The organism is Cupriavidus sp. 291-E7 (genome assembly GCF_057798835.1).
Genome location: NZ_JBYOJV010000005.1, coordinates 111796 through 168152 on the forward strand (window position 1 = coordinate 111796; position 56357 = coordinate 168152).

Sequence of the window (56357 nt, forward strand, 5' to 3'; positions counted from 1 at the left end):
GATCTATCGTGATGTGCGCGTGTGCCAGATCTACGAAGGCACCAGCGATATCCAGAAGATCCTGATCGCCCGCGCGCTTGGATGAAGTTTCCGCAGTCCCTGTCAAACCGTCGCACCTGAACCGGAGCCCCCCGCGATGACCGCCCCCATCGATTTCTATTTCGATTTTTCCTCGCCCTACGGTTACTTTGCCAGCACCCGCATCGACGAACTCGCGCAGAAGTACGGCCGCGGCGTGATGTGGCACCCGGTGCTGCTGGGCGTGGTATTCAAGACCACGGGGTCGTCTCCGCTGCCGTCGATTCCGCTCAAGGGCGAGTATTGCTGGCGCGATTTCGAACGGACCGCGCAGTTCCACGGCATCGACTACAAGCGCCCCGCGCACTTTCCGCTGCCGACGCAGCACGCCGCGCGTGCCATGCTCTGGCTGCAGAACCAGCATGGCGCCGACCTGGCCGCCGCGTTCGCCAAGGCCGTGTACCGCGCGCTGTTCGTCGATGACATCAACATCGCCGAACCGGCCGAACTGGCAAAGCTGGCCGAAACGCTCGGCATCGACCCGATCGCGATGAACGAAGGCGCCACGAGCTACCAGATCAAGGATCAGCTCAAGGCGGAGATCGAGGTGGCGATGGCCAAGGGCGTGTTCGGCTCCCCGTTCGTGATCATCGATGGCGAACCGTTCTGGGGCTTTGATCGCTTCGAGCAGATCGAGGCCCATCTGAAGAGCCGGCGGCAGACCGAACTGCGCGCCGTCGGCGGCAATGACATTTCAAAGGAAAAGAAACCCGCATGACCGCAGCAAACCAGGCCGCACGCTTCGATTGCGTAATCTTTGACTGTGACGGCGTTCTCGTCGACAGCGAGCCGATCGTCCATCGCGTGCTGAACCGCGTGCTCAATGAGCTTGGCATCGAGATCACGCTCGAGGAATCGATGAAATGGTTCCTCGGCCGTGCGGTGCGCGACGAGCTTGGCAATATCGAGGCGCGTCTCGGCAAGCCGCTGCCGCGCAACTTCCTGTCCGAATGGTTCGTGCGCCGCGATGCCGCGCTGATCGAGGAACTGGAAGCCGTGCCGCATATCCGCCCAACGATCGAAGCGATCAAGGCGCGTGGCCTGCCCGTGTGCGTGGCGTCGGGTGCGGACCGTATCAAGGTCAAGCTCCAGCTCAAGCATACGGACCTGCTGAGCCTGTTCACCGACGACGCGCGCGAGCATATCTTCACGGCGACCGAAGTGGAGCACAGCAAGCCCGCCCCCGACGTCTACCTGCTGGCCGCGCGCACGATGGGCGTGGACCCATCGCGCTGCGCCGTGGTGGAAGACAGCCCGACCGGCGCCAGCGCCGGCGTGGCCGCAGGCATGACTGTCTTTGGCTATGCCGCCCGCACCAATGCCGATGAACTGCGCGCCACCGGCGTGAAGACGATCTTTACCGATATGCGCGACCTGCCGGAGCTGATCGCATGACGAGCAAGCGCCAGTCCGGTGCCGGCGCCGAGCCTTGCCCCTGCGGCAACGGCACGTACGCCACGTGCTGCGGCCGCTTTCATCGTGGCGAGGCCATGCCGCAAACGGCCGAGGCGTTGATGCGCTCGCGCTACAGCGCATACGTGCTGGGCAATGAAAGCTGGCTGCGCCAGACCTGGCATGCGTCGACATGTCCGCAGGACCTGTCCGCCGATGCCGGCACGCGCTGGTTGGGGCTGACCGTGAAGTCGCACACCCAGCAGGACGACACGCACGCCACCGTGGCCTTTGTGGCGCGATACAAGGTGGGCGGGCGCGCGCACCGGCTGGAAGAGTTGAGCCGCTTCGTCTTCGAGCCGCGTGAGCCAGGCACGCCGGCACGCTGGCTGTACGTCGATGGCGATCTGAAGGGACAGGAAGGAAACGACTGACGACCGCGCACGCGCGCCGTCACCGGCTGACCAGGCACGATATCAAGAGAACACAGGAAGAGACATGCCCACGCTGGAAACCAAACTGAACGCACGCTCGGAATCGTTCAAGGCCAACGCCGAGACGATGCAGACGCTGGTGGCCGACCTCCGGCAGAGGATCGCCAAGCTGGCCGAAGGCGGCGGCGAGGATGCGCGCAACAAGCATCTGGGTCGCGGCAAGCTGCTGCCGCGTGACCGCGTGCAACAGTTGCTCGACCCCGGCACGCCGTTCCTGGAACTGTCGCAGCTCGCGGCGTACGACATGTACGACGATGCCGCGCCCGGTGCCGGCATCATCACCGGCATCGGCCGGGTTGCGGGGCAGGAGTGCGTGATCGTCTGCAACGACGCCACGGTCAAGGGCGGCACCTACTACCCGATGACGGTCAAGAAGCACGTACGCGCGCAGGAGATCGCCGAGCAGAACAATCTGCCGTGCATCTACCTTGTGGATTCGGGCGGTGCCAACCTGCCGAATCAGGACGATGTGTTTCCCGACCGCGATCACTTCGGCCGCATCTTCTACAACCAGGCGAACCTGTCGGCCAAGGGCATCCCGCAGATCGCCGTGGTGATGGGGTCATGCACCGCCGGTGGCGCCTATGTGCCGGCGATGAGCGATGAGTCGATCATCGTCAAGAATCAGGGCACGATTTTCCTGGGTGGCCCCCCGCTGGTGAAGGCGGCCACCGGCGAGGAAGTCAGCGCGGAAGACCTGGGCGGCGCCGACGTGCATACGCGGCTGTCCGGCGTGGCCGACTACTTCGCGCAGAACGATCATCACGCGCTCTCGCTGGCGCGCAATATCGTGCAGCACCTGAATCGCCGCAAGCCGGACCAGATCCGCCTGCACGAACCGCAGGAGCCGCTGTATCCGGTGGAAGAACTGTACGGCGTGATCCCGACCGATACGCGCAAGCCCTATGACGTGCGCGAGGTCATTGCCCGCATCGTCGATGGTTCCGAATTCGACGAGTTCAAGGCGCGTTACGGCACCACGCTGGTATGCGGCTTCGCGCGGATCTGGGGCTACCCGGTGGGCATCATCGCCAACAACGGCATCCTGTTCTCGGAGTCGGCGCTGAAGGGCGCGCACTTTATCGAGCTGTGCTGCCAGCGCAAGATCCCGCTGATTTTCCTGCAGAACATCACTGGCTTCATGGTGGGCCGCAAGTACGAGAACGAAGGCATCGCGCGCAACGGCGCCAAGATGGTGACGGCCGTGGCGACGGCACAGGTGCCCAAGTTCACGGTCATCATCGGCGGCTCGTTCGGCGCCGGCAACTACGGCATGTGCGGCCGCGCCTATTCGCCGCGCTTTCTGTGGATGTGGCCGAACGCGCGTATCTCGGTGATGGGTGGCGAGCAGGCCGCGAGCGTGCTGGCCACGGTGCGCCGCGACGGCATCGAGGCGAAGGGCGGCCAGTGGGGCGCCGACGAGGAAGAAGCGTTCAAGGCGCCGATCCGCGACCAGTATGAGCGTCAGGGGCATCCGTACTACGCCAGCGCGCGGCTCTGGGACGATGGTGTCATCGACCCCGCGCAAACACGCACCGTGCTGGGCCTTGGTTTGTCCGCCAGCCTCAATGCGCCGATTGGCGACATGAAGTTCGGCGTATTCCGCATGTAGTAGTGCGGCGCCATTTTTAACGTTTGGTTTGATTTTTGATTGGAAGGTTGGTTGTTGTCATGTCCCGTGTTGTTCCCACCATCTGCGGCGTAGCAGCCGCAATCGCCTGCATCGCCTGGTGCGGCTCGGCCATCGCCCAGGTGGCGCTGCCGGCGCAATCGGTCGAGCAGGTTGTGATGGTGCCGAAGGTTGGCGCGGAAGCCACGGTGGATCTGGAGACTACGATCTTCCGCCCCGCTGGCGAAGGGCCGTTTCCGCTCGTGGTCATCAACCACGGCAAGTCGCCCGGCAAGCCCGCATTCCAGGGCCGCGCGCGCTTTGCGGCGCAGACCGCGGAATTCGTGCGGCGCGGGTATGTGGTGGCCCTGCCGATGCGGCAGGGATTTTCGAAGTCGGGCGGCCAGTACGTGGGTGGCAGCTGCGACGTGCGTGGCAACGGCATGATGCAGGCCGAAGATGTGATGGCCGCGCTGGACTACCTGGTGCAGCAGCCCTACGTCGATCCCTCGCGCATCGTCGTTATCGGCCAGTCGCATGGCGGCCTCTCGACGATGGCGCTGTCGGCCGTCGGCTATCCCGGTGTGGTGGGCGTGGTCAACTTTGCGGGCGGTCTGCGCAATGACAACTGCGTGGGCTGGGAGAACAACCTGATCGATGCGTTTGGGGACTATGGCCGTGGCGCGCGCTATCCGTCGCTGTGGATATACGGTGACAACGACAGCTACTGGCCCTGGCCGCTGCCCGAACGCATGTTCAACAACTACAAGGCCAATGTGAGCGGCGCGGCCACGGACGCGCGCTTTGTCGACGTTGGCGAGTTCGACAGCGATTCGCACCGGCTGTTCAGCAACCGCGCCGGCGTGGCGCTGTGGCTGCCGGAGGTGGGCGCGTTCTTCCGACGGCTGGGATTGCCGTTCGACGAACTGCCCGAACGGGCGCAACCCGCCAGAGCGAAGACTGCCGGCCAGACATCCTGATAACGACGATAATCCGGAGGAGACATGCAATTCACCACACTCACCGTTACGGCCGAACGCCATATCGCCACCGTCACGCTGAACCGCCCCGACGTGCGCAATGCGTTCAATGAAACGGTCATCGCCGAGCTGACTGGCGCGTTCCGTGCGCTCGGCGATACGCCTGACGTGCGCGCGATCGTGCTGACCGGCAACGGCCCGGCGTTCTGTGCCGGTGCCGATCTGAACTGGATGAAGAAGATGGCCGGCTACTCGGACGACGAGAACCGTGCCGATGCGCTCACGCTGGCGCAGATGCTGCACACCATCTGGGTGTGTCCCAAGCCCGTGATCGCCCGCGTGCAGGGTGACACCTACGCTGGCGGCATGGGCCTGGTGGCGGCGTGCGATATCGCCGTGGCGTCCGCTACGGCGAACTTCTGCCTGTCGGAGGCCAAGCTGGGCCTGCTGCCGGCGACGATCAGCCCCTATGTGATCCGTGCGATGGGCGAGCAGGCGGCGCGCCGCTACTTTGTCACCGCGGAACGGTTCGACGCGGCCGAGGCATTGCGCCTGGGCTTTCTGCACGTGGTGGCGGCGCCGAAGGATCTCGACGAAAAGGTGGCCGAGATCGCTGCCACGCTCGTCAATAACAGCCCTAACGCCGTGCGCGAAAGCAAGCGCCTGGTGCAGGAAGTGGCGGGGCGGGAGATCGATAGCGATCTGCTGGCCGATACCGCCAACCGGATCGCGGCGATCCGGGCATCGGACGAAGGGCGTGAGGGCGTGCGGTCCTTTCTGGAAAAGCGCGCGCCGTCATGGAAGCCGCAGTAGTGCCTGTTACGCCCGCCCTCTCCCCCGCCCCTCTCCCGCAGGCGGGAGAGGGGAGAACACCGGAAGGTTTTCAAATGCCGAAGGTTTGCTCCTCGCGCCCACAGGAAGGGAGAGGGGAGCACACCGGAAGGTTTTCAAATGCCCAAGGTTTGCTCCCCTCTCCCGCTTTGCGGGAGAGGGGCCGGGGGAGAGGGCAGGCCGACCTGCCGCGAGAGAAATTTTTAGCAGCCTTTTACCCGACGTTACCCGCGAAAAGCCGGATTCGAAGTGCCATGCAAGGCACGGCAGCCAGCAACATCGCGCATATTCGTTCAACTTGATACTAACGCGCTGACTGCGCCCGGTTTGCCAAGACAAGAAGGACCTTCCTAACATGAGCCTCCCCAATCCGTCCGTAGCCCCAGCGCGTCCCGGCCTTGCCGTGACGGGCGCAGGCATGGGCGGAGTTGGCAATCAAAGGAGGGTCCCCTTGACACATCCTGTCCCCAATCCCGGCGATGACACGACGCTTGCGGCGCGCAGCCAGCGCGCCGTCTGGCATCCGTGCACGCGCCTGCGTCCCGACGCCGCCGCCAACGAGCCGCCGCTGGCCATCGCCAGTGGCGAAGGCCCGTGGCTGGTCGACGCCGGTGGCCGCCGATACTTCGACGCTATCAGCTCGTGGTGGGTCAACCTGTTCGGCCACGCCAACCCGGCCATCAACGCCGCGCTCGTCGCTCAGCTGAACACGCTGGAGCATGTGATGCTGGCCGGCTGCACGCACGCACCGGCCGTGGAACTGGCCGAGCGTCTCGAAGCGCTGACCGGCGGCGTGCTCGGCAATGCGTTCTATGCATCCGACGGCGCATCGGCGGTGGAAATCGCGCTCAAGATGAGCTTCCACTACTGGCGCAACACGGGCCTCTCGGCCAAACGCGAATTCGTGTGCCTGCGCCACGGCTACCACGGCGAAACCGTGGGTGCGCTGGCCGTGACCGACGTCGAGATATTCCGTGATGCCTACGATCCGCTGACGCGCCGCGCCCATGTGGTGATGTCGCCCGACGCGCGCCAGGCCGGTCGTGGAGAGTCGGCCGCGGACGTAGCCAAACGCGCGCTGGCCGATCTCGAAGCGCTGCTGCGAGAGCGCGCCGGCCAGATCGCCGCGCTGATCGTCGAGCCGCTGGTGCAGGGCGCCGCCGGCATGGCGATGTACGACCCGTCGTATCTCGAAGGCGCCCGCGCGCTGTGCGACCGCTACCGCGTGCACCTGATCGCCGACGAGATCGCTGTAGGCTGCGGCCGCACCGGTACCTTCTTCGCGTGGGAACAGGCACGCGGTGGCGAGCCGGTGCCCGCGCACGCATGGCCGGATTTCCTGTGCCTGTCCAAGGGCATCACGGGCGGCTATCTGCCGCTGTCGATCGTGCTGTCGCGCCCTGAGATCCAGCGCGCCTTCGTGGCCGACGACATCGCTCGCAGCTTCCTGCATTCGCATTCGTACACGGGCAATCCGCTGGCGTGCCGCGCGGCACTGGCCACGCTGGACCTGTTCGCATCCGATGACGTGCTGGCCCGCAACCGTGAGCGCGCGCAATGGCTAGGTGCCGCGATGGCCGGCATCGCGGCCGATCCGCGCGTCGGCAATGTGCGTCAGCGCGGCATGATCTGGGCGGCCGATATCGACCCGGATGCCGCCGGGGCCGACTTTGCCGCGCACTTTCATCTGGCCGCGCGCGAACGCGGCGTGCTGGTGCGCCCGATCGGCCACACGCTCTACGTGATGCCGCCCTATGTTTTCGACGCCGAGCTGGCCAACTGGCTGGGCGAGCAATTGCTGGTCACGCTGCAGGCAGTACTGGCACCGAAGGAGGAAGCACGCCATGCTGCTTGATCATCTGAAACGCGCCGCCGCCGAGCGCGAAGCGCAATCGCTGACGCGCCGCCGTCGCATCGCCCATTCCGCCTGTGCGCCGCACCAGTCGGTTGGCGCGATCGACGCCACGCCCACGCCGCTGCTGACGTTCTGCAGCAACGACTACCTGGGCTTGGCCAACCATGCGTCCATCGCCCACGCGCTGGCTGAAGGCGCGCATCGCTATGGGGCCGGAAGCGGCGCCTCGCATCTGGTCAGCGGCCACTCGCTGGCCCATGCGCAGCTTGAGCACGAACTGGCGCGCTGGCTGGCGCCCCATATCCCGCAGGCGCAGGCGCTGTACTTCTGCACGGGATACATGGCCAACCTGGCGGTGCTGACCTCGCTCGGCACGGCGGGCGCCACGCTGTTCTGCGAAACGCTGAACCATGCGTCGCTGATCGATGGCGCGCGCCTGGCGAAGGCCGACGTGCAACGCTATCCGCACGGCGACACGCAAGCGCTGGACGCGCTGCTGCAGGCCAGCGGGAGCGAACTGAAGCTGATCGTCACCGACAGCGTGTTCAGCATGGATGGCGATATCGCACCGCTGGCGGACCTGCTGGCGCTGGCCGAGCGCCACGACGCCTGGATCATCGTCGACGACGCGCATGGCTTTGGCGTACTGGGCGGCAACGGCCGCGGCGTGCTGGAGCACCTGGGCCTGCGCTCGGAGCGGCTGATCTATATCGGCACGCTGGGCAAGGCGGCCGGTGTGGCGGGTGCCTTCGTGGCCGCGCATGAAACGATCATCGAGCACCTGGTCAACACGGCGCGCCCGTATATCTACACGACGGCGGCACCGCCCGCGGTGGCGCACGCGCTGCTGACGAGCCTGGAAATCATCGCCGGGGAAGAAGGGCATTGCCGGCGCGCGCACCTGACCGAGCTGATCGCGCAATTGCGCGAGGGGCTGGCGAAGCTGGCCGCGCAGGCGGGCTGGACGCTGGGCGAGAGCGAAACCGCGATCCAGCCCCTGATCGTTGGCGACAACGCCGCGTCGCTGGCGCTGTCCGCCGCGCTTGAGGCCGAAGGCATCCGCGTGGGCGCGATTCGTCCGCCCACGGTACCGGCCGGCACGGCGCGGCTGCGCATCACGCTGTCGGGCTCGCACACGGCGGCTGATGTGACGCGGCTGCTGGAAGCCATCGCCCGCGCCTTGCCGCAAGCGCTCAAGGAGGCCGCATGATCGCCAGCAAGCCCGATCGCTTTGCGTGCTTTGTCACCGGCACCGATACCGGCGTCGGCAAGACGCACGCCACGGCCACGCTGCTGCATGCGCTGCATGAAGCGGGGTACAGCACCGTCGGCATGAAACCCATCGCCGCGGGCGGCGAATGGCTCGATGACCGCTGGCAGAACGATGACGTCGACCAGCTGCGCGCGGCGGGCTCCGTGATCGTGCCGCAGGAAGAGATGTGCCCGTTCTTCTTCCGCACGCCGGCGTCGCCGCACCTGGCGGCCGCGCTCGAAGGAGAGCGCATCACGCGCGGCCCGATCCGTGAAGCGTTTGACGCGCTGCGGAGCAAGGCGGATGCCGTGGTGGTGGAGGGCGTCGGCGGCTTTGTCGTCCCGCTCGACGTGGGCGCGGTGCGGTGGAATACCGCCGACCTGGCCGTGATGCTGGACCTGCCCGTGATCATGGTGGTGGGTATCCGCCTGGGATGCCTGAGCCACGCGATGCTGACCGCCGAAGCGGTGCGCGCGCGTGGCCTGAAGCTGGCCGGGTGGATTGCCAACCGCATCGACCCGGACATGCTGTTGCCCACCGAGAACATCGTCACGCTGCAGGACGCGTTGGACGCGCCGATGCTGGGCGAACTGCCCTGGCAGGTTGCGCCGGCCGTCGCCGCCCAGCAACTGGACCTGAGGCCGCTGCTGAGCAGCATGGCACCGATGCCGTCCCCGAATATCGCCGCGCCGCGTCACGCCTGACCCGCGCCCGAAGAACCGAATACGTAATACGAAAATGACTCAAATCGCTGAAACCCAGACCGTCGCCACCATCTCCGCCGAATCGCTGCGCCAGTCCGCGCGCAATATTGCCGCCGCCGCACCGAAGGAAGGCGATGCCTGGCGCGTGGACGACGTGGCCGCGCTGTTTGCCCTGCCGTTCAACGACCTGCTGTTCCGCGCCCAACAGGTGCACCGCGAGAATTTCGACGCCAACACCGTGCAACTGTCGACGCTGCTGTCGATCAAGACCGGCGGTTGCGAGGAAGATTGCGGCTACTGCCCGCAGAGCGCGCACCACGACGCCGGCGTGACGGCCGAAAAGCTGATGGACCTGGAAGCCGTGCTCGACGCCGCCCGCTCCGCCAAGGCCAACGGCGCCACGCGCTTCTGCATGGGTGCCGCCTGGCGCAGCCCGAAGGACCGCCACCTGGAGCCGGTGATCGACATGGTGCGCGAGGTGAAGGCGATGGGCATGGAGACCTGCGTGACGCTGGGCATGCTCAAGGCCGAACAGGCGCAGCGTCTGAAGGATGCTGGCCTGGACTACTACAACCACAACCTCGATACCTCGCCCGAGTTCTACGGCAAGATCATCACCACGCGCACGTACCAGGACCGTCTGGACACGATCGGCCACGTGCGTGAAGCGGGTATCAACGTCTGCTGCGGCGGCATCGTCGGCATGGGCGAGGCGCGTGAGGCGCGAGCCGGGCTGATCGCCCAGCTGGCCAACATGGACCCGTACCCCGAGTCGGTGCCCATCAACAACCTGGTGCAGGTGGAGGGCACGCCGCTGGCGGGCACCGAAGCGCTGGACCCGTTCGAGTTCGTACGCACGATTGCCGTGGCACGCATCACGATGCCGCGCGCGATGGTGCGCCTGTCCGCTGGCCGCGAGGTCATGGACGAAGCGTTGCAGGCGCTGTGCTTCATGGCCGGCGCCAATTCCATTTTCTATGGCGAGAAGCTGCTGACGACCGGCAACCCGCAAGCGGAGCGCGATCGCGCGCTGCTTGCGCGTCTCGATATCCGCGCCGAGGGTTACGCGGGATAAGGGACGTACCACAGCCGTTCTGAAGGAGCCTGGCTCGCCTCGACCGGAGACAAAGGGAGGAGCCATGTTCAATAAGATCCTGATCGCCAACCGTGGCGAGATTGCCTGCCGTGTGGCGGCCACGTGCCGCCGGCTGGGTATCCGCACGGTGGCCGTTTATTCCGATGCCGACGCGGACGCGCGGCACGTCGCGTTCTGCGACGAGGCCGTGCATATCGGCGGTGCGGCCGCACGCGACAGCTACCTGCGTGCGGACCACATCATCGAGATGGCGAAGGAAACCGGCGCCCAGGCCATTCACCCTGGGTACGGCTTCCTGTCCGAGAACGAAGACTTCGCGCGCGCCTGCGCCGAGGCCGGGCTCGTCTTTATCGGCCCGCCGGCTGATGCCATCCACGCGATGGGCAGCAAGAGCGCGGCCAAGCAGTTGATGGAAAAAGCCGCGGTGCCGCTGGTGCCCGGCTATCACGGCGAAGATCAGGACGCCGGGCTGCTGCGCCGCGAGGCCGACCGCATCGGCTATCCGGTGCTGCTCAAGGCCAGCGCCGGCGGCGGTGGCAAGGGCATGCGCGTGGTGGAAGCGGGCGATGGCTTCGAGGCCGCGCTGGCATCGGTCAAGCGTGAGGCATCGGCCAGCTTCGGCGACGACAAGGTGCTGGTTGAGAAATACCTGACGCGCCCGCGCCATATCGAAATCCAGGTGTTCGCCGATACGCTCGGCAATTGCGTCTACCTGTTCGAGCGCGATTGCTCGGTGCAGCGCCGCCATCAGAAGGTGCTTGAAGAAGCGCCCGCGCCGGGTATGACCGAGGAGCGACGCCGTGCGATGGGCGAGGCCGCCGTGGCCGCCGCGCGCGCGGTGGGCTATGTGGGCGCCGGTACGGTGGAGTTCATCGCCAATCAGGACGGTTCGTTCTACTTCATGGAGATGAACACGCGCTTGCAGGTCGAGCACCCGGTCACCGAAATGATCACCGGGCAGGATCTGGTCGAATGGCAACTGCGCGTGGCCGCCGGCGAGCCGCTGCCGCTGATGCAGGAGCAGCTAAAGATCGATGGCCACGCGCTCGAAGCGCGGATCTATGCCGAGAATCCGGACAAGGGCTTTCTGCCGTCGACGGGCACGCTGCGCTTTCTGCGCACGCCGCCGGCCGTGCAGTTCATGCGCGGCGGCGACGCCCACGGACCGGCCGGCGTGCGGATCGATGCTGGCGTGCGAGAGGGCGACACGATCAGCCCGTTCTATGACCCGATGATCGCCAAGCTGATCGTCTGGGGCCGCGACCGCGACGAGGCGCTGTCGCGCATGGCGCAGGCACTGGCCAACTATCACGTGGTTGGGCTGTCCACCAACGTGGCGTTCCTGCAGCGGCTGGTGAAGTCCGAGGCGTTCCGCACGGCGGACCTCGATACCGGCCTGATCGAACGCAACCAGACCGTGCTGTTCCCGCCGCAGAAATCGGTGGGTATCGAAGCCATCGCGCTGGCCGTGGCCGCGCTGCTTGAACGCGAGGCGCGTGAGCGCCGCGTGGACGAGGCCGACCGTCATTCGCCGTGGACGCACGCGGGCGGCTGGCGGCTCAATGGGCGGGACACCCGCACGCTGTATTTCGAAGGCGCGGGCCACAAGCTCGAAGTGGTGCTCAAGGGCGATGCGCGCGACACCCGCCGCAGCACGCTGATCTACGCCGACCAGGCCGCGCCGTTCGCCTACACGTTCAACGCCGACGACATCCGCGTGGACCTGGGCACGCGCCGTACGCATGGCCAGGTGCATGTGGAAGCGGATACCTTCCATGTGTTCCATGCGGGCCGCCATACGGTGCTGGAATGGCTCGACCCGCTTTCCCACGCCGCGGAATCGGAAGGCGAGGGTGGCAAGCTGACCGCGCCGATGCCGGGCAAGGTCATCGCCGTGATGGTGGCACCGGGCAGCAAGGTCACACGCGGGACTCCGCTGCTGGTGATGGAGGCGATGAAGATGGAGCACACCATCGCCGCCCCGGCCGATGGCGTGGTCAGCGAGGTGCTGTACGGCGTGGGCGAGCAGGTCGCCGAAGGCGCCCAACTGCTGGCCTTTGCGGTGGAAGAGTCGGCCACTGCGTGACGTCTTGCGCCCCTCTCCCATTGCATGGGAGAAGGGCGCAAAACCAGCCGGCCTCCATCCCCTTGGCGGTAATCGCACAGCCGGGCTACGGCGCCGGGGAAAGCGCGCATAATCGTTGGCCTAACCCGCAAAACATAACAATGGAGTCGAGATGAAGTTGCAGCTGTACGTGCCGGATGGCCGCTATGCGCCTTGGATCGAGGGCTTTGCCGAGGTGTTGCCTGAAGCGCAATGCCTGACGTGGGAAGAGAGCCAGGGCCAGAGCGTGGACTACGCCGTGGTATGGCGTCCGCCACTGGAAATGCTGCGCGGCCGCACCGACGTGAAAGCCATCTTCAATCTCGGCGCCGGTGTCGACGGCATCCTGGGCCTGCGCGACAAGGACCCCGAAGCGCTGCCGGCCGGCGTGCCGATCGTGCGCCTGGACGATGCCGGCATGGCCGCCCAGATGGGTGAGTACGTCACCGCCGCCGCGCTGCGCTACTTCCGCAAGCTCGATGCCTACGACGTGCAGGAGAAGGCCGGCACGTGGAAGTTCCTGAAGCCGCATCGCCGCGCCGATTTCACGATCGGCGTGATGGGCATCGGCACGCTTGGTTCGCATATCGCGCGCACGCTGGCCAGCTTCGGCTTTCCGGTGCGCGGCTGGAGCCGTTCGGCCAAGACCGTCGATGGCGTGCTGTCGTTCCACGGCGACGCGGGTCAGGTCGCGTTCCTGGACGGGCTGAAGGTGCTGGTCAACGTGCTGCCGCTGACGCCCGAGACCGAGGACATCATCGACACGAGCCTGCTGTACAAGCTGTCCAAGGGCGCCTACGTAATCAACGTGGCGCGCGGCCAGCACCTGGTGGAAGCCGACCTGCTGGCGGCCGTGCAGGATGGCCAGATCGCCGGTGCCACGCTCGACGTGTTCCGCAACGAGCCGTTGCCAGCCGACCACCCGTACTGGCAGGAGCCGCGCATCACGATCACGCCGCATATTTCCGCGCTGACGCTGCGCGAAGACAGCATTGCCCAGATCGCCGGCAAGATCCGTCTGCTGGCCGAGGGCAAGCCGATCGCCGGTGTGGTCGACCTGCAACGCGGTTACTGACCGGCGCCCCGCGTCGGTCAACGAGGAGGCAACCATGACAATTCCCCAATACGTAAAGATCGTCGAAGTGGGACCGCGTGACGGCCTGCAGAACGAGAAGGCGATGGTGCCCACCGACGTCAAGGTCGCGCTGATCAACAAGCTGACCGACGCCGGCTTCGTCAACATCGAGGCGGCATCGTTCGTATCGCCGAAATGGGTACCGCAGATGGCCGATGGCGCCGAAGTCATGGCGCGCATCGAGCGCCGGCCCGGCACGCTGTACTCGGTGCTGACGCCAAACATGAAGGGTTTCGAAGGCGCCGTCGCGGCCAGTGCCGATGAAGTGGTGATCTTTGGCGCCGCCAGCGAGGCGTTCTCGCAGAAGAACATCAACTGCTCGATTGCCGAATCGATCGCGCGCTTTGAACCCGTGGCCGCGGCAGCCAAGGAAGCCGGCATCCGGCTGCGCGGCAGCATCTCGTGTTCGCTTGGCTGCCCGTACCAGGGCGAGGTGTCGGTTCACGCCGTGGTCGACGTGGTGCGTCGCATGCGCGAGCTGGGCTGCGACGAGATCGACATCGCCGACACCATTGGCGTGGGCACGCCGGTCAAGGTGCAGGAAGTCATGCGCGCCGCGTCGGCCGAATTTGCAATCGACCGGTTGTCGGGCCACTTCCACGATACCTACGGCCAGGCGCTGTCGAACATCCTGGCCAGCCTGGAGGTGGGGATCGCGGTTTTCCACGCATCGGTGGCGGGCCTGGGTGGCTGCCCCTATGCCAAGGGCGCTACCGGCAACGTGGCCACCGAAGACGTGCTGTACATGCTGCACGGCATGGGCCTGCACACGGGTATCGATCTGGAAGCCGTGGTGCGCGCGGGCGACTATATCTCGCAGGCCATCGGCCGCGCCAACAGCTCGCGCGTGGGCAAGGCGCTGCTGACCAAGTGGGCGGCAGCGGCCGACGCCACGGTCTGTGTCTGAACCAGGAGAACAACAAGCATGAGCGAGACTTCCGCGCTTCCTGAATCCGCACAGCGTGTGGCCGAACTGCTGGCCGGTATCGGCCACGATCGACCGGTTGTGATGCTGCCGGCCACCGGCAAGACCTCGGCCGAAGCGGCAGCGGGCCTGGGATGCTCCGTGGCCGAGATCGCCAAGTCGATCATTTTTCGCCGTGTGAAAGACGACGTGCCGGTGCTGGTGATCGCCAGCGGCAGCAATCGTGTGGACGAAGCGAAGGTTGCCGCGCGCGTCGGTGCGCTGGGCAAGGCCGATGCCAGGTTCGTGCGCGAAAAGACGGGCTATGCGATTGGCGGTGTCTGCCCGATCGGGCATGCGGTGAAGCCTGTGATGCTGCTCGATGCAGATCTTTTTCTGTACGAGAGCGTGTGGGCGGCGGCAGGCCATCCGCACGCGGTGTTCAACCTGACGCCGCATCAGTTGCAGGCCATGACCGGCGCGGAAGTGGCCGACGTGGCGCAAAACCAGGCGCAACCGCAGGGCCAGGCATGACCCCGGCCCGCCGCCGTCTGCTGGCTGACATGGTGCGTGGCGCGGCGGCGGCGCAGATCGTCTCGCCGGTGCCTTCGCCCTGCCGCAGCGTTTGCAAGATGGATCGAGACAGCGGCTTCTGCGAGGGGTGCCTGCGCACCATCGAGGAGATTGCCGGGTGGTCTGGCGCCGACGACGCCGAACGGCGGCGTGTGTGGGCGTTGCTGCCGGCGCGCGTGCCGCAACTCTGCGAGGGCAGCGCCGCATGAGCGCCATGCCATTGCCCGCATCGATGCGCGTGTTCGAACGCGGCTGGCTGTCGGCCAACAACGTCCTGTTCATCGACGATGCCACGCAGGACACCGTGCTGGTCGATACCGGCTACGTTTCTCATGCCGCGCAAACGGTGGCGCTGGTGGAAGCGGCACTGCAGGGCCGGCCCTTGCGGCGCGTGATCAACACGCACCTGCATTCCGATCACTGCGGCGGCAACGCGGCGCTGCAGCAGCGCTGGCAACCGCGCACGGCCATTCCGGGCGCCGAGGCCGCGGCCGTGGCGGCCTGGGATGCCGACGCGCTGAGTTTCGATGCCACCGGCCAGCAATGCGCGCGCTTCACGTTCGACGATGTACTGCACGACGGCGACACCGTACGGCTCGGCGGCATCGACTGGCTGGTCATTGCGGCACCGGGCCACGATCCACATGCGGTGATGCTGTTTGCGCCGGGTGAGCGCATCCTGATTTCCGGCGATGCATTGTGGGAGAACGGCTTTGGCGTGATCTTTCCCGAACTGGATGGTGAAAGCGGATTCGCCGAGCAGGCCGCAATCCTGGAGCGGATCGACGCGCTCGACGTCAAGTTGGTGATCCCCGGTCACGGCCGTGTCTTCGACGATGTGTCGGGCGCGATGACGCGTGCCAGAAGCCGGCTGGACCATCTGCAAGGCGATCCGCTGCGCAATGCCACGCATGCGGTTCGCGTGCTGGTGAAATTCAAGTTGCTCGAAGCGCAGTCGCTGTCGCGCGATGCGCTGTTCGCGTGGTTCCGCGCCACGCCGCTGATGCAGCGCATCCATGCGCGTTTCATGTCCGCGCTGACGCTAGACACCGTGTTCGACCAGACGCTGCAGGCGCTGGAAAAAGTGGGCGCGCTGCAGCGCGATGGCGACCTCGTGATCGACCGGGGCTGACCATGCAGCCGCTGCGCAGCCAGGACTTCCAGCTCAGGCCGTTTCGGGCCAGCGATGAGGCGCAGTTCGTGATGGCCGTGCGCGAATCGATGTCGACGGTGGGGCTGTGGATGCCCTGGGCGCGTCCGGACTACGGCGTGTATGACGCGCGTGAGTGGTTCGACCGGTGCACCGCCATGATGGATGAAGGCGCGGCGTATGACATCGGCGTGTTCTCGCCCGACGGCCGCGAGCTGTACGGCGGGGTGGCGATCAACCAGATCCGCCGTGAAGACAACCTTGGCAACCTGGGCTACTGGATTCGGCAGAGCCAGCAACACCGTGGCCTGGCAACGGGCGCCGCGGCGATGATGGCATGCCACGGCTTTCACGCGCTGGGGCTTACGCGCCTGGAGATCGTGGCAGTCGAGACCAACCTCGCAAGCCGCGCCGTCGCCGAGAAGATCGGTGCCGAGTTCGAATGCATAGCCCGCAACCGCCTGATCCTGCGCGGCCGGCCCGTGGCGGCGGCGGTGTATTCGCTGGTGCCCGAGTCATTTTCGATGAGTCGATAGCGCGTCAAGTCGTGGTCGCCTCTCGCCCGTTTGCGCGAGAGAAGCCGGGGGAGAGGGGCGGCGCATCAAGCTGCGACATCGGCAGTCTGGACGCCATGCCCTCTCAATGCCGAGAGATCAGAACTGCGTACGCATCCCGATCCTGACACTGCGGCCCGGCAGCGGCGCGATATCGCGCAGGATCGACGTCGCGCTGCGTGCCTCGGTGTTGGTGAGGTTGTCGCCGCGCACGTAGAACAGCGTCTGCGTACCGGACAGCTTCATCTTGTAGGTCAGCGCGATGCCGAGCATCGTGTAGGCATCGGTCGGCGTGTCGCCCGTGGGCACACGGCTCTGGCGCGCGTTCCAGTCGACGTTGATGCGCGCGCCCCACGGGCCGGCCGCATAGACCAGCGATCCACCCAGGCGTAGCGGCGACAGGCGTGGCAGCGGTTCGCCGTTGCTGCGGTTCTCGCCGTGGACATAGTCGGCGCGCGCCTCGAAATCGAGCGAATCGCTGGTGGTCAGCATCTTCTGAAGCAGGCGCGTCTTGCCCTCGGCTTCAAAGCCATACAGCGTGGCCGGCACACCCAGGTACTGCAGCTCGGGCAGCGCGCCTTCGCTGCCTGCCGCCACGACATTGCCTTCGCTGTCGCGGAAGGTGCCCGTGTTCAGCAACGCCAGGTAATTCTGGAAGCGGCTGTAGTAGCCCGACACGCTGCCGCTGTGATTGCCCTGCTTGAAGCGCATGCCCAGGTCGATCGATGTCGCGCGTTCCTTGCTGGCGTTCGGGTCGCCCACTTCGAACGATCCGGTGGCCAGGTGCGGCCCGTTGGCATACAGCTCGTAGAACGTGGGCGCTCGCTCGGTGTACGACAGGTTCGACGTGACCGTCCACACCGGGTTGAGCTTGTAGAGCAGGCCGGCCGATGCACTACCGGCGTTGAAGCTGCGCTCGGCATCGCTGAACCGGTCGTTGCCGTTGGCACTGGCCTTGACCTTGCTGTGATCCAGGCGGCCGCCGAAGTTCAGCTTCAGGTCGCCGGACGAAATCAACGGCAGTTCTTCGAACACGAATAGCGCGGCGTTGTCGGTGGCCGTGCTTGGCACGAAGGCTTCCTCGCCCAGCGCCGAGAAATCGGTATGGCCGAACTGCGTGCCGATCACGCCGGTCATGTTGCCGATCTTGCCGTGCGTGGCTTCCAGGCGCGCGTCCCAGCCGTGGTTCTTGAACGTGGTGCCGGTTACGCCGTCCTCGATCTCGCGGTGCTCGTAATCGGTGTAGCTGAACTTGCCCTTGACCGATTCGAAGATGCCGTTGGTGGCGCCGGCCAGGTTGCGCGACTCGCCTTCCAGCGCAAAGCGGTCCTGGCGCATCTTGATGCGCGCATCGGCCTCGGCGGGCGTGCCGTAGTCGTTGCGATAGGTTGACCAGTTGGCGCCCACGAAGCCGTCGGCCCACGTGTACGAGCCGCCCATCGAGCCGCCTTCCTGGTGGGCGTTGGTGTTCGGAATCTTGCCGTATGCCTCGGTTTCGCCTTCAGGCAGCGGTTGCGTCGCGCGCAGGCTTCCGCTGCGTGCATATCCCGGGATGCGCAGGTCGCTGGTTTGACGCACGAAGGCATCCGCGTGCACCGCGAACTTGCCGTTGCCGGCCTCCAGCAGGCCGCTGGCGTTGCGGCCCTTGTCGCCGCCAATCGTTCCGCTGACGTCGGCCGCGCCGGTCACGCCGGTGATCGGGTCGCGCGGAATGCGGTTGTCGATTACGTTGACCACGCCACCCACGGCATTGCCGCCATACATCAGCGCGGCGGGGCCACGCACCACCTCGATCTTTTCCGCGACGAGCGGATCGATAGGCACGGCGTGGTCATAGGACAGCGTGGAGGCATCGAGCGTCGAGCCGCCGTTCTGCAGCACCTTGATGCGGTCGCCGTCCAGACCGCGAATGGCGGGCCGGCTGGAATTGGGGCCGAAGTAGGTGGACGTGACGCCCGGCATGCTGTTCAGCGTTTCACCCAGCGTGCTGGCCTGGCGAACGGTCAGCGCATCGCCGCCCAGTGTGGAAACCGGCGCGACCATGTCATTGAGATCGCTGCCGAGCGGGTTGGCGGTGACCACCACTTCCTTCAGCGTCGGGGCGGAGGGCTGTGCGACGGCGGCCGGTGCCGCGGCGGGGGCGGCGTCCGGTGTGGATGCCTGGGCGAAGGCATGCGAGGACAGACCAGCGGTGATCAATGCGGCAAGCGCCGCCAGCGGGGTGCGGCGCACCACCAGAGTACGGTTGGAGTTCGAGTACATGGCTCGCGATTCGAATTCGGTTTGGGCGAGCGCAGCCACGTCAACGCGCGGCGCGCCCGTGTCAGGCGTGCGCGGGCGCGTGGCATGAGTCCACGCGTCCGGCTGTCGTCAGGCGAATGCGAATGCGGCCGGGGGCGCGCGGGAATGGAAGGGGCGCGCCGATGGCAGGTCGGGCCAGCGGTACGCCAGGCTGGCCGGCTTGACCGGCTTGCCGAAGGCGAGCGACGGCAGCGTGAAGCCGCCGGTGTCCGTGTCGGCCAACGTCGCGCCATCGAACAGCACGCACGAGTGGAGGCCGAGTTTCAGGGAAAACGGTTCGCCGTGGCCGGCGTCGGATTCCGTGGATTCGATGGAGACGGCGGATGCCGCGACGCTCGAAAGTCCGCCGTGCAGCACGCGGTGCACCAGACCCGCATGCTGCGCCAGCAGCAGGCAGGCCACGAGCCACAGCGCCGGCCATAGGCCGATGCCGCGCGCGCGCCAGCGGGACAGGAGCGGGAATTCAGTGCGCATGTCCGCAAGCGCACGGATCGTCGCCGTGATCGTGATCGTGATCGTGCGCGTGGTCGTGTTCGTCGTCGAATGCGTCGCCCCAGTCCGGGAACGGATCGGGGTAGGCCGCCCAGGCCTCGGGGCCGGCCGCCATTTCCGCATCGGTCAGCAGGCAGGCATCGAGGCGCGCTTCCAGCTCGGGCACGTCCAGGTCCGCGCCGATCAGCACCAGTTCCTGGCGGCGGTCGCCGTATTCGGCGGGCAGGCCGTCTTCGAGCAGATCGGCTTCAATGGCAGCGCGGGCCAGGCCTTCGGCCGGCCATTCTTCGGCGTTGATTGCGGCCCACCATGCGCCGGCCGCGCCGGGGCGGCATACGCCGCCGGCCTGGCTCCAGTCGCCGGCAATGTCCATGCGGCTGGCCAGCCAGAACAGGCCCTTCGAGCGCAGCACGTCGCCGTGCTCGCGCATCCATTCGGTGTGAATCAGGTCGGCAAAGCGTTGCGGATGAAATGGGCGGCGGCGGCGATAGACCAGCGTGGCGATGCCAGCGGCATCGGGCACGGCGTCGCCTTGCAGCGCAGCCTGCCATCCGGCCGCGTTCGGGGTGGCTTCCATGTCGAAGCGGCCCGTGCCGAGAATCTGTGCGGCGTGAACGTTGCCGTGGCTGGCGTCGATGACGGTGGCGCGCGGATTGAGCGCGCGCAGCACGACATGCAGGCGGCCCAGCTGGCCGGCGTCGACGAGGTCGATCTTGTTGATGACCAGGGCGTCGCAGACTTCGATCTGCTCGATCAGCACGTCCACTACGGTGCGGTCGTCCTCATCGTGAGCGGCCAGGCCGCGCGCCGACAGGAAGTCCGCGTCGTGAAAATCTTTCAGGAAGCGGCTGGCATCGACCACGGTCACTAGCGTGTCCAGATGGGCCACGCCGGGCGCCTGTTCGCCGTGCGCGTCTTCGAATGCAAAGCCTTCGGCGATACCCAGCGGCTCGTCGGTCGGATCGGCCTCGATCACCGCGAAGTCGTACTGGCCGGTCTGGGCCAGCCGGTCTACTTCGGCCAGCAGGTCGGCACGGCTGTCGACCACCGCCACGCGCGCGCCAGGCTGCGACATCAGCTGATGCAGCACGGTGGTCTTTCCGGCGCCGGTGAATCCGGATAGCACGGTGACGGGCAGGCGAGCGGCCATGATGGAAGACGGTGGTTATTGCAACAAAGTTGCGACTGTAACAGAAAGCTGGCGGCGGCAACAGCGCGCCGGCCTTTCGCAATGGTAGTGCCGTAGCCATGACGCCACAAAGGCAATTACGTCACCAGAAATGCAAAGCGGCCCGGTATACCGGGCCGCCTGGGCGTCGGGCCTGCCGTGTGCGACGTCGATCGCGGACGATCAGTCGCCGAACAGCTTCTGGCGCAGTTCGCGGCGCTGCTGGGCTTCGAGCGACAGCGTGGCCGTGGGGCGGGCCAGCAGGCGCGGCACGCCAATCGGCTCGCCGGTTTCTTCGCACCAGCCGTAGTCGCCAGACTCGATACGCTGCAGCGATTGCTCGACCTTCTTCAGCAGCTTGCGCTCACGGTCGCGCGTGCGCAGTTCCAGGGCGTGTTCTTCCTCGATCGTGGCGCGGTCAGCCGGGTCCGGCACGATGACCGTTTCGCGCAGATGTTCTGTAGTCTGGTCCGCATTCTTGAGGATTTCATCGCGAAGCTGCTCAAGGCGATTCTTGAAGAAGGCGAGCTGCGCCTCGTTCATGTAATCCTTGTCGCTCATCTTCAGGATTTCAGCTTCAGTCAGAAGTTTGTTGCTGCTCATGGTTCCTGCTGATTCTCTTGTTGATGCGACCGGCGGCGTCTTCGTCCGCTCGGGTGCAGTGGCCGTCCGCTTGCGCGGTGCGGCTGTTTCACTCTGGCTGGCTGCAGTCTTGCTGCTTCGCGTGCCTCCCTTGGCCTCGCCCGCATCGGCGTGCGCCGTACTGCCGCGGGGAGCTGGCGTCGCCTTTTCGGGCGAAGCCTTGAGCGTCTCCGCCGCAGCGGTACCTGTCTTGCTGCGGCTTTCCTTGGTCTTTGTTGCGGCTGTCATGGGGACACCTCTCTCAACGCGTCGAAGAGTGACGGCGCACCGATCGTTGGTCCCCAAGCGGAGGGCGGTCTCCGCACGAAGCCAACGACCGCGCCTGCCGGCGGCCCCGCCTCATGCTGACGACGACCGCCGCCCTGCAAATACCGATGGCGCCCAGAGGTGCGCCGCCGGTATCAAATCCGGCCTATTGTACTTGAACAAATTTTTCCGAGATATGGGAGAAAGACCCACAAGAGACAGGAGTTTTCCCGGTATTGCCCACCCAAGGGGAGGGTAGCGGGCGCAGGCGGGGTGGCTGGGCGCCCCGGCCGCCAGGCGGCGGCGGGCGCACCTGGAGAGGAAATCAGGCCAGGCAGGCGGCCAGGCCCTTCAGAATGGCGTCGCGCGGCAGCTCGACGCCGATGAACACCATCTTGGTGCCAGGGGTTTCGTCGCCCCACTTGGCGCCGATGTCGCTGCCCATCAGCTGGTGCACGCCCTGGAACACCACCTTGCGGTCCACGCCTTCCATATAGAGCACGCCCTTGTAGCGCAGCAGCTTTTCGCCGTAGACCGACAGGATGCCCGACAGGAATTCCTCGAGCTTGCCATAGTGGAACGGCTTGTCGCTACGGAAAACGAACGATGCGATGCGGTCGGTGTGGTGATGGTGGTGGTGATGGTCGTGCGCGTGGCCGTGGTCATGCCCATGATCATGGTCGTGATCGTGATCGTGATCGTGGCCGCAGTCGGTGCCGCAGTGCTCGCCATGCTCGTGCGCATGGTCGTGTTCGTCCGCGCGCAGGAAGTCCGGGTCGATTTCGAGCTTTTCGTTGAGGTTGAAGCCGCGCAGGTCGAAGATCGTGTCGATCGGCGTTTCGCCGAAGTTGACCGCACGGATCGGCGCGCGCGCGTTCATGTGCCGCAGGCGGTGGCGCAGGTCGTCGACCTCCTCCTGGCCAACGAGGTCGGACTTGGTGATGAAGATCGTGTCGGCAAAACCCACCTGGCGCTGGGCTTCTTCCTGCTTGTCCAGCTGCAGGTTGCCGTGCTTGGCGTCCACCAGCGTGACGACCGCGTCCAGCAGGTAGCGCGATGCAATTTCCTCGTCCATGAAGAACGTCTGGGCCACCGGGCCAGGATTGGCCACGCCCGTGGTTTCAATCACCACGCGGTCGAAATCGAACTTGCCTTCGTCGCGTTGGGTGATCAGGTCGGACAGCGCCTGCACCAGGTCGCCACGGATCGTGCAGCAGATGCAGCCGTTGCTCATCTGCACGATCTGCTCGCGGCCGTCCTGCACCAGGATTTCGTTGTCGATGTTTTCCTCGCCGAACTCGTTCTCGATCACGGCGATCTTCATGCCGTGCTGCTCGTTGAGGATGCGCTTGAGCAGCGTGGTCTTGCCGCTGCCGAGGAAGCCGGTAAGGATCGTGACCGGGACGAGTTTGGACATGTTGTTCTGCTCCGAGGAGGAAGCCGGTAAAAAGTGAGCGCGAAAAAATCGCCCTGGTTCAGTGATCGATGTCGCCGCCGTGGCCGCCGCGCACCTTGCCGCATTCCGCGCAGACGCCATTGACCGTCAGTTCGACGTGCTCCACCGCGAAGCCGCTCGGCACCTTCGGCGCCACCGACTTGCCCGCCGACTCCAGGCAGAACGTGCGGTCGCAGCGCGTGCAATGAAAGTGGCTGTGCTGGCGGTGGACTTCGGCGCGCGCGGCCTCGTGCTCCACCAGCGTGAAGCGGAATACGCGGTCGTTGCCGGCGCGCTTTTGCGCCATTCCCTGGTCCACCAGCCAGTCCAACACGCGATAGACCGTCACGCGGTCCACGTCGCCATCGGCCGGCAGGCGGTCGATCACGGCCTGGTGCGTCAGCGGCGCCTCGGCGTCGATCAGGCATGCCAGGATGGCCACGCGCGGCTGCGTCACGCGCGCGCCAAGCTGGCGCAGGCGCGCCTGCGCCGCGTCGAGGCTGCCGGCGGCCGCTGCTTCAGGCACGGCGGCGGCATCCGGATGGATAGTGGGGCGGTTCATGCGGGGATTTAACCATAGGCCCCGGCGAGTTGCAATTCAGTTGCACAAGCAGGGTCTTTGTGCGCCGGCTGGCACGAGCGTGCCGCCAAAAGCGCCTATGATCGGCAGGCGGGCCAGACGACAAACCGGAGACTTTGCCATGCAGAACGACGCCAGCGCGCTGCTGTTTCCCAACTTCGAGTGGTTTCGCCTCAAGGTGGGCGATGTCGAGATCGGCGGAGTCCGGGGCGGCTCGGGGCCGCCGCTGCTGCTGTTGCACGGCTTTCCGCAAAGCCACCTGATATGGCACAAGGTGGCGCCGGCGCTGGCCGACCGGTTCACGGTGATCGCCACGGACCTGCGCGGTTATGGCGCCAGCAGCGCCCCCGCCGGCAGCGCAACGCACGATGTATATAGCAAGCGCATGATGGCGCAGGATCAGGTGGAGGTCATGCGCCAGCTTGGTTACCATCAGTTCGCCTTGTGCGCGCATGACCGTGGCGCGCGGGTGGCGCACCGTCTCTGCATGGATCACCGCGATGCGGTCAGCCGCCTGATGCTGCTCGACATCGCGCCCACGCTGGCCATGTACGAAGCCACCGACATGGCGTTTGCCGCGGCGTACTGGCATTGGTTCTTCCTGATCCAGCCCGCGCCGTTTCCGGAAACGCTGATCAACGCCGAGCCGGAGTTCCTGGTCGACAAGCTGCTGGGCCTGCGCCACGCCGGCTCCGTGCATAGTCCGTTCGCGCCCGATGCCCTGGCCGCCTATATCAATGCGATGCGCGAACCGGCGCGCGTGCACGCCATGTGCGAGGACTATCGCGCCGCCGCCACCATCGATCTCGACCACGATCGCGCGGACCGCGAGGCCGGCCGCAAATTGCAAATGCCGGTGCGCGTGCTGTGGGGCGAGCACGGTGTCGTCGCGCGCTGTTTCGAGCCATTGAAGCTCTGGCAGGAAGTGTGTGCCGATGTCACCGGTGCCATGCTTCCGTGCGGCCACTACCTGCCCGAGGAATCGCCCGACGCGCTGCTGGAAGAAATCCTCAGTTTCATTACATTCCCGTAAGAAACGCTAGTTTCTCGCGGGTTAGCCCCTATACCTGCTGCTTGTTCTGCATTGCTAACATCCACCTCCGGCTCCGCCTGTCGGCGGGGTTTGACGCTGCATACCACCCATACATCGTGCCGATGGTCACCGCGTTTTTTCGATATGGATCGACGCGATCGGAGCACGCAAAAATAGCGATGCCCCGGCGGCATGCGCGGCGTTGGAACGGGAATCCCAGAGGGAACAGGAGAGACGTAATGAAACGAGTTGCAATGCATATCGCAGCTGCGCTGGCCGTTGCCGGCGTGGGTGCTTTCACGGGAGCGCAGGCGCAGGAATACCCGGGCAACAAGCCGGTGCAGGCGGTGGTGCCTTTTGCCGCGGGCGGCCCGACTGACAAGGTGGCGCGCGAACTGACGATGATCATGTCCAAGCATCTGGGCACGACGATCGTCATCGAAAACCTGGGCGGTGCCGGTGGCACCATCGGTGCCAAGAAGGTGGCACAGGCCAAGGGCGACGGCTACACGATCCTGATCCACCATATCGGCATGTCCACCGCGCCGGCGCTGTACCGCAACCTGGGCTTCGATCCGCTCAAGGACTTCGAGATGGTCGGTGAAGTCGCCGACGTACCGATGGTGATGGTTGGCAACAAGCAACTGCCGCCGGCCACGTTCAAGGATCTGATTCCGTACATCAAGGCCAATGCAAGCAAGCTGTCGCTGGCCAACGCCGGCATCGGTTCGGCCTCGCACCTGTGCGGCCTGCTCTTCCAGAGTGCGATTCAGACCGAACTGACGACCGTGCCGTACAAGGGAACCGCCCCGGCGCTGACCGATATCCTCGGTGGCCAGGTGAACCTGATGTGCGACCAGACCACCAACATCGCCGGCCAACTCAAGGCGGGGGCGCTGAAGCCGTACGCCGCGATGCAGTCGCGCCGCGTGGAAGCGTTCAAGGACATCCCGACCGCTGCCGAGCAAGGGCTGCCGGGCGTGGAAGTGAAGATCTGGCACGCCATGTACGCACCGAAGGGCACGCCGAAGCCGATCATCGACAAGCTGTCGGCCGCGCTGCAGAAGTCGGTGCAGGACCCGAACTTCCGCGCCAAGATGGCCGAGCTCGGTGCTGAAGCCGTGCCGGCACAGCGTGCAACGCCCGATTCGCTGCGCACGTTCCTGACGGCGGAAATCAACAAGTGGACGCCGGTGATCAAGAAGGCCGGTGTGTACGCCGACTAAGTACTGACTGGGCGCTGACTGGGCGCTGACTGGGCGCTGACCGGGCGCCGACCGTTGCTGGATCGCTCCCGGTGCTCGAAAGGCCACGCGAAATGCGTGGCCTTTTTTATTTCTGGCGGACTCGCCGCCCATCGGGCAACGGAACCTGGTTCCGCCGATGCTGGTCCGACGCTCGATTCAGCGATTTCCTATATTGGAAGACTGTTGCCCGACATGGCCGCCTCTTGAAAGCCGGTCATGTGGCGCCACCTACCCCGCTGACACCTCTCACGCAAAGGCATCATGGAACAGTATCACGGCACCACCATCGTCAGCGTCCGGCGCGGCAATCAGGTCGCACTGGGCGGTGACGGCCAGGTCACGCTCGGCAATATCGTGATGAAGGGGACGGCCCGCAAGGTCCGGCGCATTTACAACGGCAAGGTGCTGGTCGGGTTTGCCGGCAGCACGGCCGACGCATTCTCGCTGCTTGACCGCTTCGAGGCGAAGCTGGAGAAGTACCAGGGGAACCTGACCCGCGCGGCGGTGGACCTGGCCAAGGACTGGCGCTCGGACCGCGCGCTGCGCCGCCTGGAGGCGATGCTGATCACGGCGGACAAGGACACCACGCTGGTCATCACCGGCAACGGCGACGTGCTCGATCCCGAGGGTGGCATTGCTGCCATCGGCTCGGGCGGCGCGTACGCGCAGTCGGCGGCCAAGGCGCTGATCGAGAACACCGAGCTGGCGCCGAAGGACGTGGTCGAGAAGGCCCTGACCATCGCCGGCGAGCTGTGCATCTACACGAACACCAACTTCGTCATCGAAACCCTCGACTGACGCGCCCCAACGGATTCCCATGTCGCAAACCATGACCCCGTCGGAAATCGTTTCCGAACTCGACAAGCACATCATCGGCCAGAACAAGGCCAAGAAGGCCGTGGCCGTGGCGCTGCGCAACCGCTGGCGCCGCCAGCAGGTGGCCGAGCCGCTGCGCCAGGAAATCACGCCCAAGAACATTCTGATGATCGGACCCACGGGCGTGGGCAAGACCGAGATCGCGCGCCGTCTGGCCAAGCTGGCCGACGCGCCGTTCATCAAGATCGAGGCCACCAAGTTCACCGAAGTGGGCTATGTGGGCCGCGACGTCGACACGATCGTGCGCGACCTGGCCGAGATGGCCGTCAAGCAGACGCGCGAATCGGAAATGAAGAAGGTGCGCACCAAGGCCGAGGACGCGGCCGAGGACCGCCTGCTCGACGTCCTGCTGCCGCCGCCGCGCGATATCGGCTTCCAGCAGCATGAGGACAAGGATTCGAACACGCGCCAGGTGTTCCGCAAGAAGCTGCGCCAGGGCGAGCTCGATGACAAGGACATCGAACTCGAAGTGTCCGCCGGCATGCCGAGCATGGATATCATGGGCCCGCCGGGCATGGAAGACATGACCGAGCAGATCCGCACGATGTTCGCCGGGCTGGGTCAGGGCAAGAAGGCGCGTCGCAAGATGAAGGTCAAGGAAGCGTTCAAGCTGCTGATCGACGAAGAGGCCGCCAAGCTGCTCAACGAGGAAGAGCTCAAGCACAAGGCGATCGCCAACGTCGAGCAGAACGGCATCGTGTTCCTGGACGAGATCGACAAGATCGCCAGCCGCAGCGATGTGGGCGGCGGCGAGGTATCGCGCCAGGGCGTGCAGCGCGACCTGCTTCCGCTGGTGGAAGGCACCACCGTCAACACGAAGTACGGGATGATCAAGACCGACCACATCCTGTTCATCGCGTCGGGCGCGTTCCATCTGTCCAAGCCGAGCGATCTGATTCCGGAACTGCAGGGCCGCTTCCCGATCCGCGTGGAACTTGAGTCGCTGTCGGTGCAGGATTTCGAAGCCATCCTGACGCAGACCGATGCGAGCCTGACCAAGCAGTACCAGGCGCTGCTGAAGACCGAAGAGGTTGAGCTGCAGTTCGCGCCGGACGGCATCCGCCGCCTGGCCGAGATCGCGTTCTCGGTCAACGAGAAGGTCGAGAACATCGGCGCGCGCCGCCTGTACACGGTGATGGAGCGTCTGCTGGAAGACCTGTCGTTCCACGCGACGAAGTCGTCGGGCGAGACCGTGACGATCGACGCCGCCTACGTGGATGAGCGCCTGGGCGACCTGGCGGGCAACGAGGACCTGTCGCGCTACGTGCTGTAACGCGGCGCGCCGCGTCGTCAGAAAAAAAGCCGGACAGATGGCCGGCTTTTTTTTGCCTGCTGGGTCGGCCGGAACTAGTGTGCGTGTCCGGCGTGAGCGGCGCCGGCCGGGGCGATGATCTCCAGCGCCGGTGCGGGCGACTTCAGATCGCGCGGGTTCTGGCCGTCGCTCGGAATCTGCGTCCACTCCGACTTGCCGTCTTCACATTCCTGCGCCACCGGGAAGTAGAGCTTGCCGCCCTGTTCCGGCAGCTTCATCAGCAGGCGGAATTCATCGAAATGCTGGTCGGCCAGCGTATTGCCAGACCAGCGGATCGTGCGCACGTCTTCTTCCACAGTCTTGCCGTGCGAGGTGTACGGCTTGGCCAGCCTGGCGCGCTGCACGTCGAGCTGCCAGCCCGGTTTCGGTTGCGGATGCGCACCCTGCACGCCGTCGGGGATCGTCACGGTGATGGATTTCGTCGCGCTGCCGTTGCAGCCGTGCCCCACCAGCAGCACGCCCTTGAAGTAACTGCCAGCGGGCGCCTGCTTCTGTTCGAAGACGATGTGGGCGGCGGCCAGCGGTGCGGCGGCGGCCAGCAGCAGGGCGATGAGAATGCGCGAGGTCATGAATCGGTCAACGTGTCTGGAAGTGCGTCAGTCTAACTTTCCGTCCACCGTGGCGACGTGCGACGTGGTGCCGCAGCCGGACCCCAAGGCCGAACTCACCATCCCCGAATACGTCGGCGGTGTTTCAAAGGCAGGTGCAGGATGTCACACCCGTAACCCTCGTAAGCATTGGTAAGCACACTGGCGCCGACCCCGCGCCAATGAGACCCTTGCGCACCTTGTTGGTCGATGGACCGGTGCGGGAGCCACCGCACACTGCACAAACACCTACCGGGAGTCAGCCTTGCGTACAACCTTCTTCAAGAGCAACCGGGTGCGAAAGCGCCGCGTTGCGACAGCCACCGCCGCAGTCGTGGGGGCCATCACCGCGGCCACCGTATTTCTCTGCATTCGCCCTGCGATATTGCCGGCCGCCAATGCCGCGGCGCCAGCAGACCAGACCGAGCGTTACGCCGCCACGCAGACGGTAGTGACCGCCGAGGCCATCGCTTCGGGTGCCTTCGTGACGCTGGCCGACCGCCACGCCAGCGATGCCGAGCGCATGGCCGATGCGTCGGACGACGACCTCGGCTGGGACTACGTGCAGCTCCGCCTGTAAATCCGCCGGCGGGACCGTGTCAGCGCGACACGGGGCGCTTGCCCAGCTTCCGCTGCAGCGTACGCCGATGCATGTTGAGCGCGCGCGCCGTGGCGGAGATATTGCCGCCGTGCTCCGTGAGCACGCGCTGGATATGCTCCCACTCCAGGCGGGCTACCGATAACGGCACCGGCTCCTCGAGCGCGGCCTCCGCCGCGTCTTCCGAAACCCCCGCCATCAGCGCCGTCAGAATCGAATCGACATTGGCCGGCTTGGCCAGATACTCGTCGGCACCCTGCTTCACCGCGGCCACGGCCGTGGCGATACTCGCGTAACCGGTCAGCACCAGAATCCGCGCGTCGGGCAGCGCGTGGCGCAGCGGCGCCACCAGATGCAGCCCCGATTCGGCGGCGGCGGTGCCGCCGGCCTCGGGCGGCGGGCCGAGGTGCAGGTCCAGCGTGACGTAGGCAAACGGCGTCTTCGCGGCCAGCGCCAGCGCGCTGCCGCCGTTGTGCGCGACCTGGACGGCATAGCCGCGGCGCGTCAGCGCACGGGCCAGCGTGCCCGAGAACACTTCGTCGTCATCGATCACGAGGAAAGGCGTGGCCTCGGCTGCGTCGGCGCGTTCGTTGGCAGGTACGTCAGTCATTACGGTTGAAATTCGGAGGAAATGGAGATCGGCTGCCCGGCTGCACCGGCCAGGGGCAGATGCAGCTCTGTCACCGTGCCGCCCGCCGGATTGTCCAGCCAGGCCAGCCGCCCGCCCAGTTGGCGTGCCGCGCTTTGCGCAAGGTACAGGCCGATGCCCTGGCCGCCGTGGGTGCTTGCCACGGGGGCTTCGCCAAGCTGGGTGCGCAGTCCGGGCGCAATCCCGCTGCCATGATCGGTCACGCGCCAGATCAGCGCATCGGCGTTGCGCGTCACGGCAAGCGACAGTGGCGGTGTTTGGCCCGGCGCGTTGAGTTCCGTTTGCTGGCTGCGCGCGGCGTTGTCCAGCACGATGGTCAGGATCTGGCTGACGCGCGCCGTATCGACGGCCTGCGCGCCGGCATCGGGCGACACGTTCGCATGCAGGCTGGCATGCGGATGGCGCAACTGCCATCGCTCGACGAACGATGCGATCCAGCCGTCGATGCGCTGCGGCGCCAGCGTTTCGTTGTCCTCGCGCAGCCGCGCCAGGATCGAACGGCAGAGTTCCAGCTGCTGTTCCATCGTGCGCAGGTCCGGCAGGTAGTCGGCGACTTCTGTCTTGCCGCGCCCGGCATCCTGGGCATCGGCGCGCAATTCACCGGCAATCACAGCCAGCGTGGCCAGCGGCGTGCCGATTTCATGCGCCACGGCGGCGGCCTGGTCGTTGAGCGCCTCGACGCGCGCCTCACGCAGCAGCAGCTCGCGGGCCTGGTTGAGCTGGGCATCGCGCTGGCGCAGCACATTGGACAGCCTTGCCACGAAGAACGCGATCATCACCGCGCTGGCGACGAAGTTGAGCCACATCCCGGCCAGGTGATAGTTCACCGCGTTGTCGGGGTTGTGAAGATGCAGCGGCAGGTATTCGAGCAGCAGCAGCGAATAGCAGGACAGCGCGTAGACCGCCAGCACCACCACCAGCCGCCAGGGCAGGATGGCCGCCGCGATGGCCAGGCCGGGCAGGTAGAAAGACACGAACGGATTGGTGGCGCCGCCGGTATAGAACAGGATGGCCGACAGCGATGTCAGGTCCACCATCATCTGCACCATCAGCTCGCCGTCGCCAGGCATCGTGCCCCGCGTGGCATGCCAGCGCAGCCGTGCCACCGAATACAGGTTGAATGCGGTCTGGATCGAGAACAGGAACAGTAGCGGCTTGTACGGCAGCATGATGCCGGCGATCGATTCGCACGACACCAGCAGCATCGCCTGGCCTGCCAGCAGCGCCCAGCGCAGCCAGCACAACCGGCGTAGGCTGACCAGGCTATGGCGTTGCGCCGGCACGCCGAAGATGGCCGGCAGCGGGGTAGGGGACAGATCGATCGAGGCGTGCATGGCGCGAGTGTAGCAATGCTGAGGCAGGTTGCCCGCTATGCGACACCGTGCCGCATTCTGGGCCGCCGGCGGTGCTGCCAGACTATCCGGTTACATGGCGGCCCGGCGGTGCCTGGCGCGCCGTGGTCTAATGGTCGATCCGAAATTTTCCCTTTCGAGCTGAATCGTGGAGATGTTCCCAATGCAAGCCAAAGTCCGTGCGGCGCGCGCCGCTTCCATCGTCACCCTTGGCCTGGCCGGTCTGCTGGCCAGCGCCCACGTCATGGCCCAGGTCGACGTCAGTGACGCCTGGGTACGCGGCACGGTGCCGGCGCAAACCGCGTCTGGCGCATTCATGACGATCCACGCGCATGAAGCGGCAAAGCTGGTCGGCGTGTCGTCGCCGGTGGCCACGGCCGAACTTCACGAAATGAAGATGGACAACAACGTGATGCGGATGCGCCAGATCCCGTCGCTGGACCTGCCGAAGATGCAGGAGGTGCAGCTCAAGCCGGGTGGCTATCACGTGATGCTGATGGGCCTGAAACAGCAGCTCAAGGCGGGGGACACGGTGCCCATCACGCTGAAGTTCGAACAGAACGGCAAGGTCACGGAGCAGACCGTGAAGGCCGAGGTGCGGGACGTGACCGCGGCGGCCCAGTCGGGTGGCCAAACGCAGCACAAGCACTGAACACGCCGGGCGGCGGGGCGCCCATGCGGGGCGCCTGCTCAGCCGCGCAGGCTGATTGCCGCGGCGTCTTCGTCTTCCGGGGCAGCCACGGCCTGGCGCACGCGATCGCGCAGCCAGGTATGGCCCGGATCGGCCTCGGCCTTCTCTGGCCAGATCATGCTGTAGGTGAAGCCCGGGATCGTGAACGGCGCCTCGAAGATGGCCAGGCGGGTGTCGGCCAGCGCTTCCAGGCTGCGCCGCGCGGTGGTCAGGACCATATTGGTACCGACGATCAGCGCCGGTGCCACGCTCCAGTGGGGCACCGAACAGGCGATCTTGCGCCGGCCGCCCAACCGCGTCACGGCGGCATCGATGGCCTCGCCACGCTCGGTGGCCGCCGTCACCAGCACATGCGAGCGTGCCAGATAGGCCACGTGATCTAGCCGGCCCGTGTCGCGCACCGTGGCGGCATCCACCGCGCATGCGAAATCGTCGTCGAACAGCACCGCGGTGCGCACGCCCTCGGGCTCGAACGCAAAGGCGCCCAGCGCGATGTCGAGCTCGCCATCGGCAATCTGCGAGGTCATCGTCTCGCGGCTGGCCTGGGTGACCACGAGGTCGATGCTGGGCGCGGCGCGGCGCAGCGCCCGCAACAGCCGGGGCAGCACCACGAGCGCGCCGTAATCGGACATCGCCAGCCGGAACGTGCGCCGTGCCGTCGCCGGCTGGAACCCGCCCGGCCCCAGCAGAATGCGTACCTGCGCCAGCGCCTCGGCCAGCGGCGTGGTCAGCTCGTGGGCGCGCGGCGTCAGCACCAGCCCGCCCTGACCGCGCACCAGCAGCGGGTCGTCCAGCAACTGCCGCAGCCGCGCCAGGGAATGGCTCACGGCCGGCTGGCTGAGCTGTAGACGCAGCGCCGCGCGCGAGATATGGCGTTCGGCCAGCAGCGCTTCCAGCACCACCAGCAGGTTCAGGTCGATTCCGCGTAGGCTATTCATGACGCGAATGTTAAACCGGACTGCGCCCGTTTTGTCATTCGCGGAGCGCAGGAGTGAAAATTTTCACTGGGAATTGAGAGATGTCTCAGCCTGACGACGTTTCAGGCAATCGGGACACAGGCAATGCTGGCCCGGCACGATCTGGCGCGCCGGCAGCAGCGGCAGGCTGGCGCACCAGCATTCGGGCAACCCGGCCGCATAGCCGCAGACGAACGCGGCACCGCAGGCGCTGCAATGCTCCACGGGGCGCAGCCGGCCGGTCTGGATCGTCGACGGGTTGGTCATGACGTGTATCCTTGTTGCATTGCCGCGATTGCAATACCGCCGCCGGTTTCTTGTAGAATCGGCGCCTGCCCGCAATGCCGGCTCGCCCGTATCGCCATATCCGGCGGACGGTTCGTCATGATACCTGCTCCAGATCACACGGAATGTCCGAAGCCATGAACGCTGACAATCCTGGGCCTGCCACCACGTCGGTAGCGGCCATCGCCCCCTCTCTCAAGGCCGAAATCCTTGCCGAGGCACTCCCTTACATCCGCAAGTTCCACGGCAAGACCATTGTGGTCAAGTACGGCGGCAATGCGATGACCGAGGAAAAGCTCAAGCACGGCTTTGCGCGCGACGTGATCCTGCTGAAGCTCGTTGGCATGAACCCGGTGGTGGTGCACGGCGGCGGCCCGCAGATTGACGAGGCGCTGAAGAAGGTTGGCAAGGTCGGCACGTTTATCCAGGGTATGCGCGTCACCGACGAGGAAACCATGGAAGTGGTGGAATGGGTGCTCGGCGGTGAAGTCCAGCAGGACATCGTCATGCTGATCAACCAGTACGGCGGCCAGGCCGTGGGCCTGACCGGCAAGGACGGCGGCCTGATCCGCGCCAAGCGCCTGCAGATGCCGGACCGCGAAAATCCGGGCACGTTCATCGACATCGGCTACGTGGGCGATATCGAGGCGATCAACCCGGCGGTGGTGAAGGCGCTGCAGGATGACGCGTTCATCCCGGTGATCTCGCCGATCGGCTTCTCCGATGACGGCCAGGCCTACAACATCAACGCCGACGTCGTGGCCGGCAAGATGGCCGAGATCCTGAAGGCCGAAAAGCTCGTCATGATGACGAACATTCCGGGCGTGATGGACAAGAAGGGCAACCTGCTGACCGACCTGTCGGCGCGCGAGATCGAGGAACTGTTCGCCGATGGCACGATTTCCGGCGGCATGCTGCCGAAGATCTCGTCGGCGCTCGACGCCGCCAAGAGCGGTGTGCATTCGGTCCACATCATCGACGGCCGCATCGAGCACTCGCTGCTGCTGGAAATCCTGACCGAACAGGCCTTCGGCACGATGATCCGCTCGCACTGAGCGCCTCACCGGGGAACCTGCCACGTGCGGGTTCCCGTCCCTTTCCCATTCAGGTTCACAATCCAGGCGTGTATATCCGACAGCCCACCCAGCGTCGCGGCAGGGATCGCGCACGCCGCCTCTCGTCCGACTCCGTATCGGTTCATCGTCCACGCCAGCATCTGCGGCGTGGCGCGGTGGGCAATACGTCGGGCAAGACGGTGTGGCTGTTCGATCTCGACAACACGCTGCACGATGCATCGCACGCGATTTTTCCGGCCATCAACGGCCTGATGACGGCCTATGTGGCGCGGGTGCTGGGCAGCGACGAGGCCACGGCCAGCCGCGTGCGGGTGGAATACTGGCAGCGCTACGGCGCCACGCTGCTTGGCATGATTCGCCATCATCAGGTGGACGCGGCGGACTTTCTGCGCGCCGCGCACGATTTTCCCGAGCTGGCCGACATGGTGCGCGTGCGCCGGGGTTTGGCGGCGGCGCTGCGCCAGTTGCCGGGCCGGAAGATCCTGGTTACCAACGCGCCGCGCGACTATGCGCATGCCGTGATGGCGGTGGCTGGCATCGAACGCTGCTTTGAGCGCGTGGTGGCCATCGAGGATATGTGGGTGCACGGCCATTTGCGCCCGAAGCCCGACCGGCGCATGCTGCGCCGATTACTGGCGCAGACCGGCGTGGCGCCGCACCGCGTGGTGCTGGTGGAAGACACCGTCTCGCACCTGAAGCACTACGCGGGCATGGGCATCCGGACGGCCTGGGTCACCGGCTTTCTGCGCACGCTGGCCCCGTCCCGGCCGCACCCGGTGCCGGCGCAGGCAGGCGCGGCGCGCGATGCCGCCACGCGCTCCACGCTGGCTGCCGAAGATCGTCAGCATGTGAGTCATGCGGCCCAGGAGCGCTCGGTGACACTGGTGGCGGCCGAAAGCCAGGACCCGTCCGTTGACCACCCAGGCGGTGAGTCAAACGGCCAGACTGCGGCAACGGCGCCACAGATGCAGCCCGATCACGCACCAAGAGTGCGTGCGCGCGTGGTGAATCGCCCGGGATATGTGGACATAAAAGTACAATTGATGCATCAACTCCTACGACAAAAGCGGAGAATCGGGTCATGACGCAAACCATCGCTCGCGAGGCAGAGGCACTTATGCCAGTTGCCCAATCGGCCAACGAGCCGGAGACTCCGGCACGCAAGCGCCCGCGCCCGGGCGAACGCCGCATCCAGATTCTGCAGACGCTGGCCGGCATGCTCGAGCATCCGCGCGGGGAAAAGATCACCACGGCGGCGCTGGCTGCGAAGCTCTCGGTCTCCGAGGCGGCGCTGTATCGCCACTTCGCCAGCAAGGCGCAGATGTTCGAAGGCCTGATCGGCTTTATCGAGCAGACGGTGTTCGGCCTGATCAACCAGATCACCACGCAGGAGGAACATGGCCTGCGCCAGGTGCAGGCCATCGTACGCATGCTGCTGAACTTCGCGGAGAAGAACCCGGGCATGACGCGCGTGCTGACCGGCGAGGCGCTGGTGGGCGAGCACGAGCGACTGCAGGAGCGGATCAACCAGATGATCGATCGCATCGAGGCGTCGCTGCGGCAGTGCCTGAAGGTGGCGGTCACGCAAGCCGCGTTTCCCGCCGATGCCGATATCCCGGTGCGCGTGGCGCTGATCACCGCGACGGTACAGGGCCACTGGCACCGCTACGCCCGTAGCGGATTCCGCAAGCTGCCGGGCGACAACATCGACGCCCAGCTGCGCGTGCTGCTGGGGTAAAGACCCCGCACCGGCAAGCGGTCATGGATGCGGCCGGCGGCTTTGCACTATAATGTGCGGGTCGCGCCGATTTGATGACTGGCTTGCGGGCGCGCGGCAAACGGAGAACAGACTCTCCGGTTGCCAATATAAATGCGGCTAAAGAGGTTGGGTTGGTGCCTCGCGGATGAATCATCCACGCTCGAAGCACTGACACGCGGAATCCCGCGAAAAGCCCGACTTGGCTGCGAAACCAACGCATTGGCCGGTCGGGTTTTTTTTCGCCTGCTGATTTGACGCGGGCCTGCTCCATGACCGATGTCGCTCCTCCCGCTGGCGTGCTTGAAGTGCCGACCGATTCCGTCGGTGTCGTCACGCCCCAGTGCCTGCATTTTGCCGAGCCGCTGAAGCTGCGCAACGGCACCCAGCTTGCCGGCTACGACCTGATGGTCGAAACGTACGGCACGCTCAATGCGGCGCGCAGCAATGCCGTGCTGGTGTGCCACGCGCTCAACGCCTCTCACCACGTGGCCGGTATCGCCGCCGACAATCCGCGCGATATCGGCTGGTGGGACAACATGGTCGGGCCGGGCAAACCGCTCGATACCAACCGTTTCTTCGTCATCGGCGTCAACAACCTCGGTTCGTGCTTCGGCTCCACGGGGCCGATGAGCACCAACCCCGCCACGGGCACGCCATACGGCGCGCTGTTCCCGGTGGTGACGGTGGAAGACTGGGTCAACGCGCAGGCGCGCGTGGCCAATCACTTCGGCATCGAGCAGTTTGCCGCGGTGATGGGCGGCAGCCTGGGCGGCATGCAGGCACTGGCCTGGAGCCTGATGTATCCGGACCGCCTGCGCCACTGCATCGTGGTGGCGTCCACGCCGAAGCTGTCGGCGCAGAACATCGCGTTCAACGAGGTGGCGCGCAGCGCCATCCTGTCCGATCCGGACTTCCACGGCGGCAACTACTACGCGCACAACGTCAAGCCCAAGCGCGGGCTGCGCGTGGCACGCATGATCGGCCATATCACGTACCTGTCCGACGAGGACATGGCCGAGAAGTTTGGCCGGACGCTCAAGGCCGAGGACATCCGCTTCTCGTTCGACGTCGAGTTCCAGGTGGAAAGCTACCTGCGCTACCAGGGCGACAAGTTCGCCGAATACTTCGACGCCAACACGTACCTGCTGATCACGCGCGCGCTGGACTACTTCGACCCGGCGCTGGCCTTCGAGGGCGACCTGACGAAGACGATGGCGCAGACGCACTCGAAGTTCCTCGTGGTCAGCTTCAGCACGGACTGGCGCTTTGCGCCGAACCGTAGCCGCGAGATCGTCAAGGCTTTGCTCGATAACAAGCGGCAGGTGTCGTACGCCGAGATCGACGCGCCGCACGGCCACGACGCCTTCCTGCTGGAAGACCCGCGCTATCACAACCTGATGCGCGCCTACTACGAACGCATTGCCGAGGAGATCGGTGCATGAACGCCGCCAATCCCAATATCCTGGCGCTGCGCCCCGACTTTCGCGCGATTGCCCGCTGGGTGGAGCCGAATTCGACAGTGCTTGACGCCGGCTGCGGCGATGGCAGCCTCCTGCGCGTGCTGCAGGATGAGCTGGAGGTGAAGGCCTACGGCATCGAGATCCGTGACGAGGAAGTGCTGGCCTGCGCGCAGAAGGGTGTCAACGTCATCCAGCAGAACCTGGAGGGCGGCCTGGCGCTGTTCGAGGACCAGAGCTTCGACACGGTGATCCTGTCCCAGACGCTGCAGACCATCCACAACACCGCCCAGGTGCTGCGCGACACGCTGCGCGTGGGGCGCGAGTGCATCGTCTCGTTCCCGAACTTCGGCTACTGGCCGCACCGCCTGTCGGTGTTTCAGGGGCGCATGCCGGTGTCGGAGTCGCTGCCCTACCAGTGGTACAACACGCCGAACGTGCGTGTGCTGACGATCCGCGACTTCGAGGAACTGGCCCCGAAGGTGGGCCTGCGCGTGCTGGACCGCGTGGTGATGCACGAAGGCGTGACCGTGAACTGGGGCGTCAACTGGCGCGGCAGCCTGGCCGTGTATCGCGTGACGTCCGTCTGATCCGCGGGGCGGAACTGGAGTGTCCCTAGCTTGACGCAAGCCTCGGGCAGGCATACCGTACGAAAATTCCCGAACGATCGTACGTTTTTCTGCCCGAGTTCTGTCATGACGCAAGCGCCCCTGCATCCACTCGATCACGCCCTGCAACTGGAGCCGGCTGGCGAACATCGCTTTCGCGGCCACACCAGCCAGGCCTACTGGAACATGATTGGGCCGTTTGGCGGCGCCACGGCGGCCGCGATGCTGCAGGCCGCGCTGATCCATCCCGAGCGGCTGGGCGACCCCAGCGCGCTGACTGTCAACTTTGCAGGCCCGATCGCCGAAGGTGAGTTCGAGATCGTTGCGCGGCCGTCCCGCACGAACAGGTCGACGCAGCATTGGCATCTGGAACTGCTGCAGAGTGGCGAAGTCACCACCACGGGCACCGCCGTGTTTGCCGTACGCCGGCCGACGTGGAGTTGCGGTGAGGCGGCGATGCCCGATGTGCCCGCCGCCGGATCGCTGCCCGCGATGGGCGGATTCGCCCCCGTGAAGTGGATCGGCAGCTACGACATGCGCGCGATACGCGGCGCCAAGCCCAATGCCGCGCCTGGCACTGAGAACCCTGACAGCCTGACGCAGTTCTGGATTCGCGACGAACCGGCGCGCACGCCGGACTACGCGGCCATCGCCGCCTGGTGCGACGCGTTCTATCCGCGCATCTTCCTCAAGCGTGCCGGCTTTGTGCCGGCCGGTACGGTGTCACTGACCACCTATTTCCATGCCGATGCCGCCACGCTGGCAGCGCTCGGCGACCGCCACGTGCTGGGCAGCGCCCAGGCGCGGGTGTTCCGGCAGGGCTTCTTCGACCAGAGCGCGGAGATCTGGAGTCCGGATGGCGAGTTGCTGGCTACGTCTCACCAGATCGTTTACTACAAGGAATAAGTCAGGCGGGACGCGCGACCGCCCCTTCGGCCGGCTCGCGCGCCTGGGCTTCGTAGCGATGCACGGTATTGCGCATCGCCCAGAGCAGCGCAACACCGGGCACGGCGGCGATAACGGTGCCCACGTAAAACGGCGCCCAGCCCCACGCTTCCACCATGTAGCCCGAGGTCGGCCCCACGTAGACACGGCCGATCGAGGCCAGCGCCGACAGCAGCGCGTATTGCGTGGCCGAGAACGAACGGTTGCACAGCGTCATCAGCAGTGCGACGAATGCCGCGGTGCCCATGCCGCCGCAGATATTTTCGACCGCGATGGTGGCGGCCATCGTCCACAGGTGCGGCGGCGTTACCGACAGCACCCAGTAGCCGAGGTTCGATACGCCCTGCAGGATGCCGAACAGCATCAGCGACCGGTAAAGCCCCAGCCGGACCATCAGTGAACCGCCGAACAGCGCGCCGACGATGGTCGCCGCCAGGCCCAGCGTCTTGTTGACGATGCCTACCTCACCGGGATCGAAGCCCAGCCCCCGGATCAGGAACGTGGTCGACAGGCTGCCCGCGAAGGCGTCGCCGAGCTTGTACAGCACGATCAGCAACAGCAGCCACCATGCGCCTTGCCGCCCGAAGAAGTCGCGCAGCGGGCCGAGCACCGCTTCTTCCAGCGAGCGCGGCGCGCGCGCCGGTGCGTCGGGTTCGGGCGCCCAGAACAGGGTAAGCAGGCCCACGCTCATCAGCGCGGCCATCAGCAGGTACATGTTCGACCAGCCCAGCACGCGATCGGCCAGGTAGAGCGCCAGTCCGCCCGATACCAGCATGGCCAGCCGGTAGCCCAGCACCTTGACCGCCGCGCCGGCGCCGCGCTCGTCGGGGCGCAGCACGTCGGTGCTATAGGCGTCGAACACGATGTCCTGCGAAGCGGACAGGAAGGCCACCAGCGTGGCCAGGGCCGCCAGCGCCCAGAGTGCCTGGTGCGGCGGGCAAAACGCCATCGCCGCGATGCCGCCCACCAGCGCGAGCTGTGTCACCAGCAGCCAGCCGCGCCGTCTGCCCAGCAGCGGCGGCGTGTAGCGGTCCATCAACGGCGCCCACAGGAACTTGAAGATGTAAGCCTGCCCGACCAGCGAGAAGAATCCGATGGTCTTGATGTCGAGGCCCTCCACGGTCATCCAGGCCTGGAGCGTGCCGGATGTCAGCGCCAGCGGCAGGCCGGACGCAAAGCCGAGCGTCAGCATGGCGCCGATGCGGCGGTTGCGGAAGATGTCGAGATAGGTATGGAAATTCATGATGGGGTGGCGCCAAGGCTGGCGTGTATTATTGCATCACCGTTCGCGCCGCCCCGCACACTTTACGACTTCTCCGCGCATCCAGCCCCCGCCGTGAAGCCCATCATGTCCAAGATCATGCGTCAGTCCTGCCTGCGCCACGCGCTGGCTGCCGTGGCATGCGCGCTGGCGCTGCCGGTCATGGCGCAGACCGTCGCGGTTGTGGCGGCTCCCGAAGATGGCGTACGCCTGGACCGGCGCAATTCGCGGGTGCGCGAAATCGTGCCAATGGAGGTCATCGACCAGCAGGCCGCGCGCGAGTACGAGCAGGTCAGGCAGGAAGCCATCGCCAGACATACGCTGCTGGACGACGATCATCCGCAGGTGCAGCGCCTGCGCGAGATCGGCATCCGCCTGCTGCCCCAGACCGTGCTCTGGAACCCGCGCGCCGGACGCTGGCCGTGGGAAATCAACGTCATCCGCGCGAAGCAGGTCAATGCGTTCTGCATGCCCGGCGGCAAGATGGCCGTCTACACCGGCCTGCTCGACGACCTGAAGCTGACCGACGACGAAGTGGCCGTGGTGATGGGGCACGAGATCGCCCACGCGCTGGAGGAGCATGCGCGCCAGCGCGCGGCACAGGCCGAAATCTCGAATCTTGGCGCCAACGTGGTGTCGCAACTGACCGGGTTTGGCAACCTGGGCAATATGGATATCGGCTCCAACGCCAAAATGCTGTCGCTGCGGTTTTCCCGGGCGGAGGAGACCGAGGCCGACCTGATCGGCATGGATATCGCCGCGCGCGCTGGCTACGATCCGCGCGCCGCCATCACGCTCTGGCAGAAGATGGGCAAGTTCCTGCAGGCCGGCGACGAATTCACGTCGACCCATCCGTCGGGCCGCACGCGCATCGCCGTGCTGGAAGCGCACATGAAGGAGGTGCTGCCGCTGTACGCCAAGTCCATGAACATGCCGATGGACAAGCTGGCACCCCACCAGGCCAACATGGCGGGGCTGGGCGGAGCCCCGGTGGATGCTGGCGACGAAGACCAGATGCGACCGCTGAAGCAATAAAAAAACCGGCTCCGAGGAGCCGGTTTTTATTTCGCGGCGCGCCAGGCGCCGTGCTGGCTTACGCCTTCAGGCCGGTAGCCTCGTCGGCGCCGATGCGTACGTTCATGCACTGCACCGCCGCGCCCGCGGCACCCTTGCCCAGGTTGTCCAGACGCGCCACCAGGTTCAGGCGTTCTTCGTTGCCGAACACGAACAGGTCCACGCGGTTGGTGTCGTTGCTGGCCTGCACGTCGAAGAAACCCTTGTCCAGGTTGTCGTCGCTGTTGTACGGATGCACGCGCACGAACTGCTCGCCTTCGTAGTGCTTGCGGTAGATGTCGAGGATGGCCTCGGCATCGGCCTTGCGCGACAGCAGCGACGGATACACCGGCACCGTCACCGACAGGCCCTTCAGGAAGTTGCCGACGATCGGGTTGAAGATCGGCGCCTGCGACAGGCCGGCCTGCACGCGCATTTCCGGCAGGTGCTTGTGCGTCAGGCCCAGTGAGTACGGACGCGGGCTGTTCAGCTTGGGATTACCGCCGGCTTCGAACTCGGCAATCATCGACTTGCCGCCGCCGCTGTAGCCGGTCAGCGAAAACGCCGAGACCGGGTAGTCGGCCGGCATCAGGCCCGCTTCGACCAGCGGACGCACGGCCAGCACGAACGCGCTGGCGTGGCAGCCGGGCACGGCGATGCGGTTGCTTTCGCGGATCTTCTCGCGCTGGCCGCGGGTCAGCTCGGGCAGGCCATAGGCCCAGCTATCGGTCGTGCGGAACGCCGTGCTGGCGTCGATCACGCAGGTATTCGGATTCGTGACCAGCGAAACGGCTTCGCGCGAGGCCACGTCGGGCAGGCACAGGAAAGAGACGTCCGAGGCATTCAGGAAGCGTGCTCGCTCCTGCGGGTCCTTGCGCTTGTCATCGGCGATGCGCAACAGCTCCACGTCGGAGCGACCCGAGAGATAGTCAAGCAACCGGAGACCGGTGGTGCCTTCCTGACCATCGACGAACACTTTGAAAACCATGACGGACTCACTTTTAAAAATGCGAAAAGTCTCCTGTCCTTGGGGGCGGAGAACCTGCATTGTAGCGAGATTGGATGCCTGACGCAGGGTTTACGCCAAAAGCGGGGCTGTAGCGGACAGGCGGGGTAGAGCGGGCGCCGCGTATCGCTTTTCGCGGCGCCTTTTCACCGCCCTTTCACATCACAACGGAAAGTCGTAATCGATTGACAGCGGTGCGTGGTCGCTGAACTTCTCGTCTTTGTAGATCGAGCACGCCTTGGCCGTGGCCGCGATCTTTGCGGTGGTCAGGTGGTAATCGATACGCCACCCGACGTTCTTCGCGTAGGCCTGCCCGCGGTTGCTCCACCACGTGTACTGCTCGGGACGGGGATCGAGCTGGCGGAAGACGTCCACGTAGCCGTGCGTGTCGAAGAGGTTGCCAATCCAGGCGCGCTCTTCGGGCAGGAAGCCTGAATTCTTCAGGTTGCCCTTCCAGTTCTTGATGTCGATTTCCTTGTGCGCGATGTTGACGTCACCGCACAGCACGATCTCGCGCCCGCTGGCCTTCAGTTGCAGCAGATGGGGCAGGAAGGCTTCCATGAAGCGGAATTTGGCCGCCTGGCGCTCCTCGCCGCTGGAACCCGAGGGCACATAGACCGAAATCACCGCAAGGTGCGGATACTGCACCTCGACATAGCGGCCTTCGGCGTCGAATTCGGCACAGCCAAAGCCGGTGACCACGCGCTCCGGCTTGTGGCGGGTGTACAGGCCGACGCCGCTGTAGCCCTTTTTCTCCGCGTAGTGGAAGAAGCCGTGATAGCCATGCGGCACCAGGAACGCTTCGGTCATGTCGGCTTCCTGGGCCTTGAGTTCCTGTACGCAGACCATGTCCGCGTCCTGCTTGCCCATCCAGTCGAAGAAGCCCTTCTTGTGGGCCGAGCGGATGCCGTTGAGGTTGGCGCTGATAATCCGTAACATCTCGGGAAATTTTGAATTCAGAGAGAAAAGATGACGCAGCAGACGACGCCGGGCGACCTGAGCCAGACCTTTATCCGCTTTGCACTGGATGCGGGCGTGCTGTCCTTCGGCGAGTTCGTGACCAAGGCCGGCCGCAAGTCGCCGTACTTCTTCAACGCCGGCCTGTTCAACCAGGGCGCGATGCTGGGTCAGGTGGCGCAATTCTACGCGAAGACCCTGATCAACTCGGGTCTGCAGTTCGATGTGCTGTTCGGACCGGCCTACAAAGGCATCACGCTGGCGTCGGCCACGGCCGTGGCGCTGGCCGGCATGGGCCGCGACGTCGGCTTCGCCTACAACCGCAAGGAAGCCAAGGACCACGGCGAAGGCGGCACGCTGGTCGGCGCGAAGCTGCAGGGCAAGGTGGTGATCGTCGACGATGTGATCTCGGCCGGCACGTCGGTACGTGAGTCGATGCAGATGATCCGCGCCGCGGGCGCCGAGCCGGCTGCCGTGCTGATCGCGCTGGACCGCATGGAAAAGAGCGGCACCGCCGACAACGTCGGCACCCATTCGGCCGTGCAGGACGTGCAGCGCGAGTATGGGGTGCCGGTAATCGCCATCGCCTCGCTGAAGGACCTGCTGGCGTATCTGGATGCCTCGCAGGACCCGGCGCTCGGGAACTCTCGCGACGCAGTCGCTGCCTATCGTCAGAAGTACGGCGTCTGACAGTTGCACACGGCCCCGCACGGGGCCTTTTTTATTGGTGGCGGGATTCTCTCGGCGGCAAAACAGCGGAGTATTGGCGTGGCGGAAAAGCGGCGGCAGGACAAGGAAGCGATCAAGCGCGAGATTGGCGAGCAGGGCGCGCCGCCGCAGGATTCAGCGGCCGATGCCGCGACACCGGCCAAGGCCAAGGGATCGACGGGCCGCCGCAAGGCACCGCCGCTTGAGCACTGTGCGCCCGATGCACCGCCCAACCAGGGTGCGGCGCACGAGGCCTATACCATCCGCGCGCTGGTACTTCAGGGGGGCGGAGCGCTGGGTTCGTACCAGGCGGGCGTCTACCAGGGGCTGGCTGAAGGCGGCATTCATCCGAACTGGATTGCCGGGATATCGATTGGCGCGCTAAACGCGGCGGTCATCGCGGGCAATCCGCCGGAAACGCGCGTCGCGCAGCTGCGCGCGTTCTGGGAGTACATCTGTGCCCAGCCCTGGCTGCCGGGCCTGCCGCTGGACCTGCTGACCGAGGCCGCGCCAACATGGCCGGAGCCGATGCGCATCTGGTTCGACAGTTTCAACGCCACGCGCGCGCTGCTGGAAGGCCAGCGCGGGTTTTTCTCTCCGCGCGCCATCACCGATCTTTGGGCGCGTTTCGACGATCCGGGCAGCGCCAGCTACTACGACACCGCGCCGCTGAAGGCCACGCTGGAGCGCTTTGTCGATTTCGATCGCATCAACCGGCCCAAGGAAATGCGCGTGTCGGTGGGCGCGGTCAACGTGCGCACCGGCAACTTTGCGTACTTCGACAACACGCGCATGACGCTGCGCGCCGAGCATTTCATGGCGTCGGGCGCGTTGCCACCCGGCTTTCCGGCCGTCGAGATCGATGGCGAGTATTACTGGGATGGCGGCCTGGTCTCGAACACCCCGTTGCAGGAAGTGCTGACGGCCCAGCCGAGGCGCGACGCGCTGATCTTTCAGGTGGACCTGTGGAGTGCGCGCGGCAAGCTGCCGCATAACCTGCTGGACGTGGCCGAGCGCCAGAAGGACATCCAGTATTCCAGCCGCACGCGGGCCATTACCGACTACATGCGCGAGCAGCAGAACTACCGCCGCATGCTGAGCGAACTCATGGCACTGGTGCCGCCGTCGAAGCGCGACGATCCGTGGTACAAGCGCGCGGCCGATCACGCCTGCGACGCGCGCCGCAACGTGATCCAGCTGATCTACCGCGACAAAACCTTCGAAGGCAGCGCCAAGGATTACCAGTTCGGCGTGCTGACGATGCACGAACACTGGTCAAGCGGACTCGACGATATTCGCGACACGCTCAAGCATCCGCACTGGCTGGCGATGCCGGGTCCCGAACGGCCGTTCGTCACGCACGACGTGCATCGCGGCAACGGCGACACCTGACCCAGCCCTCCATCATTCGACGACGACCTTGGCCAGCTCCGGCTTTGGCGGCGGGTAGTCGGGCTTGATCCTGTCGAACGTCGCCTTGAGGATTTCCGCCACCATCAGGTTGCGGTGGCTCTTCGAGTCGGCCGGCACGATGAACCACGGGCATTCGGGTGTTGCCGTGGCGGCGATGGCGTCCTCGTAGGCGTCCTGATACTGCTTCCAGAATTTCCGCTCGGCTAGATCCTGCATGTCGAACTTCCAGTGCTTCTGTGGATCGGCGATCCGTTCCTCTAGCCGCTGTTTCTGCTCGGCCTTCGAAATGTGCAGAAAGCACTTGATGATCGTCGTGCCCGTTTCCACCAGCATTTGCTCGAACTCGCGGATCTGCCGGTAGCGCCGCTTGCATTCCTCGTCGTCGATCCAGCCGTGCACGCGCGTGATCAGCACGTCTTCGTAGTGGCTACGGTTGAAGATCGCGATCTCGCCCTTGCGTGGCACCTGGGCATGCACGCGCCACAGGTAGTCGCGCGCCAGTTCCTCGGGCGTGGGCGCCTTGAAGCTGGCCACGCGCACGCCCAGCGGATCGAAGCTGCGAAAGACCGATCGCACGGTGCCGTCCTTGCCGCTGGTGTCCATGCCCTGCAGCACGATCAGCAGCTTGTGCTTGTGCTCGGCATAGAAGACGTCCTGCACGGCGTCGAGCTGGGTGCTTAGCTCGGCAAGATGGGTGTTGTCGGAAGTCTTGTTGCCGGTGGATAGCGGCTTGCTGCCGGCGTCGAATGCGGCAAGCTTGAACTGCTTGCCCGAAGTGATGCGGAAATCGTCCAGCGTCATGCGAGTCCCCTCTGTGGCCGTGGCATCCAGCCGACATGGTCGGTCATGCGCCTGCCGCCGTCAATGCGCATGCGTCAGACGACGGAGCACGGCGTATCGGTCGTCATTCCAAATGGATAAGAAAAATCCCATAAATACGAATCCAATCCTCTAGTAATTTTCGTATTTTGATTGTTCTCAAAAATTTTAGTTTTGGGACAAATATCGGATGGTCGAATGCTAGCCTCGCTGTTCCAGTGATCCGGTGTATCACACCGGCTCCTCAACGAGCGAGTGCATGCGATATCTGGTTTGCGACGACGACTGGCGGATGGACGATGCCCTGTGGAACCAGGTCAAGTCATTCCTGCCCGCAAGCTCGGCGTCGCGGGGCAAAGCGGTCAACCATCGCCCACGCATCGACGATCGCATCATCATGGACGCGATTCTGCTTGTGCTGCGCTCGCGCTGTCATTGGAAGGCGCTCGACCATCATGGGCGCCTGAGTTCGGGCAGTACCGTACACCGGCGCTTCCAGGAATGGGCGCATGCCGGAGTCTTCCGGGAAATGCGCGTCGCCGGCGTACTGAACCTCGACGCGCTTCGGAACCTGGACTGGACACGCACCGAGTGCCGGCGTTCCGCTGAAGCAAAATCCACGGTGGATTAGAAATAACTAAAGACAGTTTTAAGAAAACGTACCCGGCATTATTTCTTTTCGGAAATATCAGACGAATTTCCAAAAAAAGGAGTGGTAATGACGACTGAAGTACAGGTGAAACCTCTTGCGTCCATTCCGGAGATCGGGCGAAAGCGCCGGAATTCGGTTTCGGCCCTCCATGACGCGGCCAGTGGGCTGGACGACGGCGCGGTAGCGCTCTGGTACGACACCCGCGCGCTGGCCGGACTCGATGCAGAGCGCCGTGCCGCGCTGATCGCGGCCGTTGACGAGTCTGGATTCAACGGGGTACTTCTCGATCCCGAAAACTGGTGGGAGCTTGCCGAGGCGTTCGGGCCGGATGTTCTTCGCATTCTCAACGTGGAGGGTCTATCCGGTTGGGAAGCCGCGCGCGTAATCTGCACGGAAGCGGCCGCTTCCGACGGTCGCCACCCGTATATCGCGAGCGCGAATGGCGCCGTGCTGGCGCTTGCGTCCGAAGCGGGCTGGCGCACCTGCATGCGCAAGCATGTCGACGATGCCGCGACGCTCGGCGAGTCGTACGCGGACGGTGTCGATCACGACGTCGTCATGGTGTCGTTCAAGGACCCGACCAACATCCCGCTCGAACTTGTCATTGCCGAGTTGCACGGCACGGACGTCCGCCTGATCAAGGAGGTCGGGACCGACGTCGACGACGCCATCATCGCGCTCGGCGTGCTCGAACTCGGCAGCGACGGTGTCATCGCCGCGTTCGACGACCCCGCGCAGTTCGACGCGTTCCGCGCGAGGTTGTCGTCGGTTGAAAGTCCGCCCCTGCGGATTCAGACGGGAACCGTGGTCGGCACGCGCCATCTGGGGCTCGGCTATCGCGCCTGCATCGACACCACGCATATGTTCGAGCCGGATGAAGGCCTGCTTGTTGGGTCCACGTCCACCGGCGGCATCCTGTGCTGTCCCGAGGTGTTTCATCTGCCGTACATGGAGCTGCGCCCGTTTCGTATCAACGCGGCGGCGGTCCATAGCTACGTGTTCCACGCCAACGAACGCACCAACTACATCAGCGAACTCAGGGCCGGTTCGCAGGTGACGGCGGTCAACGCGTCGGGCCGCTGCCGTCAGGTCTATGTCGGGCGCGTCAAGACCGAGATCCGGCCGTTGATCCTGATTGAGGTCAGCTTCGATGGCGGTGAGCAGATCAATATCGTGATGCAGGACGACTGGCACGTGCGCATCTTCTCCGCGGATGCCAAGCCGCGCCATGTGACCGAACTGCGTCCGGGGGACAAGGTGCTTGGCTTCACATCGCGGCCTGGTCGTCACGTCGGGGTGCAGGTTGACGAGCACATCATCGAATGCTGACGCAAACCATACTCATGACCGGCGCGACCGGTTTCGTCGGGAGCGTGCTGGCTGCGACGTTCCTGTCGCGTGGCGTTGCCGTGGTGGCGTTGTCGCGCCGCGATTCTGATGGCAAGAGAACGCGCGATGCAGTCTGCGCGGCTGCCAGAGGCTGCGGCATCCCGCTCAACGATGCGATGACTGCCCGGCTGCGAACGATCGACGCGGGCGACCAACGCCTGGCATCCGTGCTTGACGGCGTCGCCATCGATGACATCGACGCCGTCTGGCATTGCGCAGCCGATATGAGTCACTCAGGACTCCGGCTGACACAGGCCTTCGAGACCAATGTCTGCGAAACGACGGCGCTCTATCGATGGGCGTCCACGTATGCGCCGCGCTGCCGCCGCTTCCACTACGTATCGACCGCTTACACGGCGGGCATGGAAGGCGGCAAGACCGAGGAGCGGTTGCATACCGGGCAACGTATGGCGAATACGTACCAGGTCACCAAATGGTCCGCGGAACAGTCGCTTCGGACCCAGTACGAAACCTGCCGGCTGCCCGTCACACTGTTTCGTCCCACCATCGTCGCCGGCCACAGCCGGTCCGGCTGGACCCGCCGCAACGGCTTCGGCTTCTATATGTTCGTGGAGGCTATGGAGGCAGCCCGTGCGGCAGGCCATATGCACATTACCTACGATCTGCCGGACGGCGTTTGCATCGACCTTGTGCACGTCGACCGCGTGGTTGGCGACGCGGTCGACCTGACGCTGTCCACAGGCAGGCGCCAGGACTTCGAGATCCTCCATTGCTCGGGCGGCCGCCTGATGTCCAGCCGGGCGTTGCTGGAGGCCATCTGCGACGTGCTGGCGATGAGGATCGAGTTTGTTCCGGCCCGGACGCCTTTCGATTTCAGGTTTGCACGAGCCGTTGCGCCTCACCGGTTGTTCGCCATGACCGACTGGGATTTCTGTCGCGCGCATCTCGATGCGGCGCTAGGTCGCGCTGCCCCGGATGCTCCCGTCGGACCTAACCAGTTACGGAAGCTGATTTGCTGGTACATCGATGCCATTCGCACGGGCACCAATTCCATACCGGCGCCGATGGAGGTCACGGGATGAACACGATGGTGTCCGTCCCGGCAATGCGCGGTTGCACGGCCCCGACCGACGCGCTGACTTCGACGTTTGCGGAACTGGTTCGCGTCGAGAACACGAACACCAACCAGATCGTGGTGGTCGATGGGCTGCTGTGCGCGGGGCAGATGGCTGCCGCCGTGGAGCGCGCCGCCAGCGCATTCCCGTTGCTTCGGGTGTGCGGCAACGGGCTGTGCGGTAACAACTCGGACCGAATCGGCGCGGCATCGCCCGGCCTCTCGTTGCACATCTGGAATGGCCGCTGTGATCTCGATGACGCCGGCTTCCGCCGGATGCTGATGGCATTGAGCCGTGACAACCGGCTGGATTGGCAGCGTCGCCGGCCGTTCCAGGTCTATCTGATTCAAGCGTCGAACGGGCTGTCGTCGTGCCTATACCTGACGAGTGCGCATGCCGTGGCCGATGCACGTAGCGACTGCCTGCTGCTGGCGCGCATCATGCGCGAGTACGCGCGCCTGTCGGCGCCGAATGGAAGTGATACGGATCCCGTGGGGCAGCAGAGGGCGCCGATCCACGGATTTGCGTCGCTCCAGGACATCTTGCCGTCGTGGTACGGCGGCTTGGCGCGCGTGCGCCGATTCGCGAGCGCTGGATGGAGCCTCGCACAGGATCTTTTGCGGCCGTACGAGGGAATGCCTCGCCGGCGGCGAGCGAATGTGCCGTCAGCCGAGCTGGATTTCTTTCATAGCACGATGGACGCGAAGCTCGCCGCCTCGGTTGCGAGCGCGGCGCTGCGCACCGGCGTGACGCTGAACACCCTGTTTCTGGCCGCGTTGGTGCGCTTGATCGAGCAGCATGGCACCCGCATGACAACGCGCCTGACGTGCGCGCTGAGCTTGCGACACAGCCTGGATCGGGCATACAGCGAGTCGTTCCGGAACTATCTGCTGCCGGTGGGCGTGCGGACCCCGCGTGGACTGAGCGATGCGGACCTGCTCGATCACCTGCAGTCCACGATGATTGCCGCAAGAGAGCCGGCGGCGTTGCAGCGCGAGCTCGGCCGACTGGAGTGCCTGGCCGGCTCCATTGCCATGCCGTGGCTCGACCCGGTGACGCGCTTTGTGATTGCCCGCTCGCAAGGCACCAACGCGTGTCTGTCGAACCCGGGTCGAATCGTCGATGACCTTTCGGGGTTCGGCCCATCGCATCCGGCGCGGCAATACACGGGATTCGGCTGTCTGGTTGAGCCTTACGACTTTGTGCTCTATCCGCCGACGGTGAACGGGAAGCTGCAGCTCGATGTCGTGTTTCGCCGGGCGGCATTCACGGACATCCGGCAGGAGCTCGTGGCGCCTTATTGCGACGAACTCGCACGGTTGGTCCATGCGATCACGGGCGGCGCACGAGGGGCGTTCGCGGGCCATCGATATGCAACAGTTTCAGGAGGACCATCCCGATGACCGCGCTATCGATAGTTGCTGGCGCCATTGCGCTATGCGCGCTCGCGTTATATCTGTGCCATGTCATCCGCGAGATTGGCGTTGTGACTCGCCTTGCGGGCCTGCGGCACGTGTGCACGCCGCATGTCGGGATTCTCGCGCGGGTGGCACGCAGAACGCCCGACCGCATCCTCGTCGAACTCGACGCGCCACTCGATTGGCACGCGCCTGCGGCGGGTCAGATGGCTGGTTCGCGAGAGTGGTCGGCGCGTGCCATTCACGATGTGGTCTGCCTGCTTGCGGGGGTGCTGAAGGGCAGAGGGGTGATGCCGAACGACCGCGTGGCCATCTACAAATCGAATGCCTTCGACATCTTCCTGTTTTCGGCAGCCAGCAATTGGCTCGGTGCCATCGCCGCGCCCATCAACGCCAATCTCGCTCCCGCGATTGCCGGGCCGTATATCGGGCGGCTTGGCGCCAGTGTTCTGGTGACGGATCGGCATGGTCTGGAGCGTCTGGAGCATCTGGAGGCGGCGGGCTTGCAGCAATGCGCCGTTCGCACCATCGTCGTCGTCGATGCGCTGGAAAGCAATGCGCGCGAGGTGCCGGGTGGACCGTGCATCGTGCCACTCCGCACGCTGCTGAGGGATTCGGTGGCCGAGACATGTCATGCGCCATGCGGGCCGAACGACCTCGCGTTCATCTTTCATACCTCGGGCACGACGGGTGTGCCGAAGGGTGTGATGGTGGCCGCCGGCGGACTGATCGAAGCGCTTCGATCGGTGCTCAAGTTCAATCTCGTATCGCAACGCGACTACGCATACTTTGCACTACCGCTCAATCATCAGGTCGCCCATCTCTATCTTTACGCCGTCATGCTGCTGGGCATGCGTACGTGCCTTGGCGCGCGGCTTGACCCGCTGCACGCGCTGGACACCATCGAAAACGCGAAGGTGACGGCATTTTTCGGCTTCCCCATTACCTATACGAAGCTGATGGCCGCCGGTGCCGATGCGCGCGATCTTTCGTCGATCCGCATTTGGGGGACCACGGCCGATGCCAGTCACGAGGTTCATCAGCGGGCGTTCGTGCGGCATGGCAGCTTCTTCCGGCGCCTGGGCATTCCCAAGGAGGGGGCGCTGTTTACGGACGGGTTGGGTTCGACCGAAGTCGGTATCGCCGCATTGCTGCGGTTGGTCACGCCCTGGACGCGCAAGTTCGGACGTCGGGTGGGACGTCCAACGCCGGGTGGGCCGCGTGTGAAAGTCGTGGGCGAGGATGGGCGCCCGGTGCCAAAGGGGCAGCCCGGACGGCTCATGATCAAGGGCCCGGCGATGTTCCGCGGCTATTGGAATGCACACGATCTGCTGATGAAGGCGACGCGTGACGGATGGTGGGCCACCGGGGACATCGTGGTGTGCCTTGCTGGCGGCGAATACGTCCACCTCGACCGCGAGGTCGACGTCATCCGTGGCGCGACGCATTGCGCGTACACGTTGCCGATCGAGGAAGTCCTGCTCAAGCACCCCGACGTGATGGATGTCAGCGTGTTCGGCGTGCCCGGCCCAAACGGATCGGAGGTGCCGGCTGCCGTGGTCGCACTGTGCCCGGGCGTCGCCGGGGTGACAAACGAGCGGCTGCGCGAAGCGTGGAATGCGATGCTGCCGCCGGCGGACAAACTCGCGTACGTATGGATCGAAGCATGGTCGTCGTTCCCGATCGGCGCCACTGGAAAGACATTGCGACGCGTGCTGCGCGAGCGGTTTTCCGTTCTGCCTGCAAGCGGGGTCCCGCAGCGCGTTATCACCGCGGAGGACATCTGATGGTCTTCCGGTCTCTCGCGCAAAGGTTGTCCGTTATCCCAGGCCGAAGCCGGAACAGATGGCTCATGGCTTTGCTTGGCGCGATGACCGCGCAGCAGACCTGGGCGTTCGAGACGACACTGCCGGGCGTCGAGATCCGCGCGGAGACCACGCTGCAATCGCTGGCGGCGGACGACCACTACGGCTCGTTCGGGGGACACGACCGATACCTCAACCTGGAAGGGCGCCTGGATGTGTCGGCGACCTGCATTGCCAGTTGGTGTGCAGGGACGCGCCTGATGCTGAAGCCGAGGGTGCGCTACTTCCGGTCGGACACCAATTTGCCGAGCCTTCCGGAGCCAAAGACATTCTCGTGGACGGAGGCGTACGCAACCGGTCATGTGTCGGATGCATTCACCTGGCTGGCTGGCAAGCGTTACCTGGCCTGGGGGCCGGGCCTGCTTTATTCGCCCACCAACAGGTTGTTTCCCGACAACGGCACGGCAACGCCCAGGCGGGAAATTGCGGGAAAGTGGATGGGCATGGCTTCCTATTCGCCGACGTCCACCACGACTGTGTCCGGGTTGATTGCGGACCCCTACCTGCAGGCGACACCCGGCATTTCCGGATCGGGCGGCTTCGGGCTTCTGCACGCCGAATATCAGTCCACGGGCGCCAGACCGACGAGCGCGGGCGTGGTGGCGGGCGGCGGTGGCGCATACCGACCCTACATTGGCGGCTACATCCAGCGGCTCCTGGACGATGCCTGGACAGTGGGCGCCGAGTTTTCGGCATCGCGTGGTTATGCCAGTACGACCGGCAGTGGTCCGGCACTGCGTGAGAACGATCGACGCTGGATGGCGGACGCGCTGGTCAATCTGCGCTACGGCCTGCGGTCTGGCGGCGAGCTGGGCGTGGAGTACATCTACAACGGCTACCGGCTGGGACGGGAAGCGATGCGAGACCCCGTGCTCGCGGCGCAGCCGGCCGGAGGTGCCTGGCAGACTCGCAACCGCTCGCTTCATCCATTGCCCGAAGGGCATTACCTGAACCTGCAGGCGCTGCTGCCAAGCCTGTTTGGCGACCGCAGGTTCGGCGTTGTCTTCCGGACGCTGACCGCTCTTTCATCGGGCGGCAATCTGACATTCCTGGAACTGTCGTTCAGCCCCCGTGACGACGTTACCGCTTACCTCGGATTGACACGCACCTTCGGCCCCAGTGACGCACCACTGGTTCGCTCGCTCAGTCACGGCGTCTATGCCGCAATCGAAATCTATCTGTAACAGGGGGAATCCGCACATGGCGATCGTAAAGGCGATATCGGTGACAAAGACCTATCCGCTTGGGGATACAACGGTCAACGCACTCGATGAGGTCGATCTGACAGTCAAGCAGGGCGACTTTCTGGCGCTCACGGGACCAAGTGGCAGCGGCAAGACGACGCTGCTGAATCTGATTGGCTGCCTGGACCTGCCGACCTCCGGCGACGTGTGGATTGACGGTGAACGAACCAGCGAGCTGGGTGAAGCCGCGCTCGATCAGCTGCGCAACCGCGCCTTCGGCATGATTTTCCAGTCGTTCAATCTCATTCCAGTGCTCAACGTGCAGGAGAACGTCGCCTTGCCGCTGCATCTGCACGGCGTGACAGCCACCGAGCGTAGCAAGAGAGTGGCGGATGCCATCGCGGCGGTTGGGTTGGCTCCCTTCGGCAGTTGCCTGCCGGAGCGCCTGTCGGGTGGACAGCGGCAGCGCGTGGCCATCGCCAGGGCGCTAGTCACGGCGCCGAGGCTGATTCTGGCCGATGAACCCACGGCGAGTCTGGACAGTGCGAACGCCTTCGCACTGATCGAACTGATGCAGGCGCTGAATCGCGACAAAGGCGTCACCTTCGTTTTCTCGACCCACGATGACCGGCTGCTGCGTAACGTGCGAGACATCGTAGTGCTGCGGGATGGCAGGATCGAAACGGCAAGGCGCTTGCCGGAGACGGAGCTGGCCTGATGCTCAAGCTTGCACTGAACAATTTGCGCCGTGATCGCCGGCGCACCGTGGCCACCGTGGTGGCCCTGACGAGCGGCCTGATGGCCGTGCTGCTGTTCCTGGCTTACGTGGGTTTTGTCGAGGCATCGATGGCGAAGGTCGTCATCCACGCGCAAGGCAACGGCCACGTCCAGGTCTACCGCACAGGTGGCCAGGCGAATCTTGCCGCCTTTCCCGCAAGGTATGCGCTCGAAGCCACCGATCAGACGTTGATCCGGTCGCTGGTGACGACCCTTCCCGGCGTGCGTCGGGCCGGCGCCGACATGACGGGCGTGGGCATGATCCAGCTGGATACCCGCAGTACGGTTTTTCTGGCGAGCGGCGTCGATCCCGAATTCGAGGCGGCTCTGCGTGGCGACCACGGCGACGGCGACGCAATGGCAGGCGAGCCGTCCCTGGCCCCGGTTCGCATGACCCCGCATCTGGCGGACCGGATCGGCGCGGTGAAGGACGATGTCGTGCAACTGGTCGCCACGTCGTACGCGCAGCGTGGCAACGCGATGGATGCCTCGGTTGGTGACACCACGTACTCCACGGGGATCGAGGCAATCGAAAGTAAGGGACTGCGCATGCCGCTCGCGGCCATGCAGTCGCTGTACGACACCGATGCCGTATCGCGCATGATCGTCCAGCTAGACGACCGGGCCGACACCGAACGGATTGCCGCGCACATCGCGCAAGCGCTGGAGGCCGCGATGCCAGGGCGATTCGAAGTGGCCACATGGAAGAGCCCGCAGGTCGGCCAGCTCTACAACAGCTTCATGGGGTTCTTCAACATGCTCTTTGCCTTTGCGGGCGTGGTGATCGCACTGGTCGCCGTGGCCACCGTCCAGCACACCGTTGCCATCAATGTCGAGGATCGTATGAAGGAAATCGGAACACTGCGCGCGATTGGATATTCGCGGGCACGCATCGTTGCCATATTCGTGATCGAGACGGCGGTGACGGCGCTGGTCGTCGCCATAGTTGCCGCCTTGCTGGCCTGGGCGGTATGCGCGGGGATGGCCGCGGGGGGCGTCACCACGTCGCTGCCGCGCGTGGCACAGCGCGTGCCGCTGGTGCTGCAACTGTCGCCGGCAGCGGCTATGACGGTGCTCGCGGTGGCGTGCGCGCTCATCGTGTTGTCGAGTGCGCTAACGACGTGGCGGCGCCTCCGGCGCACGGTCCGTTTTGGAGGCAAGCGCAGTCAATCGCTGTCGCGTGTGCTGGCGGGCGGCATTGCGGCGCTGGCCGGCTGTGTGTGGCTGGTCATGCCGCAAGGCGTGATGGCTGCCGAAGCGGCGCCCGATGTCGAGACGATGCGGGAATGGCTGCGGCAGGCAGACGCCGCGCGCGGAGGCTTTGCCAACCTGTCCTGGGAGGTGGCTGTTCACTCGCAGGAGCCGGCTGGCAATACCGACACCGAGTACGCGGTGCAGGTGCGGGACGGCGACGCGTTGATCCGCACGACTGCGCCGCGCCGGTATCAAGGCGAACGAATCCTGATTGCTTCGCATGCCATGTGGTACACGAAGCCCGGCCTGCGCAGACCGATCAGCGTGAGTCCGCAGCAAAGGCTGGTAGGGGAGGCGGCCAACGGCGATATCGCGGCCACGCAGTACGCGCGCGACTATGTGCCGGAGTACGGCGGGGAGGTGTCCGTGGACGGGCGCGATTGCCACAAGCTCGTGCTGAAGGCCACGCATGGCGCGGTGACGTATGCCGGCATCGTCTATTACCTGGAGAAGACCACGTTGCTGGGCATCAAGGCCGATTTCATGACGGCGGCGGGCGATGTGTTCAAGACCGCGACA

At 65.3% G+C, this 56357-nt stretch carries 56 protein-coding genes (2 of these 56 only partly in view); 41 read left to right on the top strand and 15 right to left on the bottom strand.

Annotated elements, in window-relative coordinates:
* From AC3FLX_RS10945 to AC3FLX_RS11030, 18 genes are all read left to right on the top strand, one after another.
* A protein-coding gene (locus tag AC3FLX_RS10945) for an acyl-CoA dehydrogenase family protein (protein WP_488696396.1) crosses the window boundary here: on the top strand, window positions 1–85 show its 3' end. The gene continues 1046 nt to the left of window position 1, outside the view; the window shows 85 of its 1131 coding nt (coding positions 1047–1131); its start codon lies beyond the left edge, outside the window; the stop codon is at window positions 83–85.
* Window positions 86–136: 51 nt separating this feature from the next.
* Entirely contained in the window at window positions 137–796 is a 660-nt protein-coding gene (locus AC3FLX_RS10950; protein ID WP_488696398.1) for a 2-hydroxychromene-2-carboxylate isomerase, read from the top strand.
* Complete coding sequence (locus tag AC3FLX_RS10955; protein WP_488696400.1) at window positions 793–1473, top strand: HAD family hydrolase; 681 nt, start codon at window positions 793–795, stop codon at window positions 1471–1473. The genes AC3FLX_RS10950 and AC3FLX_RS10955 overlap by 4 nt, the downstream gene beginning before the upstream one ends.
* The gene (locus AC3FLX_RS10960) at window positions 1470–1904 is read left to right on the top strand and encodes a YchJ family metal-binding protein (RefSeq protein WP_488696402.1); all 435 of its coding nucleotides are present in this window, start codon (window positions 1470–1472) and stop codon (window positions 1902–1904) included. The genes AC3FLX_RS10955 and AC3FLX_RS10960 overlap by 4 nt, the downstream gene beginning before the upstream one ends.
* A gap of 64 nt (window positions 1905–1968) precedes the next feature.
* A complete protein-coding gene (locus tag AC3FLX_RS10965) occupies window positions 1969–3576 on the top strand; it encodes a carboxyl transferase domain-containing protein (protein ID WP_488696404.1) in 1608 nt (535 codons plus the stop codon).
* A gap of 59 nt (window positions 3577–3635) precedes the next feature.
* Window positions 3636–4553 carry a dienelactone hydrolase family protein gene (locus tag AC3FLX_RS10970; RefSeq protein ID WP_488696406.1) on the top strand — a complete coding sequence of 306 codons (918 nt, stop codon included), beginning with the start codon at window positions 3636–3638 and terminating at the stop codon, window positions 4551–4553.
* A 24-nt stretch (window positions 4554–4577) separates the two neighbouring features.
* Window positions 4578–5366, top strand: a complete 789-nt coding sequence (locus AC3FLX_RS10975) for an enoyl-CoA hydratase/isomerase family protein (protein ID WP_488696407.1) — start codon at window positions 4578–4580, stop codon at window positions 5364–5366.
* A 469-nt stretch (window positions 5367–5835) separates the two neighbouring features.
* Window positions 5836–7239 carry an adenosylmethionine--8-amino-7-oxononanoate transaminase gene (bioA, locus tag AC3FLX_RS10980; RefSeq protein WP_488696408.1) on the top strand — a complete coding sequence of 468 codons (1404 nt, stop codon included), beginning with the start codon at window positions 5836–5838 and terminating at the stop codon, window positions 7237–7239.
* On the top strand, window positions 7229–8449 hold the full coding sequence (gene bioF, locus AC3FLX_RS10985; RefSeq protein WP_488696410.1) for an 8-amino-7-oxononanoate synthase: 1221 nt from the start codon (window positions 7229–7231) through the stop codon (window positions 8447–8449). Before bioA ends, bioF begins: the two co-directional genes overlap by 11 nt.
* Window positions 8446–9195, top strand: a complete 750-nt coding sequence (bioD, locus tag AC3FLX_RS10990; protein WP_488696412.1) for a dethiobiotin synthase — start codon at window positions 8446–8448, stop codon at window positions 9193–9195. Before bioF ends, bioD begins: the two co-directional genes overlap by 4 nt.
* Before the next feature lie 34 nt (window positions 9196–9229).
* Window positions 9230–10270, top strand: coding sequence for a biotin synthase BioB (bioB, locus tag AC3FLX_RS10995; protein ID WP_488696414.1), 1041 nt, complete (start codon window positions 9230–9232; stop codon window positions 10268–10270).
* Between the two features lie 64 nt (window positions 10271–10334).
* Window positions 10335–12377, top strand: coding sequence for an acetyl/propionyl/methylcrotonyl-CoA carboxylase subunit alpha (locus tag AC3FLX_RS11000; protein ID WP_488696416.1), 2043 nt, complete (start codon window positions 10335–10337; stop codon window positions 12375–12377).
* Between the two features lie 151 nt (window positions 12378–12528).
* The gene (locus AC3FLX_RS11005; protein WP_488696418.1) at window positions 12529–13470 is read left to right on the top strand and encodes a 2-hydroxyacid dehydrogenase; all 942 of its coding nucleotides are present in this window, start codon (window positions 12529–12531) and stop codon (window positions 13468–13470) included.
* A 34-nt stretch (window positions 13471–13504) separates the two neighbouring features.
* Window positions 13505–14437, top strand: a complete 933-nt coding sequence (locus AC3FLX_RS11010) for a hydroxymethylglutaryl-CoA lyase (protein WP_488696419.1) — start codon at window positions 13505–13507, stop codon at window positions 14435–14437.
* A gap of 18 nt (window positions 14438–14455) precedes the next feature.
* Window positions 14456–14968: a YbaK/EbsC family protein gene (locus AC3FLX_RS11015; RefSeq protein ID WP_488696420.1), complete on the top strand. Its 513-nt coding sequence runs from the start codon at window positions 14456–14458 to the stop codon at window positions 14966–14968.
* Entirely contained in the window at window positions 14965–15216 is a 252-nt protein-coding gene (locus AC3FLX_RS11020; RefSeq protein WP_488696421.1) for a DUF1289 domain-containing protein, read from the top strand. Before AC3FLX_RS11015 ends, AC3FLX_RS11020 begins: the two co-directional genes overlap by 4 nt.
* The gene (locus tag AC3FLX_RS11025; RefSeq protein ID WP_488696423.1) at window positions 15213–16139 is read left to right on the top strand and encodes an MBL fold metallo-hydrolase; all 927 of its coding nucleotides are present in this window, start codon (window positions 15213–15215) and stop codon (window positions 16137–16139) included. The genes AC3FLX_RS11020 and AC3FLX_RS11025 overlap by 4 nt, the downstream gene beginning before the upstream one ends.
* Before the next feature lie 2 nt (window positions 16140–16141).
* Entirely contained in the window at window positions 16142–16693 is a 552-nt protein-coding gene (locus AC3FLX_RS11030; protein ID WP_488696425.1) for a GNAT family N-acetyltransferase, read from the top strand.
* Window positions 16694–16810: 117 nt separating this feature from the next.
* On the opposite strand, the gene AC3FLX_RS11035 is transcribed toward AC3FLX_RS11030, so the two are convergent.
* The 6 genes from AC3FLX_RS11035 to AC3FLX_RS11060 all read right to left on the bottom strand — a co-directional run bounded on the left by AC3FLX_RS11035 (window position 16811) and on the right by AC3FLX_RS11060 (window position 23557).
* Window positions 16811–18973 carry a TonB-dependent receptor gene (locus tag AC3FLX_RS11035; RefSeq protein WP_488696427.1) on the bottom strand — a complete coding sequence of 721 codons (2163 nt, stop codon included), beginning with the start codon at window positions 18971–18973 and terminating at the stop codon, window positions 16811–16813.
* Window positions 18974–19081: 108 nt separating this feature from the next.
* A complete protein-coding gene (locus AC3FLX_RS11040) occupies window positions 19082–19486 on the bottom strand; it encodes a hypothetical protein (RefSeq protein WP_488696429.1) in 405 nt (134 codons plus the stop codon).
* The gene (locus AC3FLX_RS11045) at window positions 19476–20654 is read right to left on the bottom strand and encodes a GTP-binding protein (protein ID WP_488696431.1); all 1179 of its coding nucleotides are present in this window, start codon (window positions 20652–20654) and stop codon (window positions 19476–19478) included. Before AC3FLX_RS11045 ends, AC3FLX_RS11040 begins: the two co-directional genes overlap by 11 nt.
* A 201-nt stretch (window positions 20655–20855) precedes the next feature.
* Window positions 20856–21542, bottom strand: coding sequence for an RNA polymerase-binding protein DksA (dksA, locus tag AC3FLX_RS11050; protein ID WP_488696433.1), 687 nt, complete (start codon window positions 21540–21542; stop codon window positions 20856–20858).
* A gap of 343 nt (window positions 21543–21885) precedes the next feature.
* Window positions 21886–22977: a CobW family GTP-binding protein gene (locus tag AC3FLX_RS11055; RefSeq protein WP_488696435.1), complete on the bottom strand. Its 1092-nt coding sequence runs from the start codon at window positions 22975–22977 to the stop codon at window positions 21886–21888.
* A gap of 58 nt (window positions 22978–23035) precedes the next feature.
* Entirely contained in the window at window positions 23036–23557 is a 522-nt protein-coding gene (locus tag AC3FLX_RS11060; protein WP_488696437.1) for a Fur family transcriptional regulator, read from the bottom strand.
* A 139-nt stretch (window positions 23558–23696) separates the two neighbouring features.
* Between AC3FLX_RS11060 and AC3FLX_RS11065 the strand changes: the two genes are divergently transcribed.
* The 4 genes from AC3FLX_RS11065 (at window position 23697) to hslU (ending at window position 28004) form a co-directional block, all read left to right on the top strand.
* Entirely contained in the window at window positions 23697–24608 is a 912-nt protein-coding gene (locus tag AC3FLX_RS11065) for an alpha/beta fold hydrolase (RefSeq protein ID WP_488696438.1), read from the top strand.
* Window positions 24609–24847: 239 nt separating this feature from the next.
* On the top strand, window positions 24848–25834 hold the full coding sequence (locus AC3FLX_RS11070; protein WP_488696440.1) for a tripartite tricarboxylate transporter substrate-binding protein: 987 nt from the start codon (window positions 24848–24850) through the stop codon (window positions 25832–25834).
* A gap of 282 nt (window positions 25835–26116) precedes the next feature.
* Window positions 26117–26653, top strand: coding sequence for an ATP-dependent protease subunit HslV (gene hslV / locus AC3FLX_RS11075; protein WP_315593382.1), 537 nt, complete (start codon window positions 26117–26119; stop codon window positions 26651–26653).
* A gap of 19 nt (window positions 26654–26672) precedes the next feature.
* The gene (gene hslU, locus AC3FLX_RS11080; RefSeq protein WP_488696442.1) at window positions 26673–28004 is read left to right on the top strand and encodes an ATP-dependent protease ATPase subunit HslU; all 1332 of its coding nucleotides are present in this window, start codon (window positions 26673–26675) and stop codon (window positions 28002–28004) included.
* 74 nt (window positions 28005–28078) lie between these two features.
* On the opposite strand, the gene AC3FLX_RS11085 is transcribed toward hslU, so the two are convergent.
* Window positions 28079–28612, bottom strand: a complete 534-nt coding sequence (locus AC3FLX_RS11085; protein ID WP_488696444.1) for a YcnI family copper-binding membrane protein — start codon at window positions 28610–28612, stop codon at window positions 28079–28081.
* 283 nt (window positions 28613–28895) lie between these two features.
* Here AC3FLX_RS11085 and AC3FLX_RS11090 point away from each other — a divergent pair, with 283 nt between their 5' ends.
* Entirely contained in the window at window positions 28896–29210 is a 315-nt protein-coding gene (locus AC3FLX_RS11090; protein ID WP_488696446.1) for a hypothetical protein, read from the top strand.
* Window positions 29211–29229: 19 nt separating this feature from the next.
* Here AC3FLX_RS11090 and AC3FLX_RS11095 read toward each other — a convergent pair whose 3' ends face one another.
* Together AC3FLX_RS11095 and AC3FLX_RS11100 are read right to left on the bottom strand one after the other, a co-directional pair.
* A complete protein-coding gene (locus AC3FLX_RS11095; RefSeq protein ID WP_488696448.1) occupies window positions 29230–29838 on the bottom strand; it encodes a response regulator transcription factor in 609 nt (202 codons plus the stop codon).
* Window positions 29838–31211, bottom strand: coding sequence for an ATP-binding protein (locus tag AC3FLX_RS11100; RefSeq protein ID WP_488696450.1), 1374 nt, complete (start codon window positions 31209–31211; stop codon window positions 29838–29840). Before AC3FLX_RS11100 ends, AC3FLX_RS11095 begins: the two co-directional genes overlap by 1 nt.
* Before the next feature lie 181 nt (window positions 31212–31392).
* Between AC3FLX_RS11100 and AC3FLX_RS11105 the strand changes: the two genes are divergently transcribed.
* On the top strand, window positions 31393–31881 hold the full coding sequence (locus AC3FLX_RS11105) for a copper chaperone PCu(A)C (RefSeq protein WP_488696452.1): 489 nt from the start codon (window positions 31393–31395) through the stop codon (window positions 31879–31881).
* A gap of 38 nt (window positions 31882–31919) precedes the next feature.
* Here AC3FLX_RS11105 and AC3FLX_RS11110 read toward each other — a convergent pair whose 3' ends face one another.
* Complete coding sequence (locus AC3FLX_RS11110) at window positions 31920–32858, bottom strand: LysR family transcriptional regulator (protein WP_488696453.1); 939 nt, start codon at window positions 32856–32858, stop codon at window positions 31920–31922.
* Window positions 32859–32921: 63 nt separating this feature from the next.
* Complete coding sequence (locus AC3FLX_RS11115) at window positions 32922–33143, bottom strand: cysteine-rich CWC family protein (protein ID WP_488696455.1); 222 nt, start codon at window positions 33141–33143, stop codon at window positions 32922–32924.
* 155 nt (window positions 33144–33298) lie between these two features.
* Here AC3FLX_RS11115 and argB point away from each other — a divergent pair, with 155 nt between their 5' ends.
* From argB to AC3FLX_RS11145, 6 genes are all read left to right on the top strand, one after another.
* Window positions 33299–34216: an acetylglutamate kinase gene (argB, locus tag AC3FLX_RS11120; protein WP_066735077.1), complete on the top strand. Its 918-nt coding sequence runs from the start codon at window positions 33299–33301 to the stop codon at window positions 34214–34216.
* Between the two features lie 68 nt (window positions 34217–34284).
* Window positions 34285–35322 carry a pyrimidine 5'-nucleotidase gene (locus AC3FLX_RS11125; protein ID WP_488696457.1) on the top strand — a complete coding sequence of 346 codons (1038 nt, stop codon included), beginning with the start codon at window positions 34285–34287 and terminating at the stop codon, window positions 35320–35322.
* Complete coding sequence (gene slmA, locus AC3FLX_RS11130; RefSeq protein ID WP_488696459.1) at window positions 35319–35975, top strand: nucleoid occlusion factor SlmA; 657 nt, start codon at window positions 35319–35321, stop codon at window positions 35973–35975. The genes AC3FLX_RS11125 and slmA overlap by 4 nt, the downstream gene beginning before the upstream one ends.
* Window positions 35976–36265: 290 nt before the next feature.
* The gene (gene metX / locus AC3FLX_RS11135) at window positions 36266–37438 is read left to right on the top strand and encodes a homoserine O-succinyltransferase MetX (protein ID WP_488696461.1); all 1173 of its coding nucleotides are present in this window, start codon (window positions 36266–36268) and stop codon (window positions 37436–37438) included.
* Window positions 37435–38043 carry a methionine biosynthesis protein MetW gene (gene metW, locus AC3FLX_RS11140; protein ID WP_488696463.1) on the top strand — a complete coding sequence of 203 codons (609 nt, stop codon included), beginning with the start codon at window positions 37435–37437 and terminating at the stop codon, window positions 38041–38043. Before metX ends, metW begins: the two co-directional genes overlap by 4 nt.
* A gap of 105 nt (window positions 38044–38148) precedes the next feature.
* Complete coding sequence (locus AC3FLX_RS11145) at window positions 38149–38967, top strand: acyl-CoA thioesterase (protein ID WP_488696465.1); 819 nt, start codon at window positions 38149–38151, stop codon at window positions 38965–38967.
* A 1-nt stretch (window position 38968) separates the two neighbouring features.
* On the opposite strand, the gene AC3FLX_RS11150 is transcribed toward AC3FLX_RS11145, so the two are convergent.
* On the bottom strand, window positions 38969–40249 hold the full coding sequence (locus AC3FLX_RS11150) for a muropeptide transporter (RefSeq protein ID WP_488696467.1): 1281 nt from the start codon (window positions 40247–40249) through the stop codon (window positions 38969–38971).
* 105 nt (window positions 40250–40354) lie between these two features.
* On the opposite strand from AC3FLX_RS11150, the gene AC3FLX_RS11155 reads away from it, so the two are divergent.
* The gene (locus AC3FLX_RS11155; protein ID WP_488696468.1) at window positions 40355–41302 is read left to right on the top strand and encodes a M48 family metallopeptidase; all 948 of its coding nucleotides are present in this window, start codon (window positions 40355–40357) and stop codon (window positions 41300–41302) included.
* Between the two features lie 58 nt (window positions 41303–41360).
* On the opposite strand, the gene argC is transcribed toward AC3FLX_RS11155, so the two are convergent.
* Both argC and AC3FLX_RS11165 read right to left on the bottom strand, forming a co-directional pair.
* Window positions 41361–42308, bottom strand: a complete 948-nt coding sequence (argC, locus tag AC3FLX_RS11160; RefSeq protein ID WP_488696470.1) for an N-acetyl-gamma-glutamyl-phosphate reductase — start codon at window positions 42306–42308, stop codon at window positions 41361–41363.
* 180 nt (window positions 42309–42488) lie between these two features.
* Window positions 42489–43265 (bottom strand): exodeoxyribonuclease III, encoded by a 777-nt coding sequence (locus AC3FLX_RS11165; RefSeq protein ID WP_488696472.1) that lies wholly within the window; start codon window positions 43263–43265, stop codon window positions 42489–42491.
* A gap of 30 nt (window positions 43266–43295) precedes the next feature.
* Between AC3FLX_RS11165 and pyrE the strand changes: the two genes are divergently transcribed.
* Window positions 43296–43973, top strand: coding sequence for an orotate phosphoribosyltransferase (pyrE, locus tag AC3FLX_RS11170; protein WP_488696474.1), 678 nt, complete (start codon window positions 43296–43298; stop codon window positions 43971–43973).
* 78 nt (window positions 43974–44051) lie between these two features.
* Window positions 44052–45383, top strand: a complete 1332-nt coding sequence (locus tag AC3FLX_RS11175; protein WP_488696476.1) for a DUF3734 domain-containing protein — start codon at window positions 44052–44054, stop codon at window positions 45381–45383.
* Window positions 45384–45395: 12 nt separating this feature from the next.
* Here AC3FLX_RS11175 and AC3FLX_RS11180 read toward each other — a convergent pair whose 3' ends face one another.
* Entirely contained in the window at window positions 45396–46205 is an 810-nt protein-coding gene (locus tag AC3FLX_RS11180; protein WP_488696478.1) for a polyphosphate kinase 2 family protein, read from the bottom strand.
* A 310-nt stretch (window positions 46206–46515) separates the two neighbouring features.
* Here AC3FLX_RS11180 and AC3FLX_RS11185 point away from each other — a divergent pair, with 310 nt between their 5' ends.
* The 8 genes from AC3FLX_RS11185 to AC3FLX_RS11220 form a co-directional block, all read left to right on the top strand.
* Window positions 46516–46854 (top strand): transposase, encoded by a 339-nt coding sequence (locus tag AC3FLX_RS11185; protein ID WP_488696480.1) that lies wholly within the window; start codon window positions 46516–46518, stop codon window positions 46852–46854.
* 87 nt (window positions 46855–46941) lie between these two features.
* On the top strand, window positions 46942–48204 hold the full coding sequence (locus tag AC3FLX_RS11190) for a 3-dehydroquinate synthase II domain-containing protein (RefSeq protein ID WP_488696482.1): 1263 nt from the start codon (window positions 46942–46944) through the stop codon (window positions 48202–48204).
* Window positions 48198–49307 carry an SDR family oxidoreductase gene (locus tag AC3FLX_RS11195; protein ID WP_488696484.1) on the top strand — a complete coding sequence of 370 codons (1110 nt, stop codon included), beginning with the start codon at window positions 48198–48200 and terminating at the stop codon, window positions 49305–49307. Before AC3FLX_RS11190 ends, AC3FLX_RS11195 begins: the two co-directional genes overlap by 7 nt.
* Window positions 49304–50743, top strand: a complete 1440-nt coding sequence (locus AC3FLX_RS11200; RefSeq protein ID WP_488696486.1) for a hypothetical protein — start codon at window positions 49304–49306, stop codon at window positions 50741–50743. Before AC3FLX_RS11195 ends, AC3FLX_RS11200 begins: the two co-directional genes overlap by 4 nt.
* Window positions 50740–52545: a class I adenylate-forming enzyme family protein gene (locus AC3FLX_RS11205; RefSeq protein WP_488696487.1), complete on the top strand. Its 1806-nt coding sequence runs from the start codon at window positions 50740–50742 to the stop codon at window positions 52543–52545. Before AC3FLX_RS11200 ends, AC3FLX_RS11205 begins: the two co-directional genes overlap by 4 nt.
* Window positions 52546–52610: 65 nt before the next feature.
* Window positions 52611–53807 carry a hypothetical protein gene (locus AC3FLX_RS11210; RefSeq protein WP_488696488.1) on the top strand — a complete coding sequence of 399 codons (1197 nt, stop codon included), beginning with the start codon at window positions 52611–52613 and terminating at the stop codon, window positions 53805–53807.
* 16 nt (window positions 53808–53823) lie between these two features.
* Window positions 53824–54525, top strand: coding sequence for an ABC transporter ATP-binding protein (locus AC3FLX_RS11215; protein WP_488696771.1), 702 nt, complete (start codon window positions 53824–53826; stop codon window positions 54523–54525).
* Window positions 54525–56357 carry the 5' portion of an outer membrane lipoprotein-sorting protein gene (locus AC3FLX_RS11220; protein ID WP_488696489.1) on the top strand. It continues 174 nt past the right edge of the window, so the window shows 1833 of its 2007 coding nt (coding positions 1–1833); the start codon lies at window positions 54525–54527; its stop codon lies beyond the right edge, outside the window. The genes AC3FLX_RS11215 and AC3FLX_RS11220 overlap by 1 nt, the downstream gene beginning before the upstream one ends.

Coding starts and splice junctions, on each gene's coding strand:
- AC3FLX_RS10950 (WP_488696398.1), top strand. CDS start 137: ATGACCGCCCCCATCGATTTCTATTTCGATTTTTCCTCGCCCTACGGT.
- AC3FLX_RS10955 (WP_488696400.1), top strand. CDS start 793: ATGACCGCAGCAAACCAGGCCGCACGCTTCGATTGCGTAATCTTTGAC.
- AC3FLX_RS10960 (WP_488696402.1), top strand. CDS start 1,470: ATGACGAGCAAGCGCCAGTCCGGTGCCGGCGCCGAGCCTTGCCCCTGC.
- AC3FLX_RS10965 (WP_488696404.1), top strand. CDS start 1,969: ATGCCCACGCTGGAAACCAAACTGAACGCACGCTCGGAATCGTTCAAG.
- AC3FLX_RS10970 (WP_488696406.1), top strand. CDS start 3,636: ATGTCCCGTGTTGTTCCCACCATCTGCGGCGTAGCAGCCGCAATCGCC.
- AC3FLX_RS10975 (WP_488696407.1), top strand. CDS start 4,578: ATGCAATTCACCACACTCACCGTTACGGCCGAACGCCATATCGCCACC.
- bioF (WP_488696410.1), top strand. CDS start 7,229: ATGCTGCTTGATCATCTGAAACGCGCCGCCGCCGAGCGCGAAGCGCAA.
- bioD (WP_488696412.1), top strand. CDS start 8,446: ATGATCGCCAGCAAGCCCGATCGCTTTGCGTGCTTTGTCACCGGCACC.
- bioB (WP_488696414.1), top strand. CDS start 9,230: ATGACTCAAATCGCTGAAACCCAGACCGTCGCCACCATCTCCGCCGAA.
- AC3FLX_RS11000 (WP_488696416.1), top strand. CDS start 10,335: ATGTTCAATAAGATCCTGATCGCCAACCGTGGCGAGATTGCCTGCCGT.
- AC3FLX_RS11005 (WP_488696418.1), top strand. CDS start 12,529: ATGAAGTTGCAGCTGTACGTGCCGGATGGCCGCTATGCGCCTTGGATC.
- AC3FLX_RS11010 (WP_488696419.1), top strand. CDS start 13,505: ATGACAATTCCCCAATACGTAAAGATCGTCGAAGTGGGACCGCGTGAC.
- AC3FLX_RS11015 (WP_488696420.1), top strand. CDS start 14,456: ATGAGCGAGACTTCCGCGCTTCCTGAATCCGCACAGCGTGTGGCCGAA.
- AC3FLX_RS11020 (WP_488696421.1), top strand. CDS start 14,965: ATGACCCCGGCCCGCCGCCGTCTGCTGGCTGACATGGTGCGTGGCGCG.
- AC3FLX_RS11025 (WP_488696423.1), top strand. CDS start 15,213: ATGAGCGCCATGCCATTGCCCGCATCGATGCGCGTGTTCGAACGCGGC.
- AC3FLX_RS11030 (WP_488696425.1), top strand. CDS start 16,142: ATGCAGCCGCTGCGCAGCCAGGACTTCCAGCTCAGGCCGTTTCGGGCC.
- AC3FLX_RS11035 (WP_488696427.1), bottom strand. CDS start 18,973: ATGTACTCGAACTCCAACCGTACTCTGGTGGTGCGCCGCACCCCGCTG.
- AC3FLX_RS11040 (WP_488696429.1), bottom strand. CDS start 19,486: ATGCGCACTGAATTCCCGCTCCTGTCCCGCTGGCGCGCGCGCGGCATC.
- AC3FLX_RS11045 (WP_488696431.1), bottom strand. CDS start 20,654: ATGGCCGCTCGCCTGCCCGTCACCGTGCTATCCGGATTCACCGGCGCC.
- dksA (WP_488696433.1), bottom strand. CDS start 21,542: ATGACAGCCGCAACAAAGACCAAGGAAAGCCGCAGCAAGACAGGTACC.
- AC3FLX_RS11055 (WP_488696435.1), bottom strand. CDS start 22,977: ATGTCCAAACTCGTCCCGGTCACGATCCTTACCGGCTTCCTCGGCAGC.
- AC3FLX_RS11060 (WP_488696437.1), bottom strand. CDS start 23,557: ATGAACCGCCCCACTATCCATCCGGATGCCGCCGCCGTGCCTGAAGCA.
- AC3FLX_RS11065 (WP_488696438.1), top strand. CDS start 23,697: ATGCAGAACGACGCCAGCGCGCTGCTGTTTCCCAACTTCGAGTGGTTT.
- AC3FLX_RS11070 (WP_488696440.1), top strand. CDS start 24,848: ATGAAACGAGTTGCAATGCATATCGCAGCTGCGCTGGCCGTTGCCGGC.
- hslV (WP_315593382.1), top strand. CDS start 26,117: ATGGAACAGTATCACGGCACCACCATCGTCAGCGTCCGGCGCGGCAAT.
- hslU (WP_488696442.1), top strand. CDS start 26,673: ATGTCGCAAACCATGACCCCGTCGGAAATCGTTTCCGAACTCGACAAG.
- AC3FLX_RS11085 (WP_488696444.1), bottom strand. CDS start 28,612: ATGACCTCGCGCATTCTCATCGCCCTGCTGCTGGCCGCCGCCGCACCG.
- AC3FLX_RS11095 (WP_488696448.1), bottom strand. CDS start 29,838: ATGACTGACGTACCTGCCAACGAACGCGCCGACGCAGCCGAGGCCACG.
- AC3FLX_RS11100 (WP_488696450.1), bottom strand. CDS start 31,211: ATGCACGCCTCGATCGATCTGTCCCCTACCCCGCTGCCGGCCATCTTC.
- AC3FLX_RS11105 (WP_488696452.1), top strand. CDS start 31,393: ATGCAAGCCAAAGTCCGTGCGGCGCGCGCCGCTTCCATCGTCACCCTT.
- AC3FLX_RS11110 (WP_488696453.1), bottom strand. CDS start 32,858: ATGAATAGCCTACGCGGAATCGACCTGAACCTGCTGGTGGTGCTGGAA.
- AC3FLX_RS11115 (WP_488696455.1), bottom strand. CDS start 33,143: ATGACCAACCCGTCGACGATCCAGACCGGCCGGCTGCGCCCCGTGGAG.
- argB (WP_066735077.1), top strand. CDS start 33,299: ATGAACGCTGACAATCCTGGGCCTGCCACCACGTCGGTAGCGGCCATC.
- slmA (WP_488696459.1), top strand. CDS start 35,319: ATGACGCAAACCATCGCTCGCGAGGCAGAGGCACTTATGCCAGTTGCC.
- metX (WP_488696461.1), top strand. CDS start 36,266: ATGACCGATGTCGCTCCTCCCGCTGGCGTGCTTGAAGTGCCGACCGAT.
- metW (WP_488696463.1), top strand. CDS start 37,435: ATGAACGCCGCCAATCCCAATATCCTGGCGCTGCGCCCCGACTTTCGC.
- AC3FLX_RS11145 (WP_488696465.1), top strand. CDS start 38,149: ATGACGCAAGCGCCCCTGCATCCACTCGATCACGCCCTGCAACTGGAG.
- AC3FLX_RS11150 (WP_488696467.1), bottom strand. CDS start 40,249: ATGAATTTCCATACCTATCTCGACATCTTCCGCAACCGCCGCATCGGC.
- AC3FLX_RS11155 (WP_488696468.1), top strand. CDS start 40,355: ATGTCCAAGATCATGCGTCAGTCCTGCCTGCGCCACGCGCTGGCTGCC.
- argC (WP_488696470.1), bottom strand. CDS start 42,308: ATGGTTTTCAAAGTGTTCGTCGATGGTCAGGAAGGCACCACCGGTCTC.
- AC3FLX_RS11165 (WP_488696472.1), bottom strand. CDS start 43,265: ATGTTACGGATTATCAGCGCCAACCTCAACGGCATCCGCTCGGCCCAC.
- pyrE (WP_488696474.1), top strand. CDS start 43,296: ATGACGCAGCAGACGACGCCGGGCGACCTGAGCCAGACCTTTATCCGC.
- AC3FLX_RS11180 (WP_488696478.1), bottom strand. CDS start 46,205: ATGACGCTGGACGATTTCCGCATCACTTCGGGCAAGCAGTTCAAGCTT.
- AC3FLX_RS11185 (WP_488696480.1), top strand. CDS start 46,516: ATGGACGATGCCCTGTGGAACCAGGTCAAGTCATTCCTGCCCGCAAGC.
- AC3FLX_RS11190 (WP_488696482.1), top strand. CDS start 46,942: ATGACGACTGAAGTACAGGTGAAACCTCTTGCGTCCATTCCGGAGATC.
- AC3FLX_RS11195 (WP_488696484.1), top strand. CDS start 48,198: ATGCTGACGCAAACCATACTCATGACCGGCGCGACCGGTTTCGTCGGG.
- AC3FLX_RS11200 (WP_488696486.1), top strand. CDS start 49,304: ATGAACACGATGGTGTCCGTCCCGGCAATGCGCGGTTGCACGGCCCCG.
- AC3FLX_RS11205 (WP_488696487.1), top strand. CDS start 50,740: ATGACCGCGCTATCGATAGTTGCTGGCGCCATTGCGCTATGCGCGCTC.
- AC3FLX_RS11210 (WP_488696488.1), top strand. CDS start 52,611: ATGGCTTTGCTTGGCGCGATGACCGCGCAGCAGACCTGGGCGTTCGAG.
- AC3FLX_RS11215 (WP_488696771.1), top strand. CDS start 53,824: ATGGCGATCGTAAAGGCGATATCGGTGACAAAGACCTATCCGCTTGGG.